This is a genomic window from Stenotrophomonas sp. S41 (genome assembly GCF_016624625.1).
Taxonomy (GTDB): Bacteria; Pseudomonadota; Gammaproteobacteria; order Xanthomonadales; family Xanthomonadaceae; genus Stenotrophomonas.
This window is the reverse complement of sequence record NZ_JACVTV010000009.1, coordinates 1-56602: the sequence shown is the minus strand read 5'-3', so window position 1 is coordinate 56602 and position 56602 is coordinate 1. Positions and strand designations below refer to the sequence as shown.

General features: G+C 67.7%; 51 protein-coding genes and 1 tRNA gene (1 of these 52 cut by a window edge). 30 read left to right on the top strand and 22 right to left on the bottom strand.

Going from position 1 to position 56602, the window contains the following annotated elements:
- Nucleotides 1-822: the beginning of a tRNA uridine-5-carboxymethylaminomethyl(34) synthesis enzyme MnmG gene (gene mnmG, locus IAE56_RS03850; protein ID WP_108770378.1), read on the bottom strand. Its footprint begins 1068 nt before the window's first position; only the first 822 of its 1890 coding nucleotides appear in the window; its start codon is at nt 820-822; the stop codon falls past the left edge of the window.
- Between the two features lie 690 nt (nt 823-1512).
- Nucleotides 1513-2034, bottom strand: coding sequence for a hypothetical protein (locus IAE56_RS03845; RefSeq protein ID WP_200751531.1), 522 nt, complete (start codon nt 2032-2034; stop codon nt 1513-1515).
- Nucleotides 2035-2192: 158 nt separating this feature from the next.
- Here IAE56_RS03845 and IAE56_RS03840 point away from each other — a divergent pair, with 158 nt between their 5' ends.
- The gene (locus tag IAE56_RS03840; RefSeq protein ID WP_200751530.1) at nt 2193-3155 is read left to right on the top strand and encodes a pyridoxal-phosphate dependent enzyme; all 963 of its coding nucleotides are present in this window, start codon (nt 2193-2195) and stop codon (nt 3153-3155) included.
- Nucleotides 3140-3784, top strand: coding sequence for a YdcF family protein (locus tag IAE56_RS03835; RefSeq protein WP_165835659.1), 645 nt, complete (start codon nt 3140-3142; stop codon nt 3782-3784). Before IAE56_RS03840 ends, IAE56_RS03835 begins: the two co-directional genes overlap by 16 nt.
- A 115-nt stretch (nt 3785-3899) precedes the next feature.
- On the opposite strand, the gene bioC is transcribed toward IAE56_RS03835, so the two are convergent.
- The 5 genes from bioC to bioB all read right to left on the bottom strand — a co-directional run bounded on the left by bioC (nt 3900) and on the right by bioB (nt 8751).
- Nucleotides 3900-4784 (bottom strand): malonyl-ACP O-methyltransferase BioC, encoded by an 885-nt coding sequence (bioC, locus tag IAE56_RS03830; RefSeq protein ID WP_150453803.1) that lies wholly within the window; start codon nt 4782-4784, stop codon nt 3900-3902.
- 12 nt (nt 4785-4796) lie between these two features.
- Complete coding sequence (locus IAE56_RS03825; RefSeq protein ID WP_200751529.1) at nt 4797-5576, bottom strand: SDR family oxidoreductase; 780 nt, start codon at nt 5574-5576, stop codon at nt 4797-4799.
- A gap of 29 nt (nt 5577-5605) precedes the next feature.
- The gene (gene bioH / locus IAE56_RS03820; RefSeq protein WP_200751528.1) at nt 5606-6385 is read right to left on the bottom strand and encodes a pimeloyl-ACP methyl ester esterase BioH; all 780 of its coding nucleotides are present in this window, start codon (nt 6383-6385) and stop codon (nt 5606-5608) included.
- Between the two features lie 19 nt (nt 6386-6404).
- Nucleotides 6405-7628, bottom strand: coding sequence for an 8-amino-7-oxononanoate synthase (gene bioF / locus IAE56_RS03815; protein ID WP_200751527.1), 1224 nt, complete (start codon nt 7626-7628; stop codon nt 6405-6407).
- A 79-nt stretch (nt 7629-7707) separates the two neighbouring features.
- Entirely contained in the window at nt 7708-8751 is a 1044-nt protein-coding gene (gene bioB, locus IAE56_RS03810; protein WP_200751526.1) for a biotin synthase BioB, read from the bottom strand.
- A gap of 145 nt (nt 8752-8896) precedes the next feature.
- On the opposite strand from bioB, the gene IAE56_RS03805 reads away from it, so the two are divergent.
- From IAE56_RS03805 to IAE56_RS03795, 3 genes are read left to right on the top strand one after another with little or no spacing between them, the layout of a single operon-like run.
- A complete protein-coding gene (locus tag IAE56_RS03805; RefSeq protein ID WP_200751525.1) occupies nt 8897-9442 on the top strand; it encodes a CbrC family protein in 546 nt (181 codons plus the stop codon).
- Between the two features lie 15 nt (nt 9443-9457).
- Complete coding sequence (locus tag IAE56_RS03800) at nt 9458-9892, top strand: hypothetical protein (protein WP_200751524.1); 435 nt, start codon at nt 9458-9460, stop codon at nt 9890-9892.
- A 40-nt stretch (nt 9893-9932) separates the two neighbouring features.
- Nucleotides 9933-10229, top strand: a complete 297-nt coding sequence (locus IAE56_RS03795) for a hypothetical protein (protein WP_234455863.1) — start codon at nt 9933-9935, stop codon at nt 10227-10229.
- A gap of 30 nt (nt 10230-10259) precedes the next feature.
- Here IAE56_RS03795 and IAE56_RS03790 read toward each other — a convergent pair whose 3' ends face one another.
- On the bottom strand, nt 10260-11009 hold the full coding sequence (locus tag IAE56_RS03790; RefSeq protein WP_200751522.1) for an SDR family oxidoreductase: 750 nt from the start codon (nt 11007-11009) through the stop codon (nt 10260-10262).
- A 126-nt stretch (nt 11010-11135) separates the two neighbouring features.
- Here IAE56_RS03790 and IAE56_RS03785 point away from each other — a divergent pair, with 126 nt between their 5' ends.
- The 4 genes from IAE56_RS03785 to IAE56_RS03770 all read left to right on the top strand — a co-directional run bounded on the left by IAE56_RS03785 (nt 11136) and on the right by IAE56_RS03770 (nt 14091).
- Nucleotides 11136-12059, top strand: a complete 924-nt coding sequence (locus IAE56_RS03785) for a LysR family transcriptional regulator (protein WP_200751521.1) — start codon at nt 11136-11138, stop codon at nt 12057-12059.
- A 72-nt stretch (nt 12060-12131) separates the two neighbouring features.
- Nucleotides 12132-12821, top strand: a complete 690-nt coding sequence (locus IAE56_RS03780) for a ComF family protein (RefSeq protein WP_200751520.1) — start codon at nt 12132-12134, stop codon at nt 12819-12821.
- 218 nt (nt 12822-13039) lie between these two features.
- Nucleotides 13040-13600, top strand: coding sequence for a DUF308 domain-containing protein (locus IAE56_RS03775; protein ID WP_200751519.1), 561 nt, complete (start codon nt 13040-13042; stop codon nt 13598-13600).
- A gap of 41 nt (nt 13601-13641) precedes the next feature.
- Nucleotides 13642-14091 (top strand): hypothetical protein, encoded by a 450-nt coding sequence (locus tag IAE56_RS03770; RefSeq protein ID WP_234455862.1) that lies wholly within the window; start codon nt 13642-13644, stop codon nt 14089-14091.
- A gap of 9 nt (nt 14092-14100) precedes the next feature.
- On the opposite strand, the gene IAE56_RS03765 is transcribed toward IAE56_RS03770, so the two are convergent.
- The 6 genes from IAE56_RS03765 to IAE56_RS03740 form a co-directional block, all read right to left on the bottom strand.
- A complete protein-coding gene (locus IAE56_RS03765) occupies nt 14101-15879 on the bottom strand; it encodes an MFS transporter (protein WP_200751517.1) in 1779 nt (592 codons plus the stop codon).
- A gap of 73 nt (nt 15880-15952) precedes the next feature.
- A complete protein-coding gene (nagA, locus tag IAE56_RS03760; protein WP_200751516.1) occupies nt 15953-17080 on the bottom strand; it encodes an N-acetylglucosamine-6-phosphate deacetylase in 1128 nt (375 codons plus the stop codon).
- Nucleotides 17077-17853 carry a DeoR family transcriptional regulator gene (locus tag IAE56_RS03755; RefSeq protein WP_108770774.1) on the bottom strand — a complete coding sequence of 259 codons (777 nt, stop codon included), beginning with the start codon at nt 17851-17853 and terminating at the stop codon, nt 17077-17079. Before IAE56_RS03755 ends, nagA begins: the two co-directional genes overlap by 4 nt.
- 34 nt (nt 17854-17887) lie before the next feature.
- Nucleotides 17888-19222 (bottom strand): D-tagatose-bisphosphate aldolase, class II, non-catalytic subunit, encoded by a 1335-nt coding sequence (locus IAE56_RS03750; protein WP_200751515.1) that lies wholly within the window; start codon nt 19220-19222, stop codon nt 17888-17890.
- Nucleotides 19223-19239: 17 nt separating this feature from the next.
- Entirely contained in the window at nt 19240-20178 is a 939-nt protein-coding gene (locus IAE56_RS03745) for an ROK family protein (RefSeq protein ID WP_200751514.1), read from the bottom strand.
- A complete protein-coding gene (locus tag IAE56_RS03740) occupies nt 20171-21325 on the bottom strand; it encodes an SIS domain-containing protein (protein ID WP_200751513.1) in 1155 nt (384 codons plus the stop codon). Before IAE56_RS03740 ends, IAE56_RS03745 begins: the two co-directional genes overlap by 8 nt.
- 323 nt (nt 21326-21648) lie before the next feature.
- Here IAE56_RS03740 and IAE56_RS03735 point away from each other — a divergent pair, with 323 nt between their 5' ends.
- From IAE56_RS03735 to IAE56_RS03710, 6 genes are all read left to right on the top strand, one after another.
- On the top strand, nt 21649-25008 hold the full coding sequence (locus IAE56_RS03735) for a TIM-barrel domain-containing protein (protein ID WP_200751512.1): 3360 nt from the start codon (nt 21649-21651) through the stop codon (nt 25006-25008).
- Nucleotides 25009-25139: 131 nt separating this feature from the next.
- Nucleotides 25140-28115: a TonB-dependent receptor gene (locus IAE56_RS03730; protein WP_200751511.1), complete on the top strand. Its 2976-nt coding sequence runs from the start codon at nt 25140-25142 to the stop codon at nt 28113-28115.
- A 65-nt stretch (nt 28116-28180) separates the two neighbouring features.
- A complete protein-coding gene (locus tag IAE56_RS03725) occupies nt 28181-29536 on the top strand; it encodes a Gfo/Idh/MocA family oxidoreductase (protein WP_200751510.1) in 1356 nt (451 codons plus the stop codon).
- Nucleotides 29537-29633: 97 nt separating this feature from the next.
- Complete coding sequence (locus IAE56_RS03720; protein WP_200751509.1) at nt 29634-30338, top strand: DKNYY domain-containing protein; 705 nt, start codon at nt 29634-29636, stop codon at nt 30336-30338.
- Between the two features lie 38 nt (nt 30339-30376).
- Nucleotides 30377-30694: a hypothetical protein gene (locus IAE56_RS03715; protein WP_200751508.1), complete on the top strand. Its 318-nt coding sequence runs from the start codon at nt 30377-30379 to the stop codon at nt 30692-30694.
- A gap of 298 nt (nt 30695-30992) precedes the next feature.
- Nucleotides 30993-31487, top strand: a complete 495-nt coding sequence (locus tag IAE56_RS03710; RefSeq protein ID WP_200751507.1) for an adhesin — start codon at nt 30993-30995, stop codon at nt 31485-31487.
- An 85-nt stretch (nt 31488-31572) separates the two neighbouring features.
- On the opposite strand, the gene IAE56_RS03705 is transcribed toward IAE56_RS03710, so the two are convergent.
- A tRNA-Arg gene (locus IAE56_RS03705) sits at nt 31573-31649 on the bottom strand.
- A gap of 128 nt (nt 31650-31777) precedes the next feature.
- On the bottom strand, nt 31778-32944 hold the full coding sequence (locus IAE56_RS03700) for a nucleotide sugar dehydrogenase (RefSeq protein ID WP_200751543.1): 1167 nt from the start codon (nt 32942-32944) through the stop codon (nt 31778-31780).
- Nucleotides 32945-33088: 144 nt separating this feature from the next.
- Between IAE56_RS03700 and ubiA the strand changes: the two genes are divergently transcribed.
- Nucleotides 33089-33982, top strand: coding sequence for a 4-hydroxybenzoate octaprenyltransferase (ubiA, locus tag IAE56_RS03695; RefSeq protein WP_116862506.1), 894 nt, complete (start codon nt 33089-33091; stop codon nt 33980-33982).
- A 237-nt stretch (nt 33983-34219) separates the two neighbouring features.
- Nucleotides 34220-35611 carry a TIGR00366 family protein gene (locus IAE56_RS03690; RefSeq protein ID WP_200751542.1) on the top strand — a complete coding sequence of 464 codons (1392 nt, stop codon included), beginning with the start codon at nt 34220-34222 and terminating at the stop codon, nt 35609-35611.
- Between the two features lie 90 nt (nt 35612-35701).
- Here IAE56_RS03690 and IAE56_RS03685 read toward each other — a convergent pair whose 3' ends face one another.
- Nucleotides 35702-37363 carry an AMP-binding protein gene (locus IAE56_RS03685; protein ID WP_200751506.1) on the bottom strand — a complete coding sequence of 554 codons (1662 nt, stop codon included), beginning with the start codon at nt 37361-37363 and terminating at the stop codon, nt 35702-35704.
- A gap of 306 nt (nt 37364-37669) precedes the next feature.
- Here IAE56_RS03685 and IAE56_RS03680 point away from each other — a divergent pair, with 306 nt between their 5' ends.
- The gene (locus IAE56_RS03680; RefSeq protein ID WP_200751505.1) at nt 37670-37819 is read left to right on the top strand and encodes a hypothetical protein; all 150 of its coding nucleotides are present in this window, start codon (nt 37670-37672) and stop codon (nt 37817-37819) included.
- A gap of 72 nt (nt 37820-37891) precedes the next feature.
- On the opposite strand, the gene IAE56_RS03675 is transcribed toward IAE56_RS03680, so the two are convergent.
- Complete coding sequence (locus IAE56_RS03675; RefSeq protein WP_200751504.1) at nt 37892-38515, bottom strand: YiiX/YebB-like N1pC/P60 family cysteine hydrolase; 624 nt, start codon at nt 38513-38515, stop codon at nt 37892-37894.
- 154 nt (nt 38516-38669) lie between these two features.
- Here IAE56_RS03675 and IAE56_RS03670 point away from each other — a divergent pair, with 154 nt between their 5' ends.
- The 3 genes from IAE56_RS03670 to IAE56_RS03660 all read left to right on the top strand — a co-directional run bounded on the left by IAE56_RS03670 (nt 38670) and on the right by IAE56_RS03660 (nt 42505).
- On the top strand, nt 38670-39191 hold the full coding sequence (locus tag IAE56_RS03670; protein WP_200751503.1) for a hypothetical protein: 522 nt from the start codon (nt 38670-38672) through the stop codon (nt 39189-39191).
- Nucleotides 39192-39282: 91 nt separating this feature from the next.
- Entirely contained in the window at nt 39283-41103 is a 1821-nt protein-coding gene (locus IAE56_RS03665) for a M3 family metallopeptidase (protein WP_234455865.1), read from the top strand.
- Between the two features lie 22 nt (nt 41104-41125).
- The gene (locus IAE56_RS03660) at nt 41126-42505 is read left to right on the top strand and encodes a TPM domain-containing protein (RefSeq protein ID WP_200751501.1); all 1380 of its coding nucleotides are present in this window, start codon (nt 41126-41128) and stop codon (nt 42503-42505) included.
- 81 nt (nt 42506-42586) lie between these two features.
- Here IAE56_RS03660 and IAE56_RS03655 read toward each other — a convergent pair whose 3' ends face one another.
- Entirely contained in the window at nt 42587-43255 is a 669-nt protein-coding gene (locus IAE56_RS03655; RefSeq protein ID WP_200751500.1) for a VOC family protein, read from the bottom strand.
- 189 nt (nt 43256-43444) lie between these two features.
- On the opposite strand from IAE56_RS03655, the gene IAE56_RS03650 reads away from it, so the two are divergent.
- From IAE56_RS03650 to IAE56_RS03620, 7 genes are all read left to right on the top strand, one after another.
- Nucleotides 43445-45850, top strand: a complete 2406-nt coding sequence (locus IAE56_RS03650; RefSeq protein WP_200751499.1) for a TonB-dependent receptor — start codon at nt 43445-43447, stop codon at nt 45848-45850.
- Nucleotides 45850-47151 carry an aminotransferase class V-fold PLP-dependent enzyme gene (locus tag IAE56_RS03645; protein ID WP_200751498.1) on the top strand — a complete coding sequence of 434 codons (1302 nt, stop codon included), beginning with the start codon at nt 45850-45852 and terminating at the stop codon, nt 47149-47151. The genes IAE56_RS03650 and IAE56_RS03645 overlap by 1 nt, the downstream gene beginning before the upstream one ends.
- Nucleotides 47152-47284: 133 nt before the next feature.
- Nucleotides 47285-47644 (top strand): hypothetical protein, encoded by a 360-nt coding sequence (locus IAE56_RS03640; RefSeq protein WP_200751497.1) that lies wholly within the window; start codon nt 47285-47287, stop codon nt 47642-47644.
- Nucleotides 47645-47653: 9 nt separating this feature from the next.
- Nucleotides 47654-47980 (top strand): DUF2185 domain-containing protein, encoded by a 327-nt coding sequence (locus tag IAE56_RS03635; protein ID WP_200751496.1) that lies wholly within the window; start codon nt 47654-47656, stop codon nt 47978-47980.
- Nucleotides 47981-48263: 283 nt separating this feature from the next.
- Nucleotides 48264-48704: a DUF2231 domain-containing protein gene (locus tag IAE56_RS03630; RefSeq protein WP_200751495.1), complete on the top strand. Its 441-nt coding sequence runs from the start codon at nt 48264-48266 to the stop codon at nt 48702-48704.
- Nucleotides 48697-50007, top strand: a complete 1311-nt coding sequence (locus IAE56_RS03625) for a sorbosone dehydrogenase family protein (protein WP_200751494.1) — start codon at nt 48697-48699, stop codon at nt 50005-50007. The genes IAE56_RS03630 and IAE56_RS03625 overlap by 8 nt, the downstream gene beginning before the upstream one ends.
- A 47-nt stretch (nt 50008-50054) precedes the next feature.
- The gene (locus IAE56_RS03620) at nt 50055-50462 is read left to right on the top strand and encodes a hypothetical protein (RefSeq protein ID WP_200751493.1); all 408 of its coding nucleotides are present in this window, start codon (nt 50055-50057) and stop codon (nt 50460-50462) included.
- Nucleotides 50463-50598: 136 nt separating this feature from the next.
- Here the strand turns inward: IAE56_RS03620 and IAE56_RS03615 are convergent, their stop codons facing one another.
- Complete coding sequence (locus IAE56_RS03615; protein WP_200751492.1) at nt 50599-51261, bottom strand: exopolysaccharide biosynthesis protein; 663 nt, start codon at nt 51259-51261, stop codon at nt 50599-50601.
- A gap of 169 nt (nt 51262-51430) precedes the next feature.
- Here IAE56_RS03615 and yidA point away from each other — a divergent pair, with 169 nt between their 5' ends.
- Nucleotides 51431-52264 (top strand): sugar-phosphatase, encoded by an 834-nt coding sequence (gene yidA, locus IAE56_RS03610; protein ID WP_200751541.1) that lies wholly within the window; start codon nt 51431-51433, stop codon nt 52262-52264.
- Nucleotides 52265-52318: 54 nt separating this feature from the next.
- Here yidA and IAE56_RS03605 read toward each other — a convergent pair whose 3' ends face one another.
- Both IAE56_RS03605 and IAE56_RS03600 read right to left on the bottom strand, forming a co-directional pair.
- Entirely contained in the window at nt 52319-52798 is a 480-nt protein-coding gene (locus tag IAE56_RS03605) for a hypothetical protein (protein ID WP_200751491.1), read from the bottom strand.
- Between the two features lie 253 nt (nt 52799-53051).
- A complete protein-coding gene (locus IAE56_RS03600; protein ID WP_234455861.1) occupies nt 53052-53582 on the bottom strand; it encodes a hypothetical protein in 531 nt (176 codons plus the stop codon).
- A 298-nt stretch (nt 53583-53880) separates the two neighbouring features.
- Here IAE56_RS03600 and IAE56_RS03595 point away from each other — a divergent pair, with 298 nt between their 5' ends.
- Entirely contained in the window at nt 53881-56187 is a 2307-nt protein-coding gene (locus IAE56_RS03595) for a TonB-dependent receptor (RefSeq protein ID WP_200751490.1), read from the top strand.
- Nucleotides 56188-56602: the final 415 nt, after the last annotated feature.

Sequence of the window (56602 nt, the reverse complement as noted above, 5' to 3'; positions counted from 1 at the left end):
GCCGATGCCCTCGATCTGGCCGCTGTACAGCGGTGAACGGTGCAGGGCGTCGCGGATGATCTGGTGGGTCTGTTCGGTGGTGTGGGTGATCCAGCAGCTGACCTGCTGCGGATGCTCGTCCACCGAGCCGAGGAAGGACATCACCGGGCGCGGCGTGTCGCCGGGCTGCTCGTCCATCACGCTGTAATCCAGCGAGCGGCCATCGATGCGCGGCGGCGTGCCGGTCTTCAGGCGGTCGACCTGGAACGGACGCTCGCGCAGGCGCGCGGCCAGCGTGGTCGCCGGCGGGTCGCCCATGCGGCCGGCGGCGTACTGGGTCGGGCCGACGTGGATCTTGCCGGCCAGGAAGGTGCCGGCGGTCAGCACCACGGCCTCGGCGTCGAAGCGCAGGCCGGTCTGGGTGATGACCCCGCGCACGGCGTCGCCTTCGATGACCAGGTCATCGACGGCGGCCTGGAACACGGTCAGGTTGGCCTGGCCTTCGACGATGGCACGGATCGCCATGCGGTACAGGTTGCGGTCGGCCTGGCAGCGGGTCGCGCGCACGGCCGGGCCCTTGGAGGCGTTGAGCGTGCGCCACTGGATGCCGGCGCGGTCGGCGGCATGCGCCATCGCACCGCCGAGGGCATCGATTTCCTTGACCAGGTGGCCCTTGCCGATGCCGCCGATGGCCGGGTTGCAGCTCATCGCGCCCACGGTTTCGATGTTGTGGGTCAGCAGCAGGGTGCGCACGCCGGTACGGGCCGCGGCCAGCGCGGCCTCGGTGCCGGCGTGGCCACCGCCGATGACGATGACGTCGTAACGATGGAAGGACTGGGTCATGGGGGCAGGTCAACAAGGGACGGGCACGGCCGGGGCGGCGCCGGGGTGGCGATTTTAGCGCCATTCGGAGCGGGGCGACGGGCCCGGATCGGGGCCGGGATGAAATCCGCCCTAAAGTTGGCAGGATTTTTGCAGATAACCCAATAGCACCCATCGTGGCTGGCGCCGTAGGCGCCGTTGACCGGAATTGGAACAGGGGCCGGTACAGGCGCACGGTGGGGAAGCGGGGGGCCGGCAGTCGGGGGACTGTCCGGCCCTGTTTTTTTTTGAGGTTTGCCGGGAGGGGCCCATCCACGCATGGCGTGGATCTACTACGGCCGGGGTGGCCTGCCGGGAGAGGTCCCATCCACGCATGGCGTGGATCTACCAGGGCGGGGGATTTGCCGGGAGGGGCCCTATCCACGCATGGCGTGGATCCAGACAAGCCAAAAACAAACGGCCCCGCATCGCGGGGCCGTCTGCTTTCAGAGGTGCCGACATCCGACAGGGCCGGAACAGGGGGGATCCAGATGTTCCTGTCGGATATCGACGTAGAGCTGTTTGGGACGGGCCCTTAACGTTTTTGTCACTTTGTGACGCGGGCCGTCACCACCCGCGTAGAGTGCGGCCTGAACCGCGTGAAATGCAAGATGGTTCAGAGCCCAACTGTGCGCTGCGTCGCACGTTTCATGTTTCGCCGCAGGCAACGGTTCATCGTTCCAGGTTTCGCCACGGAGAACCGTTCGACTTCGGCGCACGCGGTGCCGGTGCCGGACGTGCCTGCGGCGGCGCGGACGGGCGAGCCTGGGGCGCAGACGGACGTGCCTGCGGCGGACCCGGCGGGCGGCCACCCTGCGGCGGGCGACGCATCGAGTCCATGTTCCGCCACGGCGAGCCACCATTGTTCTGGCGCGGCGGCGGCGGCGGACGGTTCTCACCCCCGTTGCCCGGACGCGGCGGCGGTGGCGGGCGGTGGTTGTGCGGCGGCCGGTAGACCGGGCGCGAGTAGTACGGGTTGCCGTAATAGCCGTAGCCGTAACCGCCGCCATAGCCGCCGTACCCACCGTAGTAGGGGTAGCCATAGGTGGACGGGTAGCCATACGGATAGCGGTACTCCGTCGACGGGGCACCGTGGTAGTAACTGCCACCGCTGCCACCGCCGACATAGTCGTAGGTGGAACAGCCGGTGAGGGCCAGCAACAGGCCACCGGCAAGCAACAGGCGCGTTTTCATGTGGGTCCCCCCAAGGACGGGTGTAGGGCCAGCTTCAGGCGTGGGCATTGAATCGCCCCTTAATTGTGCCGGCCCAGGATGAATGGCGGTGAAGGCCTGCATGCTGGCATGGCCGGGTGCGTGGCCGCCAGCGTCGGGGCATACGTTAATCTTGCGTCATGAGCGATTCACTGTTGCCCCGCGCCGAAGATGTCCTGGCCGCCGCCGCGCGGATCGCGCCGCATGCCCATGTCACGCCGGTCCTGCGCTCGCATGCGCTGGATGCGCTGGCCGGGGCGCAGCTGGCGTTCAAGGCCGAGCATCTGCAGCGCGGCGGGGCGTTCAAGTTCCGCGGTGCCTGCAATGCGGTGTGGTCGCTGGACGCCGGGCGCGCCGCGGCCGGTGTGGTCACCCATTCCTCGGGCAACCATGGCGCGGCGCTGGCCCTGGCCGCCCGCACCCGCGGCATTCCCTGCCACGTGGTGGTGCCCGAAGGGGCGGTGGCCGCCAAGCTGGCCAACATCGCCCGCCATGGCGCCACCCTCTGGCGCTGCCCGCCCACCATCGCCGACCGCGAGGCCACCTGCGCCCAGGTGCAGGCCGATACCGGCGCGACGCTCGTGCATCCCTATGCCGACCCGGCGGTGATGGCCGGGCAGGGCACGGCGGCGCTGGAGCTGCTGCACAGCGATGGCCCGTTCGATGTTCTGGTGGTGCCGGTGGGCGGTGGTGGCCTGGCCGGCGGCACTGCGCTGGCCCTGCAGCACGCCAGCCCGCAGACCCGCCTGGTGCTGGCCGAACCGGCCGGTGCCGACGACACCGCGCGTTCGCTGGCTGCCGGCGAGCGCGTGACCGCTTTCACCCCGGACACCTTCTGCGATGGCCTGCGAACGTTGGTCGGCGCGCCGAATTTCCAGCTGCTGCAGGCAGCGGGCGCCGAGGTGATCGTGGTGGACGATGACGCCACCCGTGCGGCGATGCGCCTGCTGTGGGAGGTGCTGAAGCAGGTGGTGGAGCCGTCCTCGGCCATCGTGCTGGCGGCGGTGCTGGCCCAGCCGGCGCGGTTTGCGGGCCAGCGCGTGGGCCTGGTGCTGTCCGGCGGCAACGTCGATCTGCCAGCGCTGCGCTGGGAGGTGGCGTGAGCCGCGGCCGTCATCGACCCCGCACCGGCCTGCTGGGCTGGCTGTGGCGCCTGTTCGTACTGGTGCTGGTGTGGCTGCTGGGCGTGACCGCCTGGATCGTCTGGGTGGGTGAGCGCGACCAGGCCGCCAAGGCCGATGCGATCATCGTGCTGGGCGCGGCGGCCTACGATGCCAAGCCGTCGCCGGTGTTCGAAGAACGCATCCGCCACGGCCTGGACCTGTACCAGGCCGGCTATGCACCGCTGCTGATCTTCACCGGTGGCTACGGTGGCGCGGGCGCGCGTTTTTCCGAATCGCAGGTGGCGCGGCGCTATGCGCTGAAGCACGGTGTGCCGGATGACGCGATCCTGATCGAGACCGCCTCACGCAACACCGTGCAGAACCTGGTGGAAGCCAAGCGGCTGATGGAGCAGCGCAAGCTGCACACGGTTATCATCGTCAGCGACCCGCTGCACATGGCGCGCGCGCTGCGCCTGAGCCAGGCGCTGGGCATCGAGGCGCTGGCCTCGTCCACGCCGAGTACGCGCTTCCGCAGCTTCCACACCAGCTGGCGTTTCCTGGTGCAGGAAATCTATTTCTTCCACCGCGACCTGGTGCGCCCGCCGCTGAGTTCGCCGGCCAATACCTGAGCGCCAGGCCGCGCCGCTGCGCTCGCCGGGCATGGCCCGGCGCTACCCATTCGTGCACCCGGCGCGGCTCCTATCGCGCGCCCGGTAGCGCCGGGCCATGCCCGGCGGCTTTCGGTCAGGGCTGCTTGCGGCGGATCGGGATGGCCGACACCGGCACCGAGGCGATGTCATGCCCACCTTCGCGGATTGGCGCGCCGGGGTCCGGCGCCCAGGCGTGGGCGTAGATCACTTCCCAGCTGCTGGGCAGCTTGCCGTCGGCACGGCGCATCGGTTCGTACGCGGCAGCAGCAGCGGCAAAACGACCGCGGCCGGTCAGCGTGTGGCGGCGATCCACCCGTGCATTGGTCGCGCCCATCGCGCGCAGCTCGCGCATCAGCGCCGGCAGGTCGTCGTAGGTCAGGGTGAACAGGTCGCGGTCCAGCACCGGATCGCGGAAGCCGGCCATCATCAACGCATCGCCGAACTGGGCGATCTGCGCGAAGCGGCTGACATGCGGGCGGTCATCGGCGGCGGCGAACGCTTCGTTGAGTTCGACCAGCGTTTCCGGGCCGAAGGTGGAGCACAGCAGCAGGCCACCGGGCTTGAGCACGCGACGGAAACCGGCGAACACCGCCGGCAGGTCGTCCAGCCACTGCAGGCACAGGTTGCTGAAGATCACATCGACGCTGTTGTCGGCCAGCGGCAGCGCGGCGGCATCACCGCACAGGCGCTGGAACGGCTTCCACCAGCCGGCCTGGCGCTTGGCCTGGTCCAGCATCGGCAGGGCCACGTCCATCGCGATCACCTGCGCCTTCGGCCAGCGCTTCTTCATCAGCGCACTGGCGTGGCCGGTGCCGGCACCGATGTCCAGCACCACCTCGGGCTTGCGCGCTTCCAGGTAGTCCAGCGATTCGATCAGCCGCGACTGCACCTCGCGCTGCAGGGCAGCGGCGGCGTCATAGCTGTTGGCGGCGCGGGCGAACGCGCGGCGGACGTGGCGGGCATCGAAGTGGGACGGCATTGCGGAAGTCTCTTAGAACGTACCGGGGTAGGCGCCGCCGTCGATCAGCAGGTTCTGCCCGGTGAGGTAACCGGCCTGTGCACTGCACAGGAAGGCGCAGGCCGCGCCGAATTCGTCCGGCGTGCCGAAGCGGCCGGCGGGGATCTGCTGGCGGCGGCGGTCGGCCACCGCCTGCACGTCGCCGTCCTGGCCCGCAGCGTGGGCGAAGTTGGCGCGCAGGCGGTCGGTGTCGAACTGGCCGGGCAGCAGGTTGTTGATCGTGACGTTGTGGCCGACCGTGCGCCGCGCCAGCCCGGCGACGAAGCCGGTGAGGCCGCTGCGCGCGCCGTTGGACAGCGCCAGCGTGTCGATCGGGGCCTTCACCGAGGACGAGGTGATGTTGACGATGCGGCCGAAGCCGCGCGCGATCATCGCGTCCACCGTGGCGCGGATCAGCGCGATGGGGGCGAGCATGTTGGCATCCAGCGCGGCGATCCAGTCGTCGCGCTCGAAGGTGCGGAAGTCGCCCGGCGGCGGGCCACCGGCGTTGGTCACCAGGATGTCGACCTGCGGGCAGGCGGCCAGCGCCTGGGTACGCCCGGCCTCGGTGGTGACGTCGGCGGCGACGGTGCGCACCTCGGCGGCACCGGGCACGGCGCGCAGTTCCTCAGCGGCAGCCTGCAGGGCGGCTTCGCCACGAGCCACGATCACCACGTTCACGCCTTCGGCCACGAGGGCGCGCGCGCAGCCCAGGCCGAGACCCTTGCTTGCGCCGCAGACCAGTGCCCAGCGGCCGGAAATACCGAGATCCATGCGTCAACCCTGCCGAATGCGGAAAGTGCTCATTGTCCGCCATCGGCCGGTGACAGGCCGGCAACGAAGTGTTGCAGGGCAGCGGCCACCTCGTCGGCGTGGCCGAGGAAGGGCGCATGGCCGCCGTGGGCGACGGTCAGCGCCTGCGCGCCCGGGGCCAGCGCGGCGGCGGCCTGCATCGCGGCCGGCGACACCAGGCGGTCGCGCTGGCCGGCGATCCACAGGCTGGGCCTGCCCAGCGTGGGCAGGGCGCCACGCAGGTCGGTACCTTCCAGCAGGCGCAGGCCTTCCAGCAGGGCGCGCTCGCTGGGCGCACCGCGCTCGACCAGGCGCTGGCGCAGGGTGCGCAGCTCCTCGCGGGCATGCGCCGAACCCATCACGTCCAACGCCAGGAAGCGCTCCAGGGTGCCGCCGAAGTCCGTGGCCAGGTCACGCCCGAACTGCTCGAACACCGCCGGTTCCACCGCGTGCGGCCAGTCCTCGCCGCGTACGAAACGGGGCGTGGCGGCGATCATCGCCAGCCCGCGCACCTTCGGCAGGGTGGCCGCCGCGTGCAGCGCGAACAGCCCGCCCAGCGACCAGCCGCACCACACCGCCGGCGGCGTGGCCGCGGCAATGGCGTTGACCACGTGCGGCAGGCGCAGCGGCGTGCTGTCGTCGCGGCTGTGGCCATGGCCGGGCAGGTCGACCAGGTGCAGGGTGAAACGGTCGGCCAGACGTTGCACCAGGGGCGCGAACACGCCGCCCTGCAGGGCCCAGCCGTGGATCAGAACCAGGTCCGGCCCGTGGCCGGTGACGTCGATATGCATGGGGTACGACGCGTGCGGGTCAGGCCAGCGCGGGCAAGGCAGGCGGCAGCGCTTCGCTCGGCCCGGCAGCGACGCGGTCGCGCGCCTGGGCGATGGCTTCGACCAGCTCGCGCACCTGTTCCGGCGTATGCAGTGCCGACAGGGTGACGCGCAGCCGCGCCTTGCCTTCGGGCACCGTCGGCGGACGGATCGCGCCGACCAGCCAGCCGGCCTGCTCCAGCGCCTGCGACATCGCCACGGCGCTGTGGTCATCGCCACACAGCAACGGCTGGATCGGGGTTTCCGAGGCCATCAGGTCCAGGCCATGGCGGCGCGCTTCGCCGCGGAACAGGGCGATCAGGTCGGCCAGCTTGGCCCGGCGCCAATGATCGCGGCGGGCCAGGCGCACCGCTTCCAGGGCCGAGGCGGCCAGGGCCGGCGGCAGGGCGGTGGTGTAGATGTAGGGGCGTGCGGTTTCGGAAAGGTGCTCGACCAGATCTTCGCGGCCCAGCACCAGCGCGCCGGCACTGCCCAGCGCCTTGCCCAGGGTGACCAGCTGCAGCGGCACGTCGTCCACGCCCAGGCCGGCGGTGGCGATGGCACCACGGCCATCGCCGAGCACGCCCACGCCATGCGCGTCGTCCACGTAGAACAGGGCCTGCTGCAGGCGCGCGACCAGCGACAACGCACGCAGCGGTGCAACATCGCCGTCCATGCTGAAGACACCATCGGTGGCCAGCATCGCCGCACCCTCGGGTGCGTGCTTGAGCTGGCGCATGGCGCCTTCCGGATCCAGGTGCGGGTAGCGGCGCAGGCGCGCACCGGCCAGCCGCGTGGCATCGAGCAGGCTGGCGTGGTTGAGCTTGTCCTGCACGCAGACGTCGTTTTCTTCGCTGAGCAGCGCCTGCTGCACCGCCAGGTTGGCGGCGAAGCCACTGCCGAACAGCAGGGCGCGCGGATAGCCGAGCCAGTCGGCCACTTCGCGTTCCAGCGCGTCGTGCAGCGCGTGGTGGCCACAGACCAAGTGCGAGGCACCGGCGCCGGTGCCTTCGCGTGCGGCCGCATCCTGCAGCGCGTTGACCACGCTGAACTGCTGGGCCAGGCCGAGGTAGTCGTTGCTGCAGAACCCGGTCAACCAGCGCCCGTCAATTTCCAGGCGCACGCCATCACGACGGGTGACCGTGCGCCGCGGGCGGCGACGGCCTTGTGCATCGCGCAACGCGCGCTGGGCTTGGAGGCGGGCGGTCAGGTCGGGGCGGGCCATGCTGGCTACAGGCGACGACGGGGCGGCTAGGGTAGCGCGTTGCCGCCACGCCTGCTCGACGCCCCTATCACGCGGCGTGTCACGCGGCGTGGGCGCAGCCACAGCCGGGGCCATCGGCGCTGATATCGGCATGCACGGTACCGCCGTGGTCGTGGTCTTCGGCGTCCACCTGCACGGGCATCGGCTGCAGGCCGAGGCGCGCGAACAGGGCAAGGTCGCGCTCGCTTTCCGGGTTGCCGGTGGTCAGCAGTTTTTCGCCGTAGAAGATCGAGTTGGCACCGGCCAGGAAGCACAGCGCCTGCAGCTCATCGCTCATCGCTTCGCGACCGGCCGACAAGCGCACCATCGAACGCGGCATCGCGATGCGTGCCACCGCGATCATCCGCACGAACTCGAACGGGTCCAGTTCTGCGCTGCCATGCAACGGCGTACCTGCGACCTGCACCAGCTTGTTGATCGGCACCGAATCGGGATGGGCCGGCAGCGTGGCCAGCGCCAGCAGCAGGCCGATGCGCTGTGCGCGCGTCTCGCCCATGCCGACGATGCCGCCGCAGCAGGTCTTCAGCCCGGCATCGCGCACGTGGCCCAGCGTATCCAGACGGTCCTGGTACTGGCGCGTGTGGATGATCGAATCGTAGTAGTCCGGCGCGGTATCGAGATTGTGGTTGTAGTAGTCCAGGCCGGCATCCTTCAACGCGCGCGCCTGGTCGCCACTGAGCATGCCGAGGGTGGCGCAGGTTTCCAGGCCGAGCGCCTTCACCCCGGCGATCATCGCAGCCACCTTTGGAACGTCGCGGTCCTTCGGCGAACGCCACGCCGCACCCATGCAGAAGCGCGATGCACCGGCGGCCTTGGCCTGGCGTGCCTTGGCCAGCACGGCATCGGTATCCATCAGTTTCTGCGCGCTCACGCCTGTGCTGTAGCGCTGCGCCTGCGGGCAATACGCGCAGTCTTCCGGGCAGCCACCGGTCTTCACCGACAGCAGCGTGGACACCTGCACCTGGGCCGGATCGAAGTGCGCGCGATGCACGCTGGCGGCGCGGAACAGAAGCTCGGGCAGGGGCAGGTCGAACAGCGCCTGCAGTTCATCGTGCTGCCAGTCGTGGCGGATGGCAGGAGCCATGGCGGGACCTTGGAGGGGCGTGGAGCGAGGGCGGCAGTGTGGGTGGGTTGCCGAGGACTGTCAACTAAATGTTGCATGCGATGGTTTACATCATATTTGGCCCTGACCGCACCGCTACACTGGGCCGCCCAGCAACGGAACTGCCATGGATCTGCCGCGCTTCACCTACCACCCCGATCCCATCGCCACCGGCAGCGTGGTGGCCGCCGATACGCCGTGCGTGTGCTGCGGGCAGTCGCGTGGCTACGTGTACACCGGGCCGGTCTATGCCGAAGAAGAGTACGGGCACGAAATCTGCCCGTGGTGCATCGCCGATGGCTCCGCGCATGAGCGCCTGGGAGTCATCTTCAGTGATGAGGAAGGCGTCGGTGGTGGCGGCGAGTGGGATGAAGTCGATGAGGAGATCATCGACGTGATTGCGCAGCGCACGCCCGGCTTCAACGGCTGGCAGCAGGAACAGTGGTGGACCCATTGCGGCGATGCCGCGCAGTTCATCGGCCGCGCCGGTCGCGCCGAACTGGAAGCACACGGTGAAGCCGCGGTGGCGGCGATCCAGGACAGCACCGGGCTGGACGACGGGCCGCAGTGGCAGCATTTCCTTGCTGCGTTGGACAAGGACGGTTCACCGACGGCCTACCTGTTCTGTTGCAGGCGCTGCGGCGTGGTGGGTGGTTACCAGGATTGCGACTGACAGGAGCGGAGTCACGTGCAGGAACGATATCCCGTTCACCGGTGGCTGCTGGTGGCCGCGACCGCCGGCCTGCTGGCGTGCATGCAGCAGGCGGGTGCGCAGGAGGCACGTGGTGCTTCCATTCCCTATGCAACACCCGATGAAGCATTGAAGGCCCTGCGCGCGCTTCCGCACGTACGCGAGCGCGAGGAGAACGACTGGGTGGTGCTGCAGGACTTCCAGCAGCAGGTGTTCTGGTCGGTGACCACGCCCGCTAATGGCTGGCATCCGTCGATCGTGCGCCGCGAGCTGGTCTCGCACGATGGCGACGCCAGTGTGGCGATGCAGGTGCGCTGCGGTGCCTCCAAGGTGGCTTGCGATGCGCTGGTGGAAACCTTCAAGGCCAGCAACGAGAGCCTGCGCATGCGTGCCAAGGCGATGGCAGAGCAGCCGTCTTCGGTCAAGGACTGACGGCATGGCGGGTCCTTGGCGGCCGCTCACGCGGGCGGAGATGGAAGCGCTGGTCGCGAAGCAGCTCGATGACTGCACGCCCGACCAGCAGGCTGCCTTCGCCACACTACGCGTGCCGTTCCATAGGGTGCCACTGCATCGCCTGGGTGGGGTCGAGCCGGCCTGGGTCGTCGCCCATCTCGCTGACGGGTGGCTCTACTACGAGGATGTGGAAGAGGGATTCGAGGTGGGTGTGCCCGGCGAAGACGGTGCGCTGCCGGAGCGAGCCTGCAACCAGTACGAGCTGACGCACATCCTGTATCAGCAAGCGCATGCCGGCCTGGGCCGGCAGCGCTGATTCAAACCCGATCGCAGTGGCCGACCGGCATTACACCTGGGCCATGCCGCCATCGACGAAGAACTCGATGCCGTTGACGAAGCTGGACGCATCCGAGGCCAGGAAAGCCACGGCATTGGCCACTTCCTGCGGTTCGCCGAGGCGCGCCAGCGGTACCTGCGCGGCAAGGTGATCGAACAGGCCCTGGCGGGCTTCGTCGGGCACCAGGTCGCCCAGACCGGGGGTGCGGATCGGGCCGGGGCTGACCACGTTCACCCGGATGCGGCGCTCCTTCAGGTCCAGCGCCCACGAGCGGGCGAAGTTGCGCACGGCGGCCTTGCTGGCGCTGTACACGCTGAAGTTGGCCGTGCCCTGGATCGAGACGGTCGAGCCGGTGAGGATGACCGAAGCGCCATCAACCAGCAGCGGCAGCGCCTTCTGTACGGTGAACAGCACGCCGCGCACGTTGGTGGCGAAGATGCGGTCGAAGTGTTCTTCGGTGATGGCGCCCAGCGGCAGCATGTCGCCGCCGCCGGCGTTGGCGAACAGGATGTCAAGGCGGCCGGCCTGGCGGGCGATCTGCGCGTAGACCGCATCGAGGTCGCTGGGCTGCGCGGCATCGGCGCGGATGCCGATGGCCTGCGCGCCGATGGTGGCCACCGCGGCGTCCAGTTCCGGCTGGCGGCGGCCGGTGATGAAGACCTTGGCGCCCAGGTTGGCCAGGTGCTGGGCAGTGGCCAGGCCGATGCCGGTGGTGCCGCCGGTGACGAGGGCGATCTTGTCGTTGAAACCAGTGCTCATGGTGTTCTCCTGTAAGGGCTGCCGGGGGAGGGGGGGCAGCGGGTGGGAGAATGATGGGCGGCGGCGCGGCTGCGATAAATCCTGCGTAATGACAATGACTGTGCATGCACGTGCATAATCTGCGGCATGAACCAGCTCACTGCCATCCGTGCCTTTGCCCGTGTCGTCGAGGCCGGCAGCTTCACCCGTGCCGCCGATTCGCTGGACATGCCCACCACCTCGCTGAGCAAGCTGGTGCGCGAACTGGAAACCCACCTGGGCGTACGCCTGCTGCAGCGGACCACGCGCCGCGTGTCGGTCACCGCCGAAGGCCAGGCGTACTACGAGAAGGCCGGCCGCCTGCTGCGCGACCTCGAGGATGTCGATGCCTCGTTCAGCGCCGCACGCGGTGCACCGCGCGGGCTGCTGCGCGTGGACATCGGTGGCTCCACCGCACGCGATGTGCTGATTCCGGTGCTTCCCGATTTCATGGCGCGATACCCGGACATCCGCATCGAACTGGGTGTTTCAGACCGCACGGTCAACCTGATCAGCGAGAACGTGGACTGCGTGATCCGCGGCGGCGTACTGGATGATTCCACGCTGGTGGCCCGTCACCTGGGCGATGCGCACCTGATCACCTGCGCCAGCCCGCGCTACCTGAAGGCGCACGGCATTCCTGCGTACCCCGAGGAGCTGCGCAACGGCCACCGCCTGGTCAGCTACCTGCTCCCGTCCAATGGCCGCGCGGTACCGTTCCGTTTTCGTGGCGAAGACGGTGCGTTCGAGATCAAGGCCGAGCACCGCATCGGCATCAACGAAAGCAATGCCCATCTGGCCGCCGCCGTTGCAGGCATGGGCCTGGTGCAGACCTTCAGCTATGCGGCGGGCGCTGCGCTGCGCAGCAAGGCGCTGGTGGAAGTGCTGCAGCCATGGCGACCGGCACCGTACCCGTTCCACGTGGTGTACCCGAACAACCGGCATGTGACGCCGCGGCTACGGGTGTTCATTGATTGGCTGGGGCAGGTGCTGCCGCCGTTGCTGGCGGGCGAGACGCAGCGGAGCGCTTGACCGGCCATTGGCTGACGCAGGCGCGGGGGCTTCACCGATGGTTTCCGCATGCTGGTACGGCAACCCTGCGGCATGCGCCTTCCCCACGCCCTCGCAGACCATCTGCATTCCGCCCTGCGCCTGCTGCTGCCGCTGCGCTGCCTGGTCTGCGATGACCCCGGCGATGATGGCCTGGATCTGTGCGCCGCCTGTCTGGCCGATATGCCCTGGTCCGGCCGCGCCTGCCTGCGCTGTGCTCTGCCGTTGCCGGACAGCGCGCTGCCGGTCTGCGGCACCTGCCGCGAGGAGCCGCCGCCGCAGGCTGCCACCCATGCCAGCCTGCTGTACCTGCCGCCGGTGGACCAGCTGCTGGTGCGCTACAAATTCCATCAGGACCTCGCGGCGGGTCGCCTGCTTGCCCAGCTGATGCAGCGCAGGCCGCCACCGTGGGCCTGCCCGCTACTGGTGCCGGTCCCGTTGCATCCGCGTCGGCTGCGCCAACGCGGCTATGACCAGGCCGGGGAGCTGTGCCGGCTGCTGCGGCAGCCGGTGTGGCGCGGCCTGTACCGGCGCCGGCATACGGCACCACAGTCGGAGCGCAGTGCCGAACAGCGCCGCGAGAATCTGTTCGACGCCTTCGATGTGCGGGGTACGGTGCCACCGCACCTGACCGTGGTGGACGATGTGATGACCACCGGCAGCACGGTGCTGGAAGTGGCGGAGACGCTGCGGCTGGTGGGGGCGGCGGAGGTGCGCGTATGGGTCTGCGCGCGGGTGCCGTGAGTGCCCGTGCCTGTGATGCACATCGGTAGAGTCGACCGTTGGTCGACTGCCTTTCGATCTGGATAGCGCCAGTCGACCAACGGTCGACTCTACCCCGTCGATTCAACCAATCGACGCCACGCAGCGGAGGCCGACAGGTCTGCGCGCGCGTGCCGTGATGGTGCCCTCTACGAGGCGGGCGCTAGGATGGGGCTCGGAACCTGATCGAAGGAGTGGTCATGCTGTCTCCCGAATCTTCCCCGTCGCCGTTGTTGTCGGCCATCGGCCGCAGCTGGTCGATCCTGCTGCTGTATGGCGTGGTCGCGCTGGGCTTCGGTATCACTGCGATCGGCTGGCCGATGGCCGCAGCCACCGCGCTGGCCTGGGCATTGGGCCTGATGGCCATTGTTGAAGGGGTCATCAGCCTGCTCGCGCTGATCACCGGCGGCAACGGCGCGCCACGTGGCTGGCTGCTGCTGTACGCGGTGGCGTCGCTGGGCTTCGGCACGCTGGCGGTGATCAACCCGCTGGCCACCGCCAGTGTGCTGGTGCTGCTGCTGGCCGCCTGGCTGCTGGTGGCGGGCATCTACCGCATCGTGTTCGCCGTGCGCGTGCGCAGGCACATCCAGGGCGAATGGCTGCTGATCCTCAGCGGCGTGCTGGCCATCGTGCTGGGCCTGCTGTTTGCGGCCAACCCGCTGGCCGGCGTCGCCATCACCACGTTGTGGATCGGCATTGGCAGCCTGCTCTACGGCATACTGCAGATTGTTGTGGCAGTAAAGCTGAGGAAGTTGCGATGAGGGCAGGTGCAGGCGCTCGATGGCGGCTGGAGGTTGGCGTCATGGCGTGGCTTGCTGTGATGACACTCGCAGGCTGCGATATCCCGCACAAGCCGCGGGCACCGCATGCGGGCGTGCAGGTGCAGATGCGCCTGGTGGATCCACAGCAGCAGGGCACCTACCACTACCAGGGTCGACAGCTGGCGCTGAAGGAGCCTCCCTTGGTCACCAGCGCGGACATCATCGATGTGCGCATCGTCAAGGATACGGCCGGGCAGCCTGCGATGAGGTTCCGCATGCGCGAGGAAACAAAGGATCGCCTGCTGGCAGCCACCGAGGCGGCGGTCGGTCAACAGATGGCGGTGACCGTGGACCAGCGGGTGCTGACCGTGGCCACGGTGTACGGTCCGTTCGCTGAAGACATGCAGATCGCCGGAATGGTCATGACGGCGGATGAGGTGCAGGCCATGGTCCGTCACATCACCGACGGCGGTCCCCAGCCCTTGCGCTGAGTTCCACCGCTACCGGGCAAACCGCGCTTCGATCTCTTCCAGCGACTTGCCCTTGGTTTCCGGCAGCCACAGCGCGGCCAGCAGGAAGAACACGAACGTGCAGCCGGCCCAGAACAGGAACATGCTGGCGTAGCCGTAGTGGCCGACGGTGGGCAGGAACAGCGCGGCGATGGTGGTGGACACGAACTGGTTGATCAGCAGCGCGATGCTCATGCCATTGGAGCGGATGCGGTTGGGCATCAGCTCCGACAGCGCCAGCCACACGCAGACACCGGGGCCGACCGCGAAGAACGCCACGAACACCAGGATGCACGCGGCCACCGCCCAGCCATGGGCTGGCGGCGGCACGGGACCGATGCGCGCCTGTTCGATGCGCAGCGGTGCCTGTGCGGCGCTGGCCGGGTCGGCGAAGGGGTTCAGGTGCAGGTGGCGGAAGAAGGCGCCGATGACGCTGTCCGGCTGCACCGTACCGGCACGTTCGATGCGCAGTTCGCGGTCACCCAGGTTGTCGCTGCGCAGGGCGCGCACGTTGGTGAAATCACCATAGGCATAGGACACGGTCAGCTGCAGCGGCCGGCCCTCGCTGTCGGTGCTGCCCGCCAGCCGCTGCCACTGCGCGTCATCCAGCACCAGCTGCAGACCGTCACCACTCACTGCGGCCTGCAGCTGCGGCTGCACATCGGCGCGGCCGCGCTCGGCCTGGAAGAACAGCGTTGCGGCGGCCAGCAGGGCCACGCAGATGCCACCGCTGCCCAGCATCAGCAGGAACTTGCGGCCCTTGCGGTCGACCAGCAACAGGGCGACCACGGTCATCACCGCGTTGAGCAGCTTGATCGCCACGTCGGCGCCGTTGGCCACCGAGCCGGACAGGCCGGCCTGGTTGAGGATGTTGACCGCGTAGGCCAGCACCGAGTTGATGCCGGTGGCCTGGGTGCAGGCCAGCACCACGCAGGCCAGCAGGAACGGCACCACATAGCGGCGGCTGAGCAGCGGATCGCGGCGACCGTCGCTGCTGCTCGATTCCGGTGCCTGGATCTGCGCCAGCGTGGCCTCCACGTCGGCAGCGGGCAGTACGCGCTGCAGGCTGCGGCGCGCATCCTCCACGCGACCCCGGCGGACCAGCCAGCGCGGTGATTCGGACAGCCAGAAGATGCCGGCACAGAACAGTAGGCCCGGTGCCAGGCAGCTCCAGAAGATGGTGCGCCAGGCGTGGTCCTTCACCACGAACAGTTCCTGGGCCTGCTGCGCCAGCGGCAGCGAACGCACGGCCTCGGCGGCGGCGTCCACGGCGTGCGCCTGGTACAGGCCGATGAGTGCGGCCAGCACCAGGCCGATGGTCAGCAGCAGCTGGAACATGGCGGCGCCACGCCCGCGCCGCTCGGGGCTGAGCACTTCGGCCAGGTACAGCGGCACCACCACGCCGATCAGCCCGCCACTGACCCCCTGCAGCAGGCGGCCGAGCAGCAGCGGCGTGTAGCCCGAGGCCAGCGCCATGATCGGGATGGACGCGGTGAACAGCAGGCCGGCCAGCAGCATCGCGCCGCGGCGGCCGATCAGGTCGGCCACCATGCCGGCGAACAGCGAGGACAGCACGCTGCCCAGCAGCACCGCGGCGACGACGAAACCGAGCTGCTGGCTGCTGAGCTGCCAGGCGTGGCTGGCAGTCGCCTCGAGGTAGGGCAGGGCACCGGCGATGATGCCGATGTCGATGCCGTACAGCAGGCCGCCGAGGCCGCCGATGAACAGCAGGTAGCGTACGGGCCAGCGCGGGGCGGTGCGTGCAGTCATCGACAGGTTTCCAGGTAGCGCCAGGCCATGCCCGGCGACGTTTCAATGCGGCGTTCCCGCCGCACGGCGTGCATCAGGCGTGTGCAGCGTTCAGATCGACGACATGCCCACCCACCACCACCTGCTGCAAGCGCAGTCCGGCGTCCAGCACCACCAGGTCGGCACGGGCGTCGGGCGCGATGCGGCCGCGATCGTCCAGGCCCAGGTAGGCGGCAGGGAAGGTGGAAACACGCTGCGAGGCATCGGCCAGGTCCAGGCCCACCTGCACCAGGTTGCGCAGTGCCTGGTCCATGGTCAGCGCACTGCCGGCCAGCGAGCCGGTGGCCAGGCGCACGCAGCCGCCGCACTTGTGCACGCGCTGTTCGCCCAGCGCGTATTCCCCATCGGGCATGCCAGTGGCGGCCGTGGCGTCGGTCACCGCGTACAGGCGCGGGATCGCGCGCGCGGCCAGCCGGATCACGCCGGGGTGGATGTGCTGCAGGTCGGGAATGATCTCGGCGTACTGCGCATGTGCCAGCGCGGCGGCGGCAATGCCCGGGCGGTAGTGGTCGACGCCGGTCATGCCGTTGAACAGATGGGTGAAGCCCGAAGCACCGGCCTGCAGCGCGGCGACGCCTTCCTCGTAGGTGCCGGCGCTGTGGCCCAGCTGCACGCGGATGCCCATCGCCGCCAGCGCGGGAATCAGCGCGGTGTGCTCGCCGATTTCCGGCGCCAGGGTCATCACCCGGATCGGTGCCAGCGCATGCAGCTGCTGCACCAGTGCCAGCGTCGCCTCGATCGTGCGGTTGGGCTGCGCGCCCAGCCGCTGCGGGCTGATGAAGGGGCCTTCCAGGTGCACGCCGGCGATGCTGGCCGCCTCGGCATCGGGGGATGCCATCGTCGCGGCCACGCCCTGCAGGGCATGCTCGATCTCGTCCAGGCCGGCGGTCATGGTGGTCGCCAGCAGGGTGGTGGTGCCGAAGCGCAGGTGGGTGCGGGCGATGGTGCGGGCCACGTCGCCACCCTGCATCAGGTCCACGCCGGCCGCGCCGTGCACGTGCAGGTCGATGAAGCCGGGGAGGATCACCGGCAGCTGCAGGTCATCGGCGCCGCTGTGGTCATCGACCTGCAGCTGGCGGATGTGCGAATCGAAGTGGACGTGGCCACGGCGCCAGCCCAACGGGGTGAGGATGCGGCCGTGCAGGCGGCGGGTGTCGGTCATGGCGGTGTCTCGGCGATGATCACTTCGATGCCCAGCCGCTGCAGCCCCTCGCGGGTGGCATCGTCGATGCCGGCATCGGTGATGATGGCGTGGATCTGGTCCAGCAGCGCGATGCGGTGCAGGCTGACGCGGCCGAACTTGGAGGCGTCGGTGAGCACCACGATGCGGCGCGCGCGCTCGACCATACGGTGGTTGAGGCGGGCTTCGGCTTCATCGTGGGTGGTCAGGCCGAACTGCAGGTCGAGCCCGTCCACGCCCAGGAACAGGGTGTCGAAGCTGTAGGAATTGAGGCTGGCTTCGGCCTGGCTGCCTTGCAGCGAGAGCGACTGCTGGCGCAGCAGGCCGCCGGTCAGCAGCACGGTGATGCCCGGCGCGTTGGCCAGTTCCCAGGCGATGTTCAGGCCGTTGGTCATCACCGTCACGTCGCGGTGGCCGCGCAGGTGGCGGGCCAGGGTCATCGTGGTCGAGCCGGAGTCGATGATGATGTTGTCGCCGGCCTGTACCAGCCGCGCCGCGGCGGTGCCGATGGATTCCTTCAGCGGCAGGTTCAGCGCATCCTTTTCGTGGATGTCCTGTTCCTGCGGCGGCGTGCGCACCAGGGTGGCGCCACCATGGGTGCGCGTGGCCAGGCCCTGCGACTCGAAATGGGTGAGATCGGCACGGATGGTCACCGCCGACACGCCGAAGCGCTCGACCAGATCGGCCACCTGCACCGAGCCATGCTCGATCAGCAGCTGCAGGATCTGTTGCCGGCGGGAGCGGGTGTTGCGCATGGCCATCTCTCGGTTTCGTCAGGAAAGGTAGAGATTAGCCGTTCGCAAGAACGGAGGCAGCAGAACTTGCGTTCTGCTTGCGGCTGCCGGCCTGGTTGGCGCTGCAGGCGCGGGCGTATTCGCCCAGGCACTGGCCGATGCGGTGCTGCACCAGCGCGCTGGGGGTATTGGCCAGGGCACCTTCGCGCACGGCGCGGTACTGTTCGGGCAGATGCTGGCTGAGCAGTACCAGCGGCGGCGCCTGCCGTTCCAGGTTGGCGAACAGGGTCTGCACCGCCTGCAGCAATGCCGGTTCGCCCCAGTAGTAGCGGCAGCGGTCGCTGAAGGAGAAGCGGCGCAGCAGGCGCAGCTCGGCCTCGTCGCCCTGGTAGTACGGCTGCCAGTACTTCGGCTGCGCCTGCATCACCTCATCCAGCACCTGCGGCAGGCGCGAACACTGCGCTTCCGGCAGCAGCTCGGCCTCGATGGCGGCCAGCGCGAAGAGCGCCTCGCGGTAGGCGAAGGTCGCCGCCGGACCCACCTTGAGGATGGCGAAGTGGTCGCGCACCAGTGCGTGCAGGCCGCTCTCACGCTGGTAATCAGTGGAATGCGCTTCGAACACGATGCGCGGCTGCTGTTCGAGGAAATCCGCGAGCGCATTGGCGGCCGCCGGGTCGTACTCGTGCACGCTGCTGTGGTCGAAATCCACGCCCGGCTGCACCACCATGGCGATCACGCGCTGCCAGGCATCGCGCAGCTGCGGCGTGTCGAAGGCCTGCTGGTGGATGGCCAGGGTCTGCGCGGCAGCGGCCGGGGTGGTCACCTGCAGGCCACCGGCCAGCGAGGCTTCGCCACCGGGCACCGGCACTTCGGTGCCGATGACGTAGACCGGCGGCGGCAGGCCGTGTTCGGCAGCGGTGCGCTCGGCGATCTCGGCCAGTTCGGAGGAACGCGCGGCGACGATGGCATCGGGCAGCGGCACCGGGTCATCGGCGCAGGACATGCTGCAGTCCAGGTGGATCTTGTGGAAGCCGGCGGCCACGTAGGCCTCGATCAGCACGCGCGCGTGGGTCATCGCTTCGGCGGCCGGACGCTTCTGCCAGGCATTCGGGCCCAGGTGGTCACCACCGAGGATCAGACGTTCGCGCGGGAAACCCTCTTCATCGGCCAGCGCGCCGACGTAGTCGCGGTACTGCGGCGGCGTCATGCCGGTGTAGCCACCGAACTGGTCGACCTGGTTGGAGGTCGCCTCGATCAACAGCACGGTGCCGTGCGCCAGCGCCACGTGCATGGCTGCGCGCAGCACCTGTTCGTTGCTGCAGCAGACGCTGTACAGGCCGACGTTGGCACCGGCGCGGTGGGAAGCAAGCAGGGTCTGCAGCGGGGACATGGTCAGGCTCCGGTCGATCAGGAAAACGAGGGTTGGCAGGCGAGCAGGGCGGCACCGCGTGCACCGCCGGCATCGCCGAAGCGCGGCGGCACGATGGGGGGCACCTGCGCGCCGTTGAACAGATGTGCGGCAACGGCGGCAGGCAGCAGCTGGTACAGCGGCGCGTACTGCGAAAGGCCGCCACCGAGCACGATGACGTGCGGGTCCAGCGCCAGCACCAGTGCGGCCAGGCTGTGGCCGAGCAGGTCGCGGTGGATGTCCAGCGCCTGCCGGGCACGCACATCGCCGGCCTCGGCCAGGGTGATCACTGCGCTGGCATCGCGCGCGTTGCCGCCGAGATGGCGCTCGATCATCGCCACGCCGCTGCCCGACACGTAGCGCTCCACGCAGCCCTGCAGGCCGCAGCCGCAGTCCAGCAGCGGCAGGCCGTGGCGCTGCAGCAGGTGGCCGGGCACGCTCCAGTGGCCCCACTCGCCGGCCAGGCCGTTGAAGCCGGTCAGCAGGCGGCCCTGCAGGCAGAAGCCACCACCGGCACCGGTGCCGAGGATGGCGCCGAACATGCTGGGGTAGCCGTCGGCGGCACCACCGTGCGCCTCGGACAACGCGAAGCACTGCAGGTCGTTGCCGAAGTGCAGCGGACGCTGCAGGCGTGCCTGCAGGTCCTGCGCCACGCATTGGCCGGTCAGCGCCGGCACATTCGCGCTGAGCTGGCGGCCACTGCGGCGGTCGCGCACGCCGGGCAGGGCGATGCCGATGGCGGTGTCACTGCGCCCCAGCGTGGCATCGGCCTCGGCTACCAGCGCGACTACCGCCTGCAGGAAGCCGGCGTAGTCGCCCTGCGGCGTGGCCACGCGGCGGCGCCAGGTAACCTGCATCGCCGCATCGCACGCCACCAGCTCGATCTTGGTGCCGCCGATGTCGATGCCGTAGCAGGCGTGGGCGATCAGCTCAGCCATGGTGGATGGTGACGCCCTGGACGACGCGGTTGACGGTGCCGTCCGGGAACGGATTGTCCGGGGTCAGGCCCAGCGCGGCCGAGCGCTGCAGCGCGAACAGCTGTGCAAAGCCCAGCCACACCGGCGCCAGCCACGGGTCGTCCAGTGCCGGCACGGTCAGCGTGTACTCGTCGTCCGCGCCGATATCCGCATGCGGGCCGATCGCCAGCACCTGGCCGGCCACGCCGTCGCGGCGCAGTTCTTCCAGCAGGTCCTGTTCGTAGCGGCGCGCCAGCGGCTGCACGCTGCGCAGCACCACCACCAGGGTGTCGCCATCCAGCGTGGACTTGGGGCCGTGGCGGAAGCCGAGCGGAGTGTTCGCAAGCGCCAGCACGCGGCCGGCGGTCAGCTCCAGCACCTTCAGCGCGCACTCGCGGGCCAGCGCTTCCAGCGGACCGCTGGCCAGGTAGATCACCCGGTTGAACGGGCGCTGCGCCAGTGCCGCGACCGGTGCATCCCACTGCGCCAGGCCTTCGCGGCCGAGCGCGGCGATCTGCTTCAGGCGCGCGACGCGTGCCTCCCACGGCGAGCGATCGAACACGGTCAGCGCGGCCAGCAGCATGCAGGTCAGGCTGCTGGTCATGGCGAATGCACGATCGCAGCTGGCCGAGGGCATCAGCAGGGTGCAGGTATCGCTGCGGCCGGCGCCGCGGCGGGCCAGTTCGCCATCGGCGTTGCAGGTGATGTCGAGGAAGCGGGCATCGGCCACGTCACTGCGCACGCGGTCGACCGCGGCCACGCTTTCCGGGCTGGAACCGCTGCGGCCGAACGACACCAGCAGGGTGGGGCGGTCGCGCTGCAGGTACAGCGCCGGGTGGGTCAGCAGGCTGGTGGTATGCACCACGCGCACCTCGGCCGGCCACTGCGCGTTGATCGCATCGGCCACCATCTCGGCGATGAAGCCGGAGCTGCCGGCGCCAGTGAACAGCACGCGCTGGTTGGGATCGTTGAGGCTGTCGCCGAGGAAGGCCTGCAGGCGGTCGCGGGCACGCGACAGGTCCTGCGCAAGGGCTTCCCACAGCGCCGGCTGCTGGGCGATTTCGGTAGCGGTATCGGCTCCGCCGCGGCGCTGCCAGGCGGACACATCGGAAAGCAGGGTGACGTCCATTCGGAGGTTCCAGTTGGGCCAGCGCACCATCAGTGTTTTCTTTCGAAATGTCAAACATCGAAAGCAAAAAGAAAGAAATGGGCTGGCGTAACTTGCTCGGAACGGGGTCGATCGCGAAACGCAAGAATCGGCCGGATGCCGTATCGCACAATGCTTAACAGGGGGTTGCAAGCGCTTACACAAAGTATTGCGGCGCAACAACTTTCGTTTCTATCAAATATATCTTCCTTTTTCCTTTCAGTTTATTGACATCTTTCGAATCACTGCCCTAGAGTCGGCCGCAACTGCTTTCGAAACGCCCGGTGAACGGGTTGGGAGTTCGTGTGGAGAACCGCATTCGTCGCTCGCCGCTGTTGCTGGCCCTGCTGCCGGCATTGATGCTGGCAGCGACATCGGCCCAGGCCGAGCCGGTCGGCAACCTGCGTTCGGTCAGCGCCAGTGACAGCCGTGACGGCGTGCACGGCTGGGATCTGCAGACCGACAGCGGCGCGCGCATCCGCATCGAACTGCCGGCCGCGGACATCATCCGCGTGCAGGCCGGCCGCAAGGGCACGCTGACCGGCGCCGGCGACAAGGCTGCACCGATCGTGCTGCCGCAGCCCAAGGCGAACGTAAAGGTGCAGCTGGAGGAAGACGCGCAGGAAATCCGTGTGCGTACCGGTGCGCTGGTGCTGCATGTACAGCGGCAACCGCTGCGCCTGCGCCTGGAACGCCTGGACAACGGCCAGCCGACCGCGCTGTGGCAGGAACTGCAGCCGCTGGACCTGGATGCCACGCAGAGCGTGCAGGTGCTCTCTTCGCAGGCCGATGAAGGCTATTTCGGTGGTGGCCAGCAGAACGGCCGTTTCCAGTTCAAGGGTCGCGAACTGGAAGTGTCCTACTCCGGCGGCTGGGAAGAAGGTGATCGCCCGAGCCCGGCGCCGATGCTGCTCAGCAGCCGTGGCTGGGGCATGCTGCGCAACACCTGGAGCGATGGCAGCTACGACCTGCGCCAGGCCGACCAGGCCACCCTGCTGCACCGCGAAGACCGCTTCGATGCCTACTACTTCGTCGGCGCCGACCTGCCGAAGCTGATCGAACGCTACACCCAGCTCACCGGCCGCCCGAACATGGTTGCGCGCTGGGCGCTCTCCTACGGCGATGCCGACTGCTACAACGACGCCGACAACAGCAAAAAGCCCGGCACCGTGCCCGAAGGCTGGAGCGACGGCCCGACCGGCACCACGCCGGATGTGATCGACAGCGTGGCCAAGCAGTACCGCGAACATGACATGCCCGGTGGCTGGATCCTGCCCAACGACGGCTACGGCTGCGGCTACCAGAAGCTGCCGGAGACCGTGCAGGGGCTGGCGAAACATGGCTTCCGCACCGGCCTGTGGACCGAGAACGGCGTCGACAAGATTGCCTGGGAAGTGGGCAAGGCCGGTACCCGCGTGCAGAAGCTGGACGTGGCCTGGACCGGCAAGGGCTACCAGTTCGCGATGGATGCCAACCGCCAGGCGTTCAACGGCATTCTCGATAATTCCGATTCGCGCCCGTTCCTGTGGACGGTGATGGGCTGGGCCGGCATCCAGCGCTACGCCGTGGCGTGGACCGGCGACCAGAGCAGCAGCTGGGACTACATCCGCTGGCACGTGCCGACCCTGATCGGTTCGGGCCTGTCCGGCATGGCCTACGCCAGCGGCGACGTCGATGCGATCTTCGGCGGCAGCGCCGAAACCTTCACCCGCGACCTGCAGTGGAAGGCGTTCACCCCCGTACTGATGGGCATGAGCGGCTGGTCGTCGAACGCACGCAAGCATCCGTGGTGGTTCGACGAGCCCTACCGCAGCATCAACCGCGATTACCTGAAGTTGAAGATGCGCCTGACCCCGTACATGTACGGGCTGGTGCACGAGGCCGCGCAGACCGGCGCGCCGCCGGTGCGAGGCCTGATGTGGGACAACCCGCGCGACCCGCATGCGCAGGATGAAACCTACAAGTACCAGTTCCTGCTCGGCCGCGACCTGCTGGTGGCGCCGGTGTACCGCAGCCAGGCGGCCAGCCGTGGCTGGCGCCGCGACATCCATCTGCCGGCCGGTGGATGGATCGACTACTGGGATGGCCGCCGCGTGCAGGCCGGTACCGAGGGCCGCCAGCTCGACCGCCAGGTGGACCTGGCCACGCTGCCGGTGTTCGTGCGTGCCGGTGCCATCCTGCCGATGTACCCGTCGATGCTGTTCGATGGTGAAAAGCCGCTCGATGAAGTGACGTTCGACCTGTACCCGCAGGGCGATGCGCAGTACACGCTGTACGAAGATGACGGCACGACGCGCCGCTACCAGAAGGGCGAATCCAGCACGCAGGTGGTGCGCGTGCAGGCCCCGGCGCAGGGCAGTGGCCCGGTGCAGGTGCAGATCGACGCGGTGCAGGGCAGCTACAACGGCCAGCTGGCACAGCGCCGCTACGGCCTGCGCGTGCTCAGCCGCCAGGCGCCGCGCGCTGTGCAGGCCGGTGGCCGCGCGCTGCCGGCGCTGGCCGATGCGGCCGCGTTCAACAACGCCAGCGAAGGCTGGTACTTCGATGCCAAGGATCGCCGCGGCACGCTGCATGTGCGCACGGCCACGCAGGACATCCGCCAGCCGCTGCAGCTGCAGCTGGACTTCGCGGTCGCTGCCGCAGCCGCCGATGATGCCTTCCCGGCCGCACCGGTGCTGGGCCGCGAACTGCCGGCCGACAGCCTGCTGGTGGTCAACCGCCCGGCCGAAGAACCGGGCCACGCGCTGGAAAATGCCTTCGATGATGATCCCAGCACCTGGTTCCGCAGCGTGCGCAACCAGGCCGTGCGTACCGGTGCGCATGAGTGGGTGGTCGGCTTCGGCGAGCGGAAGATGATCGACGGCATCGAGATCGCGCCGCGCAACGACAAGAACTGGAAGCACGGCCAGGTCCGCGACTACGAGGTCTACCTGGGCGACAGCAATGGCGAGTGGGGCGAGCCCATCGCGCGTGGCCGCCTGCAGTTGAAGGAGGGCGTGCAGCGCATCGACTTCCCCGCGCATGCCGGCCGCCTGCTGCGCTTCCGCGTGCTGAGCGTGCAGAACCCCGAAGGTGACGGCGCCAGCAGCACCGATCCGATGGTCACCGCCGCGCAGGGCAGCGCCCGCGCCTTCGATGCATTGCAGCCGCGCGATGTCGGCCCGATCGCGCTGTCCACCTTCCACATCCTCGAACACCAGGAACCGGAGCGACCGGCCCGGCAGCAGTATCTCTCCGAGCTGCCGGTGCCGGCCGCGCTGGCCAGCCAGGTCCGCGCCGACCAGTCCTTCCGTGGCGACGCCGGCCTGCGCATGAACGGCCTGCAGTTCCGCCGTGGCCTGGGCGTCGGGGGCAACAGCCGCATCGACCTGCGCCTGCAAGGCGGCTGGAACCTGCTGCGCGCCGATCTCGGCATCGACGATGCCTGCCGCACCGCCGGGGGCCTGCAGTTCCAGGTCTGGGGCGATGGCCGCCTGCTGTACGACAGCGGCCTGGTGAAGGCACCCGGCGTGGTCAAGCCCGAGCTGGACATCCGTGGTCTTTCCACCCTGAGCCTGCGCACGCTGGGTGCGCAGGGCAGCCAACCCGCCCAGGTCTGCGCCAACTGGGCCAACGCCGTGCTGATCGGCCAGGAGGGCGACTCCGCCAGCATCGTCGCCCCATGACCCCCACGTAACACCGCTCCTCCCCCGCCCATTCCGACTACGGCTCCAGAGCCGTGGCCCGGGAGCGTTTTGCCCGCCAATCGCTTTCGCGCCGCCCACCCGCCGCGCACCCCTGCCAGGAGAGAACCCCGATGTTGCCCGCACGCCACCCCCGTCCGCCCTGTCGTTCCTTCGCCCCGCTGTCGCTGGCCATCGCCGGCGTGCTGCTGTCGATCGCCCTGCCTGCTGCCGCCCAGGACAGCAAGGACAACGCCACCGACCTGGCCCGCATCGAGGTCACCGGTTCCAACATCCGCCGCACCGACGTTGAAACCGCATCGCCGGTGCAGGTGATCAGCAAGCAGGACATCCAGAACATGGGTGCGCGCACGCTGCTGCAGGTGCTGGACAACCTGCCGGCCGCGCGACCCGCGCAGCAGGATTCGCGTTCGCTGTTCACCGGCTCGGACGGCGCCTCGCAGGCCAACCTGCGTGGGCTGGGCGCGCAGGGCACGCTGGTGCTGTTGAACGGCCGCCGCCTGTCGTACTACGGCGCACCGGCAGGCTTCCAGACCCAGTTCGTCAACATCGATGCGATCCCGGCCGCGGCCATCGAACGCATGGAAGTGCTGACCGACGGCGCCTCGGCGGTGTACGGCACCGATGCAGTGGCCGGCGTCATCAACGTGATCACCAAGCGCAATTTCCAGGGCGCTGAAATCAACTTCACCAACGACACCTCCTCGCGCATCGATTCCTACGGCGAGCGCCAGGCCAGCATCACCGCCGGCTTCGGCGATCTGACCGAGAACCGCTTCAACGTCTACGGCGCGGTGAACATGTACCGCCGCGATGCGATTCCGCTCAGCGATTTCTACGACAAGCGCCCCAGCCAGTACTACGTCAACAACCCCAATTACCTCAGCGGCCTGCGCCTGGGCGTGGGCAGCAAGCCGGGCCAGTTCAATCCGGGCACCTACTTCGCCTTCGATCCGGTGACCGGCCGCCGCGTGCAGGAAGCCGCACCGGGCTGCCAGAACGTGCTGCAGGGCCAGGCTGCCGGCCCCAGCTGCGTCTGGGAAACATGGATGAACAACGAGATCGACGCCGGCGCCAAGTCCGAGCGCAATACCGCCTACCTCAACGGCACCTTCCTGGTGGGCGACAACACCGAGATCTTCGCCGAGGCCACGTACACCGACATCGACCTGCGCGCCAACGGCGGCACGCCGCGCACCTACAGCACTACCACCGGCAACCCCAGCAGCTGGTTCTCACGCGATACCGGTACCTCGGTCAACCAGTTCCTGTACCCGTACCTGGGCCCGAACAACGAGTACAACCACGCCAGCCCAGAGTTGAAGGCGCTGATGGGCGGCGTGGTGGGCCTGCAGTACCTGCTGCAGGATGCCGGGCCGAACTACTTCGGCCAGCGCAACACCGACCAGAGCTACCGCGTGGTGACCGGCGCGCGCGGCAACGTCGGCGACTGGAACTGGGAAACCGCGTTCGCCACGGCAGGTTCGCACTCCACCACCTACCAGACCATCAACGTCAACCTGAAGGGCTTCGAGAAGGCGTTCGGTCCGTACTCGATCGACCCGGGTACCGGCCGGGTCATCATTTCCGACCACCCGGCCTACACGTTCGGCGAGATCAGCGAGGCCAACGCCGCGCTGATCCGTGAAGCCTTCCCGACCTTCGACATCCAGTCCTGGACGCGCCTGCATACCCTGGACGGCAAGATCGAAGGCCCGCTGTTCCAGCTGCCCGCCGGTGAGATGCGCGCGGCCTTTGGCTTCAACGCCAGCCGCGAAACCTTCTACACGCCGGGCAATGCCGATGCCGCCGCCGGCCTGATCACCCAGCAGGGTGGCTCGTGGTTCGACGGCGCGCGCAACACTTACGCGCTGTTCGCCGAAACGGTGGCGCCGATCACCGACAAGCTGGAGCTGGACGCGGCGGTGCGCGTGGACAAGTACCCGAACTTCAGCGCCAATGTCGCACCGAAGATCGGCTTCAAGTACCAGGCCTTCGACCAGCTGATGCTGCGCGGTACCTATTCCACCGGGTTCCGCGCGCCCAGCCTGGCCGAGTCGGGCAGCGGTGGTGTGTTCGCCCAGCTGGGCGGCTACCGCGATGAGGTGCGCTGCGCCGAGACCAACGCCATCGCCGACCTGCTGCGGCAGTCGCAGCGTGCCGGCGACGTGGACCTGGGCAAGAGCCTGGCCAACGTCGACTGCAGCCGCACCGTCGCCCGCATGACCCAGCCCAACCAGGACCTGAAGCCGGAGAAGGCCAAGATCGCCACCCTGGGCTTCGTCTACGAGCCGGCGAGCTGGCTGTCGGTGTCGGCGGATTACTGGTTCATCTACCGCAACAACGAGATCGTCGCGCCGGACTTCAGCCGCGACACCGACATCATCTCCTCCTCGCGCTCGCCGATCACCGATGCCGACCGCGCCAACCTGGCCCAGCTGGCGGCGATGTGTGCCGACCCGGCCAGCGGCGTGAGCTGCCCGGCCGTGCTGCCCGGCTACAGCGTGGGCAACGTGGCCAGCGTGGTGGGCCAGTACAAGAACCGCGGCAAGACCCTGGTCGACGGCTTCGACATCGATGCACGCAGCCGCTTCTCGCTGGGTGAATGGGGCGGGCTGAACGTCGGCCTGGCCGCCACCATCGCCAACCGCAACCGCTACTACATGGATGACGAAAGCGGCTGGTACTACGGCGACGTGGTGGGCTACTACAACAACCCGCGCCTGCGCGCCACGCTCAACGCCGACTGGACCTACAAGCAGGTGACCACCAGCATGTTCGTCAACTACGTGGGCGGCACCAAGTGGGCGCGCGACCGCGTGGACGAAGTGGACAACAACAAGGAGACCTGCACCGCCGGTTTTCTGGCCCTGGAAGCCAGCAAGTGCGATGGCGCACCGTCGTGGTGGACTGCCAACCTGAGCGTCACCTGGCGCCCGGATGATGCCTGGAACCTCAGCTTCACCGTCAAGAACCTGTTCGATCGCCTGCCGTTCTACGATCCGAACAGCTTCCTCGGCGATTCCAGCGATTACGCCACCATCTTCGGCCGCGGCTACAGTGTGACCGTGGGCTACCGGTTCAAGTGATTCCGTTCGTGTGACCCTGGTGCGCCGGTCGTGGCCGGCGCACCTTCAAGAGGAGAGTGTTTGCCATGAAGCGTAGGGAGTTCATCGCGGCCAGTGCCGCCGTCGCCGCCAGCAGCCTGCTGCCGCAGACGCCCGCCTGGGCGGCAGGGCGCAAGGTGCGCCTGGCCATGATCGGTACCGGCATGCGTGGCCTGGTGCTGCTGAAGGAGCTGGTGCGCCGGGACGATGTGGAGGTGGTCGCGCTGTGCGACATCGAGCCGATCATGCTCGGCCGTGGCGTGGAGATGGTGACCAAGGCCGGCAAGCCCGCGCCGAAAGCCTACGGCCAGGACCGCGATATCAACGCGTGGAAGCGCCTGCTGGAACAGAAGGGCATCGATGGCGTGATCATCGCCACGCCGTGGCAGTACCACGCGCCGATGGCGATTGCCGCGATGCAGGCCGGCGTGGCCGTCGGCTGCGAAGTGGTGGCCGGCATCACCCTGCAGGATCACTGGGATGTGCTGAAGACCCAGCTGGAAACGCGCACGCCGTACATGCTGCTGGAAAACGTCTGCTACCGCCGCGATGTGATGGCCGCGCTGCAGATGGTGCGGCAAGGCTTGTTCGGCGAACTGGTGCACCTGCAGGCGGGCTACCAGCACGACCTGCGCGGGGTGAAGTTCAATTCCGGTGACCCCAACCAGCCCTACGACAGCGGCGTGGAATTCGGCCCCAAGGGCTGGAGCGAAGCGCGCTGGCGCACCGAGCATTCGGTGCAGCGCAATGGCGAGCTGTACCCCAGCCACGGCATCGGCCCGTGCGCGATGTACACCGGCATCAACCGCGGCAATCGCTTCACCCACATCAACGCGTTCGCCAGCAAGGCGCGTGGCCTGCACGAGTACACGGTGGCCAAGAGTGGCGGCACCACCCACCCCAGCACCAAGGTGAAGTTCAAGCTGGGCGACATCGTCACCACCACCCTGGCCTGCGAGAACGGCGAGACCATCATCCTGCAGCACGACACCTCGCTGCCGCGCCCGTACTCGCTGGGCTTCCGCGTGCAGGGCACCAAGGGCCTGTGGATGGACGTGAACCATTCGATCCACATCGAAGGCCGCAGCCCGCCGCACCAGTGGGAAGAGTTCAAGACCTACCAGGACCAGTACGAACACCCGCTGTGGAAGCAGAACGCCGATACTGCCGCCAGCGCCGGCCACGGTGGCATGGACTGGTTCGTCATCCACGCCTTCGTGGAAGCGCTGAAGGCCAAGGCACCGATGCCGATCGACATCTATGACGCGGTGACCTGGAGCGCGATCACGCCGCTGTCCGAGCAGTCGATCGCCAACAGCTTCCAGACGCTGGAATTCCCGGATTTCACCGCCGGTGCGTGGAAGCAGCGCAAGCCAATCTTCGCGTTCGACGGCAAGTACTGATCCGCCCCCTGATCTGACGGTAGCGCCGGGCCATGCCCGGCGTTGCTGTTTCTGCCTGCACTACACTACGGCCCACCCACCGGCGGAACCCCAACCCATGGCATGGCAGAAGATCATCGACCTGCCGGACCAGCGCTTCATCGGTCCATATGGCATCGAGTACTGGCGCGTCCACGACGGCCAGGTCTTCCACCAGGGACGGCTGCTGCGCAAGGCCGACGCGGCCAGTTTCGAGTTCATGCCGGCGCACCACTTCATCAGTCGCGATGCACATGCGGTCTACCACGCGTGGAGCCGCCTGCCGGCCATTGATCGTGACAGCTTCCGCCAGTGCGGCGCGTACTGGTTGGATGACCACGCCGTCTACTTCGAGTACGAGACTTCGCTGAAGGCGCTGTCCGGGGCGGAGTGCACGACGTTCCGTGATCTCGGCGGCGGCTATGGTGCCGATAGCGAGGGGGGCTGGTACGGCGGCCGGCGGATGAAGCACTGCCTGCGTGGGGACCTGCTGCAGGGCGTGCCACAGGAGCCGCTGTACGCCTTCGATGACAGCAACGTCTACTGCGACGGGAAGCCACTGCCCGGCGTGGATCGCGCACGCTGGCGGCTGCTGGGCGGGTACTTTTCAGGCGATGGCAGCCGGGTCTACTACCTGGAGCGGAAGCTGCCGCGGGTGGATGCGGCGACGTGGCGCTGGCTGGAGGGGAGTTGGTCGCGGGATGCGACGCAGTTGTTCACCATGCATCTGGTTGAGAAGGATGCCGGGGTGCGGGCGCTGCACGGGTTTGCCGCAGCACCCTGAGAGACAGGAGACGGAAAGTGATAGTGGAAGGACGGAACGTGGTGGAACTCCAGGCCGACAGCGTGGTGTTCTACTCCAGGCAGGATGAGGCGAGCTTCTTCGCGTGGCTGCAGCAGCTGCCCTGCGTGGTTGACGTCACAGGGCGGGGGCGGATCATCCACATCCAGGTGGATCGCCAGCGGGTGGATGACGAGGCGCTGACGGAGCTGCTGGCGCTGTTCCATCGCTATCAGGTGGACATGCGGCAGTTGCAGGTGTTTGACGAGCGGCGCTTCGCACGCTGGTTCAGGCGACGCCAGAGCTACTGGCACGCAGCCGTGTTCGGGCAGCGCAGCCGCAAGGCTATCGTGGAATGAGCGGCTCGAGGGCCTTGCGGGCCGCTGACTGGCGATGACCGCTGCCGCTGGCCGAGGGGCGTCGAGCCCAGCTCTCCCGCCGGGACAATTGCATCGAGGCATGCGCGCAGCCCGATCGTCCGTGCCATGCTGGATCCCAACCGCAGCTACGTGCGCAGGCCGGGCAGGCCATCCCCGGACGGCACCGCAGCGCCCGAGCAGAGCAGGAGCGCTTCATGACAAAGCGTGAGGCAGTCTTTCCCGCCAGAGTGCGCGCCGGGCGCCATGAGCACCGGTTCGCCCGGCCGGATTCCCGTCCATGATCCGGCTGGCCGTTCTGCTCCTGTCCGCAAGCCTTTGCGCGTGTGCATCGCAGCCGACCGTTGCCGTGCAGTGCCCCGAGGCGACGATCACCTACGTTGGGAACGCCACCGAAAGCGGCGTGACCCTGGGCCGCTTCCAGATCATCCAGCGCGGCGGCAGGCCGCTTCGGCTGCCGCTGTTCAGCGTCGACCGAGAGGTCCACGGAAATGCCGCAACCATCTGGATTCGCGATGCGGCCGAGCAGGACTGGCGTCGTTTCAACATCAACCTGGAAGAGTACGCGCCGTCCACGGCGCATCTGGTGGTCGCCCCTGGCGAGGTGGAGACGTTCCTGTACCACGGCGAGGGTGCCTTCCTGCCCGGCGCGGTGCATGAGGGGCAGGCTTTGTCCATCGTGGTGCGCGATCAGCAGGGCTGCATGCATCGTTCACTGCCGTTCGTTCCCGGCGCCCACCGACCAGACGTGGACCCACGCGCGCGCGGCCAGTGATGTGACTGGGACTGATGCCGACGGTGGTGTTGGGAGCTCCTGCCGGAAGACGGCGCCAGAAGTTGCTGGCGAAGGCAGGAAAAGATGGCGCGCCCGGAGGGATTCGAACCCCCGACCAATGGCTTCGGAAGCCACTACTCTATCCGGCTGAGCTACGAGCGCGTGGTACTGACACTACCGGTTTCCCGGCGGTAGCGGGGGATTCTATCGAACTCCGCGGGAAAAATCTGCCCTGGCGGCCGGGGCGGGCCTGCCAGGGGCGGGGGCGCCGACGGCCCAATGTCCTGAAATCAATCGTTTCCGAACAGATCCCGGGTGTAGACCTTGTCTGAGACGTCCGAAATCTCCGGCGACAGACGGTTGGCCAGGATCACGTCGCACTCTGCCTTGAAACGCTCCAGGTCATTAATGACCCGGGAATTATAGAAGTGCGGAACCTGCAGGACCGGCTCGTGGACGACCACTTCAATACCCTTGGCCTTGATGCGCTTCATCACGCCCTGGATGGCCGAGGCGCGGAAGTTGTCCGAGCCGGATTTCATCACCAGGCGATAGATGCCGACCACCTTGGGCGAACGCCTGATTACCTCATCGGCGATGAAATCCTTGCGGGTGCGGTTGGCTTCCACAATGGCGTGGATCAGGTTCTGCGGCACATCGCTGTAGTTGGCCAGCAACTGCTTCGTGTCCTTCGGCAAGCAGTAACCGCCATAGCCGAACGACGGGTTGTTGTAATGGCTGCCGATGCGCGGATCCAGGCTCACGCCATCGATGATCTGGCGCGTGTCCAGCCCATGCGAGGCGGCGTAGGTGTCCAGCTCGTTGAAGTAGGCAACGCGCATGGCCAGGTAGGTATTGGCGAACAGCTTGATCGCCTCGGCCTCGGTGGAATCGGTGAACAGCGTCGGCACGTTCTTGCTCACCGCGCCTTCCTGCAGCAGTGCGGCAAACGTCTCGGCGCGCTCCGAACGTTCGCCCACGATGATGCGGCTGGGGTGCAGGTTGTCGTACAGCGCCTTGCCTTCGCGCAGGAACTCGGGCGAGAAGATGATGTTGCCGGTGCCGAAGCGTTCGCGAAGCTCATCCGTGCAGCCCACCGGGATGGTGGACTTGATGATCATCACCGCGTCGGGATTGATGGCCACGACATCGCGGACAACCGACTCCACCGACCCGGTATTGAAATAATTGGTCTGCGGATCGTAATCCGTGGGCGTGGCGATGATCACGAACGCGGCGCCAGCGTAGGCATCCTTCGGATCCAGCGTCGCCCGGAGATTCAGGGACCGCTGCGCCAGATACTCCTCGATCTCACGATCTTCGATCGGCGCCTTGCGGGAATTGAGGAGCTGGACGCGGTCCGCGTCGATGTCGAGCGCGACCACCTCATGGTTCTGCGCAAGCAGAACGGCATTGGAGAGGCCGACATAGCCGGTGCCGACGACGGCAATCTTCATCTGAATTCCTTTTGCAGCCAGCGAAGTCTTGGGGGAGACCGACCCGGCTGGAAGGGCCCGGGTGGGGGGGCGCAATACTACTACACGGACCTGAACTGCCCGGGTCGCAGCGCTGCAACTCCAGCGCAGGAGTATCCTATCGCCATGGCTGACACCCCCCTTTCCGCGCCGCATCCGGCGCCGACGCCGCGCTGGCGTCATTACTGGTCCCTGATGCGTGCCGATCGCCCGATCGGCACCCTGCTGCTGCTCTGGCCCACCTGGTGGGCGCTGTGGCTGGCCACCGGTGGCCTGCCGCCGCTGTGGACGCTGTTCGTGTTCACCGCCGGCGTCTGGCTCACCCGCTCGGCAGGCTGTGTCATCAACGATTACGCCGACCGCTGGCTGGACCCGCACGTGGAACGCACCAGGTCGCGGCCGCTGGCGACCGGCGCGATCAGTGGCCGCGCGGCGCTGGCGCTGTTCGCCGTGCTGATGCTGGTGGCCTTCGGCCTGGTCCTGACACTGAACTGGCTGACCATCGGCCTGAGCTTCATCGGCGTGTTCCTGGCCGCCAGCTACCCCTACCTGAAGCGCTACACCCACCTGCCGCAGGTCTACCTGGGCATGTCCTTCGGCTGGGGCATCCCGATGGCCTTCGCCGCCGTGCAGGGCGAGGTGCCGATGCTGGCCTGGCTGCTGTATGCCGGCAACATCCTGTGGTCCACCGCGTATGACACCTGGTACGCCATGGTCGACCGCGAGGACGACCTGAAGATGGGCTCGCATTCCACCGCCATCCTGTTTGGCGAGCTGGACCTGGTCATCCAGGGCGTGCTGTACGCGCTGTTCCTGGCCACGATGGCCCTGGTGGGCGTGCGCGGCGGGCTGGGCGGGTACTACCTGGCCGGCGTGGCCGTGGCAGCGGTGCTGGTGGTGTACGAGTTCTGGATCTGCCGCAACCGCGAGCGCGGCCCGTGCTTCAAGGCCTTCCTGCACAACAACTGGGTGGGCGCGGCGCTGTTTGCCGGCATCGCGGTGGACCTGGCGCTGCGCTGATCGACCGGGGTCGGATCCCTTTTCCGCCGGGAAAGGGCTCTGACCCCATCCCGCATTGCCGGTAGAGTCGAGCTTGCTCGACTGATCCACGTGGCCAAGCCAAAGCAGTCGAGCAAGCTCGACTCTACGACCAATAGGTGGCTGACAGCCCGCACCCTACCGCCCAGAATCGGTCCATCGAACCTGGGAGGGTAGGCGATGGCCTCGTCAGCAACGGCAGCAGTGCAGGACGGCTGGATGGCGCGCGCAGCGCTGCGCTCGGCCGCCTGGGCGGAAAAGTGGTTCCCCGACGCGTACGTGTTCGCGGTGCTGGGCGTGGTCATCGTCGCGGTGGCGGCGATGGGCTTCGGCTCGACCCCGCAGGCCACGGCCAGCGCCTTCGGCGACGGCTTCTGGAGCCTGATCCCCTTCACCATGCAGATGGCCTTCGTGGTCATCGGCGGCTATGCGCTGGCCACCGCGCCGGTGGTGGCGCGCTTCATCGATTTCCTCGCGCGGGTGCCGCGCACCGGCCGCGGCGCCGTGGTCTACGTCGGCCTGGTCAGCATGCTGGCCTCGCTGCTCAGCTGGGGCTTCTCGCTGGTGTTCGGCGGCCTGCTGGTGCGCGCGCTTGCCCGCCGCACCGGGCTGCGCATGGATTACCGCGCTGCCGGTGCCTCGGCCTACCTGGGCCTGGGTGCGGTGTGGGCGATGGGCCTGAGCTCCTCGGCCGCGCAGCTGCAGGCCAACCCGGCCAGCATGCCGCCCGGCCTGGTGGAAATCACCGGCGTGCTGCCCTTCACCGAAACCATCTTCCTGTGGCAGTCGATCGCGCTGACCGCAGTGCTGATCCTGGTGTCGCTGCTGATTGCCTGGCTGACCGCGCCGGCGGCGGGCAGTGCACGCACCGCCGAGGATTTCCCCGGCGCCGCACAGGCCGAGCCCGAACCGCTGCAGCAGCGCACGCGCCCGGGTGAATGGCTGGAATACAGCCCGCTGCTGACCGTGCTGCTCTCGCTGCTGGCGTTCGGCTGGCTGTTCAATGAGTTCGCCAACAAGCCGGTGGTCACCGCCATCGCCAACCTCAACACCTACAACTTCCTGTTCATCTCGCTGGGCCTGCTGCTGCACTGGCGTCCGCGCAGCTTCCTCAACGCGGTGGCCAAGGCGGTGCCCAGCACCACCGGCGTGCTGATCCAGTTCCCGCTGTACGGCGGCATCGCGATGATCCTCACCCATGCCGCCGGCGGCGACGGGCAGACCCTGGCGCATCGCCTGTCCAGCCTGTTCGTGCACGTGGCCAGCACCGATACCTTCGCCCTGGTGATGGGCGTCTACTCGGCGGTGCTGGGCTTCTTCGTGCCGTCCGGTGGCGGCAAATGGATCATCGAAGCGCCGTACGTGATGCAGGCCGCCAACGAACTGAAGGCGCACCTGGGCTGGGCGGTGCAGGTCTACAACGCGGCCGAGGCGCTGCCGAACCTGATCAACCCGTTCTGGATGCTGCCGCTGCTCGGCGTGCTGGGGCTGAAGGCCCGCGACATCGTCGGCTTCACCTTCATCCAGCTGCTGGTGCATATCCCGCTGGTGCTGGGCCTGCTGTGGCTGCTGGGCATGACCCTGACCTATGTGCCGCCGGTGATGCCGTAGGGGATCGCCCTGTAGAGTCGAGCTTGCTCGACTGCTTCGCGCGGCCACGCCAAAGCAGTCGAGCAAGCTCGACTCTACGACCGGAAACCCTCAACCCGCCGCCTGCTTCTCGATCTCCGCCTTGCGCAGCAAAAACCGCTGCACCTTGCCGCTGGGCGTCTTCGGCACCGCCACCACGAACTCCACCTGGCGCGGGTAGGCATGCGCGGACAGCCGATGGCGCACGTGCTGCTGCAGTTCGTGCGCCAGCGCGTCGCTGCCTTCAAACCCATCACGCAGGATCACGAAGGCTTTGACGATCTCGGTCCGCTCCGGATCGGGCACGCCGATCACCGCAGCTTCGGCCACCGAGGGATGCTCCATCAGCGCGCTCTCCACATCGAACGGGCCGATGCGGTAGCCGGATGAAGTGATGAGGTCGTCGGAGCGGCCGATGAAGCTGATCGAACCGTCGTCCTCGCATTCCACCGAATCGCCGGTGCGGTAGTAGCCGTCGGCGATGGCCGGCGTCTCCGCCTGGTAGTAGCCGGTGAACCACATGATCGGTGACTGCTTCAGGTCCACCGCGAGGATGCCGGGCGTGCGCGGTGGCAGCTCGTTGCCCTGGTCGTCCAGCACCGCCACGCGGTAGCCGGGCATCGCAAAGCCCGACGACCCGGGACGCACGCTGTGGGCCAGCGCGTGGTGGTTGTTCACCACCATGCCGGTCTCGGTCTGGCCGTAGTGGTCCAGCACCGTGGTCTGCAGATGCTCGGCAAACCAGCGTGCGATTTCCGGGTTCAGCGGTTCGCCCGCGCTGCTGACCACGCGCAGCTGTCCCTTGATGCCGGCACTGGCGGCGGGGCCGGCAGCAATGATCTGCCGGTACGCGGTCGGCGAACCGGCCAAGTTGGTCACCCCCAGCTGGCTGATGATCGTGTTCAGGCCGTGCACGCTGAAACCGGCTTCGCTGAAGGTGGTGGCATGGCCAAGCATCAGCGGGCCGATCACCGCGTAGTACAGGCCGTAGGCCCAGCCGGGATCGGCGATGTTCCAGAACACGTCCTCGGCGCGCAGGTCCACGGCCAGTTCCATGTAGCTGGCAAAGGCCATCATCGCGCGCAGCGGCACGGGCACGCCCTTGGGGCTGCCGGTGGTGCCGGAGGTCGAGAGCAGGGCCATCAGTGCATCGCCGCGCAGCAGCACCGGCTCCAGCGTTGGCGCGGCGGCCGCGGTGGCAGCACGCCAGTCGATATCACCGTCGCGCAGTGCCTGGCCGGGCGTCAGCACGGTGGCCACCTGCGGGCAGGCATCCAGTTCGTCCAGCTTGCCGCGGTGCGCACTGTCGGTCACCACAAGCCGGGTGTGACCGGTCTTCAGGCGGCTTTCGATGGCCCTGGGGCCGAACGCGGTGAACAGCGGCTGGTAGACCGCGCCCAGGCGCCAGGTGCCGAGAATGGTGGCCAGCAGGTCGGGCGTGCGCGGCAGCAGGCCGGCCACCACATCGCCGGGGCCGACGCCGGCGGCACGCAGCACCTGTGCGGCGCGGGCGGCGGCATCGCGCAGCTCATCGAAGGTGTACATGTGCAGCGCACCCTGTGCGTCGATCCAGCGCAGGGCCAGCCGATCACTTCCGCAGTAGCGGTCGCAGCACTCCACGCAGGCATTGAGGCCCTCGTCCAGGCGCCCCTGGAACCGGGCCTGCCACTGCGCGATATCGAAGCGGTCGCGGGCGTCATCGTAGGAAGGGCGTACTGCGGTCTGCGGGGCCATGCGCGTCTCCGGCGGGTGTCCGCCTGACCATAGCGGTGCCGCGCGCGGCTGCAAATGGGACCTTGGGATGAGGCCGTCATGCGCGCGTCACACGGGCCAAGGCCGCTGAATGCGGCTGTTGCCGTGCGGGCATGAGCACATGCACACGCCGCATGAATCCTTCAGGGGCTTGTGCGGCAAGGGGCGCGCGGTGTTTCCGCGGGCGCGTGCACGCCATCCTAGCTGGGTTGCAACGCATGGTTAACCTTCGGCTGCAGACGATGGCCCCGTCCACCGCATTCCGCGCGTGGCTTCGGAGACACGGACATGGCACAGCAGAACCAGCAGAACCAGAAAGGTCAGCAGAACCAGCAGGATCAGCAGCAGGGTCGCGGTCGTGACCAGCAGCAGCAACAGCAGCAGGACCAGCAGCAGAAGCGCAACCAGCAGCAGGGCAGCCACGACGAAGAAGAATGACCCTGGTTCCCCCCAGGTCTGAACACGGAAGCCCCGCCTCGTGCGGGGCTTCGCTTTTCAGCGCACGCCGGTTTACAGCGCGCCGACCCGTTCCAGCACCGCGCTGGCGGCCATGTCGTTGGGGTTGGTGCCGGGCAGGCCCTGCGGCACGTCCATGCCCATGCCGCGGTACAGATCCACCCAATGCTGGGAGATCTCCCCGGTCTGCGGGTTGCGGAAGTTCATCGGCTGCAGCGCGAACACATGGTGCGCGCGGAAGGCACGCTCGATGAAATCCGAGCAGTAGTAGCTGTCCTCGTTCAACACGTAGGCCGTGTTGTACGGCTTGCCCAGCATCGTGCGTGCCTTGGCAACCGCATCGACGATCGCACCGGCCGGCGCCGCACGCAGCCGGTACACGACGATCTGCCGCTGCTTGCCGCGCGCGTCGCGCTGGAAGTCCAGCAGCGTCTGCTGCCGCGAGCCCTTCTCATCGGCATGCAGCACCTGCCAGCCGTGCGCACCGGCAGCCACCAGGGCCACGTGGTCGAAGCTGGTCGCGCCCTGCGTGGCGGTGGCATCGTCGATGGCCGCGCTCAGGCCGCTGTGCCCGGCGGTGACGAACAGCAGGTCGCCCTCGCGCACCTGCACGCCTGCGGCGAGCGCGGTCGAGAACGGGGAGAGCAGCAGGCCGATGACCAGCAGGAAGGTGCGCATGGGAAACCAGGGTCGGGCGGGAGCGGGCTAGTCTACCCCCGCCGCCTGCGGTGGTTCCCAACCACGGATGTGGAAGCGCAGTTAACCCACCCATGGCTATGCTTGCCTGCCGCGCCAGGCACCCGCGCGACCGACCCGGAATCAGGAGGATCCCTTGAACCAGCTTCACTACGCCGCCGTGGCACTTGCCCTCGGGCTGGTGCTGTCGGCCTGCAAGCCCGCGCCACAGGCCGCACCGGCCGAAGCTGCGGCGCCGGCCCCGACCAGCACGGCCGCCACCGCCAGTGCCCCGACCGCGCCGGTTGCGGCCTCCGCAGACGCCGGCACGCAATGCCCCCACCCGGTCTTCGCGGAGTTCCTCGCGCACTTCGGCCATGAGATCGCCCTGCAGGAAGCGGCCACGGCCGATCCGCTGCTGGACAGCTACATCGATGCCGGCGCCGAGCCCGAGCCGGCCACGGTTGAGCGCACCGTCGCGCTGGCCGAGGTCGAGTGGCCGGTGATGCCGGATCCGGCCACGCTGAAGGGCCGCGGCCGCGAAATGCAGGTCACCGCCCTGGCCGATGGCCAGATGCAGGTGCAGATGCGCACCCCCGACACCAGCGACCAGCAGACCTACACCTTCGCCCGCAGGCCGTGCTGGCAGCTGGTCAAGCGTGAAGACGAATCGATCTGACCCTGCCGTAGAGTCGAGCTTGCTCGACTGCGGATGAATCCAGTCGAGCAAGGTCGACTCTACAAAGGACGTTGTCATGAACACCCGCAGGATGCGATCGATCACCGCCAGCGTGCTGCTGCTCTCCACCGGTACGCTCAGCGCGCAGACGTTGCACGCCGACGACCGCACCTGGTTCGCCGATGCGGCGGCCGAGCAGGCGGCACGCACCAGGCTCTCTGCTGCCGTCGCCACGCTGCGCGATGCCGGCCCGACGGACCCCGCGACGCGCGTACAGCAGGCCGAGCGCCTGCTCGGCGAATGCCAGCGCCATCGCGCCTACCTGCACCTGCAGGCCGCCCGCAATGCACGTGACTCCCGCCCGGTGCAGGCGCAGCGCGCCGTCGCGGATGTGTGCGATGACGCCGCCGGCATCGCGCGCAAGGCGCTGGTCGATGCACCGGCCGATGCGCGCTGGGTGGCGCCGTACGCCTGGCTGCGCACGCGCGCGCTGGGCAACACCGGCATCTCCACGACGCCGCCTGCTGCAGGCGTGGAAGATGCCGTGGACGAGGTGGCCAGCCCGGCCCTGGATGCATTCGCACGCCTTCAGCGGCAGCTGCTGCAACACGCCAGCTATCCGTCATTCCCCAGCAACGGCGGGCTGCTGGACAGCCGCAAGGACAGCACGGCGCTGTCACGACACCCGGACCGTGCGCTGCGCGAGGCTGGCTGGAAGGGCTACTGGCAGGGCGTGGCATCGCAGCGTGAGGCCATGGCCAGCACGCTGCTGGCGCTGGTGCAGGTCAACGATCGCGCCTCGCAACTGCAGGGGGACGGCAGTGCCCCTGAGCACAGTTACCGCCGCATGGGCCTGGATCCGGATGCGGTGCAGGCAACCCTGGCCGCCGTGCAGCGCCATGCCCCGCAGCGCCGTGCCTACCAGCAGGTGCTGCTGCAACATGCCGAGCATATGGGCATGGCCGACCCGCAGATCTGGGATCTCAGCCTGCCCGATGCAGGCTTCGTACCGCCGGTCCTCACCCTTGAGCAGGTGCGCGATACCGCCACCGATGCGATGCGCGGGCTGGGACCCGCGTATGCCGGTGAAGTACGCGCACTGCTCGACCCGGCGCAGCGGCGCATGGACATGGCCCCGACGCTGGGTCCGCGCAGCGCCGATGCCTTCCCGGTCGCAGCCCCTGGTGTGCCCTCCCTGCTGTTCGTCGGCCAGCGCGGTGGCACGCTGGAAAGCGATGTGGAGGTCGTGCATGAGGCCGGGCATGCCGTGCATGGGCAATGGATGGAGCGCGGGAACGTGTCGGCGTTCTATCGCAACGGCACCTCGTGGTTGAACGAGGCCTACGCCATCTTCAACGAGCTGGAATTCCGCGACCAGCTGTACCGGCAGGCGCAGGACCCGCGTGCCAAGGCCTATTACCTCACGTCGCTGCTGGATGACATCGTGCTGCAGCTGTTCATCGCCTCCGAGGAGGCGCAGCTGGAGCAGTCGATCTACCAGGGTATGGCCGCTGGCACGCTCGGCACTGCCGATGATCTCGATGCGCTGACCCTGAAGGTGCTGTCCGGCTACGGCATGATGGCCGAGCGCTACCCCGCGCTGGGCGCCATCTGGGAAACCAAGCGGCTGATGTACGACGATCCGCTGTACCTGGCCAATTACCTGTTCGCCGGCCTGGTTGCCGTGCAGCTGTACGTGCAGGAGCAGCAGGATCCGCAGGGCTTCCGCCAGCGCTATCTGGCCGTGCTGTCCGAAGGCTTCGACCGCGCGCCGCAGGAACAGGTGGCGCAGCTGCTGGGCCACGCACCGGACTGGTCGGCGCTGGTGGATGCGGACCTGCAGGTGTTCGACGCCCAGGTGGCGCGCCTGCAGGCGCTGCATGCGCAGATCGAAGCCGGGCAGGGCGGCTGAAGGAACAACGATGGAGAAACTGATGGCACGACCGCAACACACGCACCGGCATCTGCTGGCCTACCTGTGGTGCGCGATGCTGCTGTTGGCGGTGCCCCTGCTGGCCATCGCCCAGACCCGGATCCCCGTGCTGGATTCGCCGGTGGTCGATCCCACCGGCGTGCTTTCGGCCAGCACCACCGATCGGCTGCAGCAGCAGTCGCGCGCGCTGTTCGAACGCAGCGGCGGCGCGCAGCTGCAGGTGCTGGTGGTGGGCAGCACCGGTGATGAGAGCATCGAAGCCTACGCCCAGCGCGTGTACGACCAGTGGCAGCTGGGGCGCAAAGGCGTGGATGATGGCGTGCTGCTGCTGGTGGCCGTGCAGGACCGGCACGTGCGCATCCAGCCGGGCTATGGCCTGGAAGGCGCGATTCCCGATGCGTATGCCAAGCGCATCATCGAAGAAACGATCCTGCCGCGCTTCCGCGACGGTGATATCGACCAGGGCGTGATCGACGGCAGCGCGCAGCTGGTCCAGCTCATCGATGGCGAACCGCTGCCACCGCCGCCCAGCAACAATCCGTTGGACATCGCCTGGGGCAACTTCGATACGGTGGTGTTCAGTACCGCGCTGCTGGCGTTCTTCGTCGGCCTGTGGCGATCACCGCGGATGATGGACCCGCCACCGCTGCGGCGGCCGGGCGGGCCGCGCAAGAAGCGCCGGAAAGCCGCTGCAAAGACTGCGGACGCAGCGGTGGGCGATGGCCCCAAGCCGCGCCGCTGGTGGCGCGCACCGCTGGAGTGGCTGGGCGTGATCATCGTGGGCATGCTGTTGACGGCGATCTTCCAGCCGCGCGCGGCGCTCGGCATGGGCATGCTGTTGACGTTCTTCGTGCCCGTCTTCTGGGGCTGTGGGCGCAGTTGGCGGCGCAGCCGCGGCACCCGCCGCACGCTGTTTGCCATGCTGGCCATCAGCGCGGTGCTGGCGTTGACCCTGCAGCTCACGCGCGGCGTGTTCCCCGGCCTGGTCATCCACGTGGCGGCTTACATCGCGCTGGGCGTGCTCGCGTTCCTGGTCATGCTGCCCTGCATCGTTGCCCGTGATTGCTGGCAGCGCAGCCGTGTCGAGTTCGCGGTGCGGCTGCTCGTGTTCCTCATCGTGGCCGGGTTGGCGGGGCTGTGGATCGTCGACGCGACACGCGATTCCGATGCCGGCATCTTCCTGTCGTCGGTGGCAGGGTTTGCGGCGTACGTCGGCTGGATCCTGTTGATGTCCAAGGGCGGCGGCGGTGGAGGTGGCGGTTCGGGCGGCAGCTCGCGCTCCTCGTCCTCCTCGTCGAGCTCTTCGTCGTCCTCGTCGTCGTCCAGCTGGTCCGGCGGCGGTGGCAGCAGTGGCGGTGGTGGCGCGTCGGGCAGTTGGTAGGTGTCAACCTTGGTTGACACGTCTCTGCGCGCCGGGACAGTGTCCGCCGGGCACGGCCCGGCGCTACCGTGGGCCGTGGATTTACGCGACCACCCGCCAGCCCTGTGCGGCATCGGACAGCTCACCGCTGCCCTGCACATCACCCACGCGCAGCAGCAGGCCCTGTGCGTTGGGCAGGTCCTTCTGCTCGGGGAACCAGCGGCGATCCGCGGCCACCACGATCAACAAGCCTTCGTCATCGCCCATTGGCGCGAAATGCGATGACGGCGGGCTGAGCGGCTGCAGCCCGAAACGCGCGCTGGCCTCCGCACGCACCGCATCCACGTCCGCACTCGGCAGGCCCACTTCACTCAGGCAGGTCAGCTCACTTCCGTGGAACGCGCCGCTATGCGTACTGGCCGGCAGGCGCTTGCGGCCGATCAGTTCCAGGATCAATCCATCCGGCCCGGTGAAATACACCGACTGCGACTGCCAGTTGCTCTCCAGCGCGAAGTAGTCGATGCCTTCGGGATTGCGCTGCAGCGGCATGCGCTCGCGCAGCCACGTCATGGCCTCGTTGAAGCGGTTGTCAGGCACGTTGAAGGCCAGGTGCACGCCGCCCAGCGGCTGTCCGTTGGCCTCTTGCAGTTCGATCGTGCTCCAGCCGATGTGCACGTGGTTGCCGACCACGCGCAGCTGCATCACGTCGTGGAACCAGGCGGCGACCGTGCCCATATCGGACACTGGCAGGGTGAGGTGTAGCAGGCGCATGATGCGGTCTCCTTGCGTGCGCGATGCTTTGATTCTATTACGCGCGAGCTGAGGGTGCCGCCCACGACGACTTCCTCCTGTCGCGTTCACGTAACGTCCGCTTCACACATCGCGCCGAGACTGCGCGACTTGTCCAGGCCGCCTGTACAGGCGCGCCTGACCCTGTCGTGCAGTCCCGGAGTACCCGTCGTGCAGAGCTCGTTGTTGTCGCGTTCCATCCTCCTCGCCCTTTCCATGGTCAGCGCAGGAGGCGCGATCGCAGCAGATGCCAGTACGGCAGACACCCCCGATGGCGGCACCCATGCCGCGCCGACCCAGCTGGACGCCATGCTGGTCACCGGCACCCGCGCCTCCAACCGCACCCAGTTCGAAACGCTGGCGCCGGTGGATGTGTTCACCAAGGAAGACATCAAGTCGGTCGATTCCACCGACCTGAAGGACGTGCTGGCGCAGCTGGTGCCGTCGTTCGTGGTGCAGCGCCTGCCGATGGCCGATGGCCAGGTATTCGTGCGCCCGGCCACCCTGCGTGGCCTGTCGCCGGACCAGACCCTGGTGCTGGTCAACGGCCGTCGCTTCCACCGCAGCGCGCTGCTGGGCAACCGCGGCGCACAGGCCGCTGACCTCGCACAGATCCCGACCAGCGCCATCAAGCGCATCGAAGTGCTGCGCGACGGTGCCTCGGCGCAGTACGGTTCCGACGCCATCGCCGGCGTCATCAACATCATTCTTGAAGACAGCCCCGGCACCGAGATCACCGCGGGCTATTCGCAGTACGCGCAGGGCGATGGTGCCTCGCGTGACTTCAGCGCCCGCACCGGCTGGGCGCTGGGCGACTACGGCAGCCTGACGCTGTTCGCCGAATCGTCGAATTCCGATGCCACCTCGCGCACCCGCCAGCGCCCCGATGCCATCGCCTTCCAGGCCGCGCACCCGGATCTGGACGTGCCCAACCCAGTGCAGCGCTGGGGCCAGCCGGAGCTGGAAAGCCGCCGCGTGGGCTTCAACCTGAAGGCCAACGCCAGCGATACGCTGGAGGTCTATGCCTTCGGCCTGTACAGCCACAGCGATGGCGTCAGCGATTTCAACTGGCGCAATCCGGACACCACCACCGGCGCCTACCGCACCACCAGCATCTTCCCCGGCTGGGATCTGCGTTCCATCTACCCGGTGGGCTTCAGCCCGCAGTACGGCAACGTGCAGAACGACCTGCAGCTGGTGGGTGGCCTGCGCGGCGAGATCACCCCCAAGCTGCGCTGGGATGTAAGCGCGTCGTACGGCCACAACGCCATCGATTACAGCCTGGACAACGCGATCAACGCTTCGCTGGGCCCGGACAGCCCGACCTCGTTCGACCTCGGCCGCCTGACCCAGACCGAGAAGAACGCCAACGTCGATTTCAACTACGAGTGGGACGTGGCCGCGCTGGCCAAGCCGGTCAACGTCGCCTTCGGTGCCGAGTTCCGCCAGGAAACCTATGAAGTGCGCGCCGGTGATCCGGCTTCGTACGCCGTCGGCCCCGGCGCAGCGGCCGGCCTGGAAGCCAATGCCAACGGCGCACCGGGCTTCTCCGATACCCAGGCCGGCAAGTGGGATCAGCGCAGCCACGCCGCCTACGTCGATATGGAAGTGCCGCTGGGCGAGCGCTGGAGCATCGGTGCCGCCGGCCGCTATGAAGACTTCTCCAGCTTCGGCAATACCGTGGACGGCAAGCTGTCGGCGCGCTTTGCGATCACCCCGGACGTGGCCCTGCGCGGTACGTTCTCCACCGGCTTCCGCGCGCCCACCCCGGCGCAGTTGAACACCACCAGCACCACCCAGGGCCTGGACACGCGTACCCTGCAGATCTTCACCAGCGGCCGTCTGTCGCCGAATGATCCGCTGGCGCAGCTGCTGGGCGCCAAGCCGCTCACTCCGGAAGAATCGCGCACTGCCTCGCTCGGCCTGACCTGGCGCACCGATGTGGGCTTGTCCGGCTCGGTGGATGTGTACCGCATCAAGCTCAGCGACCGCTTCAGCCAGTCGGCCAGCTTCGCCATTCCGGCTGGCACGCCCAATCCGCTGGGCTACACCTCGGTCAACTACTTCACCAACGATTTCGACACCACCACCAGCGGCGTCGACGTGGTCGGCAACTACCTGCGCGACCTCGGCAACGGCCGCATGACGCTGACCCTGGCGTACAACTTCAATCGCACCCGCGTGGACAACGGCAGCACCTCGGTGGCCACCAACGAAACCCAGCGCGTGCTGTTCGAAGACCGCCTGCCGGAGCACAAGGGCAGCTTCACTGGTACCTGGGATGTGGGCGCGTGGTCGCTGATGGCGCGCGTGCGCTACTACGGCGCCTGGACCGATTCCACCGGCAATGCGACCGGCGACATCTACCAGCGCTTCGGTGACATGACCTTCCTCGACCTGGCCGCCGGCTACCGCATCAACGAACACCACAGCCTGCGCGTGGGCGTGGACAACGTGTTCGACCGCTACCCGGACGAGGCGACCTTCCAGGCCAGCCGCGGCCTGATCTACTCGCGCAACGCACCCTACGACACCGACGGTGCCAACGTGTACGCGCAGTACCGGCTGACCTTCTGATGGACAGCCGCCGCCGTAACCTGCTGCGCGCCGGCACCCTGCTGCCGGCCGCCGCAGCGCTGTCTTCACTGCCTGCCATGGCTGCTGCACGCTACCCTGCGGCCATGGAGATTCCTGCAACGACCGTGGCACCGGACGTGCTGGCCCGCGATGAAGGCTACTGGGCCGCCGTGGCCAGCCACTTCGACATCACCGAGGAAGTGAACCACCTGGAAAACGGCTATTGGGGCGCGATGGGTCGCGAGACCCTGGCCAGCTACCAGCGGCACACCGCCGAGGTGAACCGTGGCAACGCCTGGTACGGGCGCCACACGTTCCCCGCCGAGTACATGGCCGTGCACCGGCAGGTGGCCGACATGCTGGGCGTGGGCGCCGACGAGATCGCGCTGACCCGGGGTGCCACCGAGGCGATGCTGGCCCTGATCGGCGGCTACAACCGCCTCGCGCCGGGCGACCAGGTGCTGTACGCCGACGTGGACTACGACAGCATGATCGGCGCCATGCGCTGGCTGCAGCAGCGGCGCGGCGTGCAGGTGGAGCGCATCGCCCTGCCGGCCGTGCCCGACCGCGCGCAGATCCTGCAGGCCTACGATGCGGCCTTCGCGCGGATGCCGAAGCTGAAGCTGGTGCTGCTGACCCAGGTCAGCCACCGCCATGGCCTGGTGCTGCCGGTGGCCGAGATTGCCGAGCGTGCGCGTGCACGCGGTATCGATGTGATCGTCGATGCCGCCCATGGCTTCGGCCAGATCGCCTTCGCGTTGCCTGACCTGAAGGCCGATTTCGTGGGCATCAACCTGCACAAGTGGATCGGCGCGCCGGTGGGCGTGGGCGCAATGTACGTGCGCAAGGGCCGCGTGGCCGACCTCGACCCGTACATGGGCGAGACCGACGATGGGCGCGTGGGCAGCCGCGTGCATACCGGCACGGTCAACTTCGCCGCGTACCTGGCGTTGCCTGAAGCCATTGCCCTGCACCAGCGCATCGGCTCGGCCAACAAGCAGGCACGCCTGCGTTACCTGCGCGAGCGCTGGACGGTGCCCGCGCGGCAGATGGCGCACCTGGAAGTGCTGTCCTCGCCGGACCCGGCATTGGCCAGCGCTCTGGCCAGTTTCCGCCTGCGCGGCCGCACCAGCGTGGCCGACAACATGGCGCTGCAGAAGCGCCTGCTGGATGAGCACCGCGTGTTCACCACGCACCGCGATGGCCTGGAATCAGGCGCCTGCGTGCGGGTCACACCCTCGGTGTTCACCCGGCCGCAGCAGATGGATGCGCTGGTGGAAGCGCTGGCCGCGTTGGCCTGAGGCCGCTCTGGTGTGGGGTCAGAGCCCTGGTGGGTGCCGACCGTTGGTCGGCACATCCCTCCGGGCGCGGCACGCCCGACCCATGCCATCATGCATGGGCCATGTCTCGCGGCCCTTTGCTCAAGGAAGACCGATGGTCAGGAAAGACCCGGACACCGAAACCCCCGTGGACGAGGCATTCCGTCCCACCCTGACCTGGATGGCCAACGAGATCGCCGCCGGCCGCGCGCCGCAGGCCGCGAACGTGCCCCCATGCAGCGCCGAGACCTGGGATGTCATCACCGGCATCCTCGAGGACTACGGCGAAACCCTGGTGCCGCTCCCCGAGGCCGCCTGGGAAACCTCGGTCAGCCAGTGGTACGGCGAGCGCTGGAAGGTCCTGGTCGACCTGCATACCGTCGCGGAAGGGCGAAGTGACCTGGTAATGGACGTGGATATCATCGAAACGGAAGCCGGTTTCGAGTACACCCTGCATCTGGTCTACGTCCCCTGAGGAGGCACGATGAAGCCGAAACAATTCCGACTCACCGCCGAGCAGATCAGCCCGCTGCTGGAGGGCTATGGCGCGTGCATCGCCACCGATCGCATCACCGTTGATGGCCAGCCCGTGGGCTACTGCTATCGCGAGGAGCCCGACAACGACGTGGACAGTGGCTGGCGCTTTCTGGCCGGCGACGAGACCGAGGAGTACCTGGACGAACCGGGAAACTCTGGCGTGTACAACGTGAACACCATCGCCAACTACGATTGTGCCGTCCTGGCAGTGGTGGACGCGCCAGCGGGTACCGCCTTCGAACGCAGTGAAGACGGAAGGCTTCTGCCGGTCTGATCGGTGATGCCACGATTGGCGGATGCCGCCGGTTGGTCGGCACATCCATCCACGCATGGCGTGGATCTACTGGTAGATGCCAACCTTGGTTGGCACGTCCATCCGGGCAATTGATCCCGGCATCTCCCATCCTGGTGGGTGCCGACCGTTGGTCGGCACATCCCTCCGCGACCGTGGCACATCCATCCAAGCCCGGCGGCACTCCCATCGACCATCATCGCGCGACCTCCCCGCCGGCTGTGCTACTACGGCCGTGTACCCCCTTCCTCTCCGGAGCACGACCATGGTCAACCCCGTCGCCCAGGCCCATCGCGGCTTGGGCACCACGCTTTTCAGCCTGCTGAATCCGATACCGTTCGGCTTCTTCGTCGGCGCCCTCATCTTCGACATCCTCTACCTCAACACCGCCGAGGTGATGTGGGGCAAGGCGGCCGCCTGGTTGATCACCTTCGGCCTGCTCATCGCCATCATCCCGCGGCTGATCAACCTGTTCGCGGTCTGGCGCCGCAACGGCACCGCCACCGGCCTGGACCGCGTGGATTTCCTGCTAAACCTGGTCGCCATCGTGCTGGCCATCTGGAACGCCTTCGTGCACAGCCGCGATGCCTTCGCGGTGGCCGTGCCGGGCACCATTCTTTCCGCGTTGACCGTGGGCCTGATCGCCATCGGTTTCATCCTGCTGTCGCTGCAGCTGCCGGTGCTGCACGGAGGTCGTCATGGCTGATCGCATCCTGCCCACGCTGGGCATCCTCTCGCTGTCGGTGATGCTGGCCGCCTGCGCGGGCAAGGCCGAATACCACCCGGCCGACCAGTCCGGTGCGCAGCCGCCGCTGCCCAAGCCGGCCAACTTCCTCATGCCGCCCATGCAGGTGCCCAAGGGCGTGGGCTGGGCCGACGGCCAGGCGCCCACCGTGGCCGAGGGCCTGAAGATCGAGCGCATCGCCGCCAACCTGCAGCACCCGCGCCGCCTGCTGACCCTGCCCAACGGCGATGTGCTGGTGGTGGAAGGCAACGGCCCCGGCGAAGAACCGGTCACCACCCCCAAGCAGTGGATCGCCGGCAAGGTGAAGGCGCGTTCGGGCAAGGCCGGCAAGGGCGGCAACCGGGTCACCCTGCTGCGCCGCACGCCGGGCACCGATACCTGGACGCAGCACGTCTACATCGAAGGCCTGCATTCGCCGTTCGGCATCCAGCTCATCGGTGACACGCTGTACGTGGCCAACACCGGCAACATCAGGCAGTACCACTACGTGCCCGGCGAAACCCGCATGACCGACAAGGGCCGCGAGTTCACCGACCTGCCCAGCACCATCAACCACCACTGGACCAAGGATCTGCGCGCGAGCGCCGATGGCAGCAAGTTGTACGTGGGCGTGGGCTCCAACAGCAACATCACCGAGAACGGGCTGGCCGTCGAATACCGCCGCGCGGTGGTGCTGGAAGTGGACGTGGCCACCCGTGGCAGCCGCATCTACGCGTCGGGCATCCGCAACCCCACCGGCCTGGACCTGGAGCCGAGCACCGGCAAGCTGTGGGCGGTCGCCAACGAGCGCGACGAGATCGGTGCCGACCTGGTGCCCGATTACCTGACCTCGGTGAAGGAAGACGGCTTCTACGGCTGGCCCTACAGCTACTACGGCCAGCACGTGGATGAGCGCGTGCAGCCGCAGCGGCCGGACCTGGTTGCCAAGGCCATCGTGCCGGACTACGCCATCGGCTCGCACGTGGCGCCGCTGGGCCTGATGTTCTACACCGCGCAGGCACTGCCGGCGAAGTACCACGGCGGCGCGTTCATCGGCGAACACGGCAGCTGGGATCGTTCGCCGCTGAGTGGCTACGAAGTGGTCTACGTCGCGTTCAAGGACGGCAAGCCGATCGGCCGCCCGGAAGCGGTGGTCAGCGGCTTCACCTCCAAGGATGAAAAGACCCTGATGGGCGCCCCGGTAGGCATGGCGATGGACGCCGACGGCGCGCTGCTGGTGGCCGACGATGTGGGCGATGTGGTCTGGCGGGTCTCGGCGAAGTAGAGTTCGCCCATCACCAACACCAGGCCATGGGCCGAGGAGTGACAGGGATGTCCAGGGCACTGATGTGGGCCGCGCTGCTGTGCACGGGCCTTGTGGTTGCCAACCCGGTGTCCGCATCGGGTTGGCAAGGCAGCTATTCCAACGTCTGCGTGCACCCGCAATCGGGTGACCTGCTGGGCGCGGAGCTGTCCTTCATCGCCTACGGCGGCGGCACGGCCGTGCTCTGGCAGCCCTTCGAAGGCGAGGGGCTGCCACCGCAGGTGCTGGTACTGCGCGAGGAAGGCGGTACCACGGTTGCGGCCGAGGCTGCGGGAGCGCCGGCGCTGTTTTCGATCACCCGTGAGCGCACGCGGATTCGTGTGCGTTACCTGCAGGGGCAGGATGGGGAAGTGATCGTGCTGCGGCCCGGTGCCGCGCAGTGGATGGGCGCCCGCCCGCCGGTGTGCCGGGCCTGAATTCCTGTTGCCCTGGCCTTTGTAGAGTCGAGCTTGCTCGACTGCTGTTGGTAGAAGCAGCCGAGCATGGGCTCGGCTCTACAGAAGATCAGAGGCAGTCGAGCAAGCTCGACTCTACACATTGGCCAGCACGCGTTTACACAGACGCGCTACTACCCCGCATCCCACTGAACACCGATTCCGCTGCAAACCCCACGCCCCCCAGCAGCACGCCGAAGTACACCACCGTGGCCACCACGAACGCGTAACCCGCCGCCACCGCCGCGCCATCGCGCTGGATGAATCCGATTGCGAACGACATCAGCGCCAGCGCGGGCAGGGTGTTGCTGAAGGGAATCGGCCCCGCCGGCGCCATCAACAACAGCGTGGCAAACACCAGCGCCAGGTTGTTCAACCGCATCATCTTCTTCGAACGCACCATCACCGCCAGCCGCATCGGCTGCGACAGCCGCTCCATGCGGTGCACCCACTTCAGGGCGCGGCCCAGGTTGGCCTTCAGCTTCTCGGTCGCCACCTCACGCTCGGCCAGGCGGCGCGGCACCCACAGCCGTCGGTCGCGTACGCGGCTCAGGCCGATCAGCAGGATGGACGCACCGAACACCGTGCTCAGCCCGGGAATCGACACCGGAATCAGGAAGATCGCCGAGAGCAGGATCACGATCAGCATCAGCCCCTCATCGCCCAGCGCCTGCAGCAGCGTGCCCACGCGGATGTGCTCGCCGGGCAGGCCGTGGATCAGGTCTTCAATCTGCTCGGCCAGCGGTGCGGTGTCGGTGGCCTCGGGGGCGCGGTAGGTCATGCGTCTGGATCTCCAGGGTAGGGCGGTCATGGGGGCCGTCCTGCGGTGGGGGGCGCACAGGCTTGCTGAGTATCCCTGCAGCCGCGCCCGGCGGTATGAACCGCGCATGAGGCGGGCAGGTGCACGACTGCCCTAAAATAGCGGTCCCCACATGCAAGGTTGGACGTTGATGGACATGGGCCGCAGGCAATCGACCATCGCACTGGTCGCCATCGATATGGATGGCACCCTGCTGGACCCCGCCCACACGCTCACCGAGCGGGCCAAGGCGGCCATCGCCCAAGCACGCGCGCTGGGCGTGCATATCGTGCTGACCAGCGGCCGCCCCGTATCCGGCCTGGCGCCGTTCCTGCAGGAGCTGGGCATCAATGGCGACGATGACTACTGCATCGCCTGCAACGGCGGTCTCGTGCGGCGCCTGGGCACCGGCGAGAACGTGGCCGAGTTCCCGCTCAGCTTCGACGACTTCCGCTACTGCGAACAGGTCGCGCGCGATATCGGCGTGCACTTCCAGGCCCTCGATGGCCAGCGCCTGTACACGCCGAACCAGGACATCAGCCGTTACACCGTCATCGACTCGCACCTCTCGCACGTGCCGCTGTCGTACCGCCGCGTGGAGGACATGGACCCGTCGATGTCTTTCATCAAGTTGATGATGATCGACGAGCCCGAGGTGCTGGACGCGGCCATCGGCCGCCTGCCGGCCGAACTGACCGAGCGCTTCGCGGTGCTGAAGAGCGCGCCGTTCTTCCTGGAAGTGTTCGACCACCGCGCCGGCAAGGGGCCCAGCCTGCAGAAGCTGGCCGAGCACCTGGGCATCGACCGCGCCAACGTGATGGCCATCGGCGACCAGGAAAACGACCTGACCATGCTGCAGTTCGCCGGCACCAGCGTGGCGATGGGCAACGCCATCGACGCAGTGAAGGCAGTGGCTCGCTTTGAAACGGCCACCAATTCAGAAGATGGCGTGGCGCGGGCGATCGAACGGTTCGTGTTGCAGTAAGCCGCCACCATTAGAAACGCCGCCGCGTCTGGCGGCAGCGTCGGGAAAGAAGTATTACTGGCAGATGTACTCGAGTGCAGTGATGGCGCTGTCGACGCCGAGCTCTTCGTACTGAATCTCGATTGTTTCAACGGTCTGCAAAGCAAGCACCGCGTACGTGCCGACGCTGCATGTGGCAGGCAGATCGCCAGAGTAGGCGTGCCCACCTACTGCATACACTCGTGCATAGCAGTAAGAGCCAAGCTGGTTTGGATTGTGGTCGCAGTCGTACATCTTTTGCAGGGCAAGCCCGATTGATGCCTCGTAGTTGGCTACCCAGCCACTGGATGCATCGCCGGCGCAGTTACCCGGAAAGCCCTGGATCCACGTGTGAGGGCTGCAGGTGTGATCTTCGTAGCTGTTATAGGGTGCTGACTTGAAATATGCGGTGCGGCCGCTTTCAACCCACTGCCCGGCGGCAGCATTCTGGGCGAAGGCGGTGAGGCCGAGCAGGCACAGTGCAGTTGCGGCGAGCGGTTTCAAACCATTCAACATGACGTTCGTCCTTTGAAGTGTCGAGTTGTGGCGTCGGAGCCTTGCATGGCAGCGCGTGCGGAAGGCTTCGCAATTGTCCGGGTGGCCGCCGCGGCCATAATCATCGAGCCCCCTGACGGGCGCAAGGCGAGAAACGTACCAAGAGTCGAAAGCCTGACGCAGCGCACATACGTCTCACTGCAACAGGCAGGTGTTAGTGCGGCTGGCACATTTTCATTCTGCATACGCCCATTACCAACGCAGTGCGCGGTGGTCAGCGCCTGAACCCCAGCACGCAGTGCGGAGCGTCGCGCTGGCTGCGGATCTTGACCTGCAGCGCGCCCACATCGAGCGAATGGTGCTGTTCGCGCTTCTGCGCGGTGGTGGGTGGGGCGTGGCTGGGCATGTAGGCATAGGGCTGCAGCGCGTGGCGCATCTTCAACCGTTCCAGCGGAAAGCACGGCGCTTCCGCAAGTGTGACGAACAGAAGAAGGATGTCATCCTCTTTGCCGCGGCGCACGCGGTATTCCACGCTGTCGATGGTGTAACCGTCGGTGGTTCGCATCGGCTGCGATCTATAGACGCGCAGCCCTGCATCATGCTCAAGGTGAAACGAGCCGACGACGCCCATTTCATACAGCTGGCCCGGACTGATCGGCCCCGGCGCGGTGACCAGCGCATCAATCAACGCGTCGAGTCGTTGCGGTGAATGCGCCTGTGCGCCCTCCTGCGCCTGCGCGGTGCCCATGCACATCAGCAGCACCCACGCGAAGGCAGATGCTTTCCATGCGGTCCGGCGGATCATCGGCACTCCTTGCAATGCAATCGTCGGTACTTGAGGTTACCCCACCGCACGATACCCGCGTATAACCGCGCTGTACCACGGTGCAATGGTGCGCGCGGCACGGCAGTGCAACACTGCGCCCGTCGAAACCACCCCCTCGCATTACCCGGCAGTTGACCGTCTTCCACTGCCCCTGACCGGCGCGAACCGCGCCGCTCCCCCTTCAACGCAATCGCATTCCAGCCACAGCATCGCCGCCGGTGCTGCCACGCGCTGGGCGTGTGCCTGCGTCCTCTTCCCCCTGCACCTGGATCTGGCCATGAACACTCCACCCACGACCCTGCTCGCCCTGGCACTCAGCACGGCCCTCGTCGCACCGGCCTACGCCGCCGAAACCAACGACGCACCCACCACCCTCAACGCCCTGCAGGTCATCGCCACGCCGCGCGGCGCCGCCGTCGCGCCCACGCAGGTAGTCGGCCCTAACCGCTACATCATCAACGCCACCGATCTCGATGGCATGGTCACCGGCAACAACGGGCTGGCCATGCTCAAGGCCGTGCCCGGCGCCAGCTACACCGCCACCGATGGCCTGGGCCTGGATATCTCCGCCACCAGCCTGTTCGTGCGCGGCTTCCGCATGAATGAAATGGGTATCACCTTCGAAGGCGTGCCGTTGAACGACAGCGGATTCCTCTCGCTCACCGGCACCAGCGTGGTGAATGTGGGCGTGCCCGATGGCATCGGCGCGATCACCGTCAGCCCGGGCGGCGCGCCGGTCAGTGTGTTTTCCAGCAGTGCCAACGGCGGCAGCCTGGAGTATCGCCTGCGTGACCTGCAGGACACGCCCAGTCTGCGCATCAAGCAGGGCGTGGGCAGCAACCGCACGCTGGTCACCACGGTGTCCGCGCAGACCGGCCAGCTGGGCGAGCACGGCCCGAAAGTGCTGGTCGACCTGCAGCGCGTCTCGGCGGACAAGTACCAGGGGGCGGGCACGCAGGATTTCCTGCGCGGCAACCTGAAGGCGCAGCAGGATGTGGCCTGGGGTGACTTCACCGTGTTCGCCTCCGACAGCAAGGCCAAGGTCTGGGGCTACAACAACATCTCCTTCGACATGATCCGCAAGCTGGGCTGGATGGCCGACAGCTTCTATCCCGACTATGCGTGGGCGTACTACGTGGCCTCGCCGGAGAACGCGGAAAAGTCCTGCGGTGCCTATACCTGCGGCGAGCTGTCCGAACTGATTCCCTACGACACCGGCCAGATCACCCGTGACCGCGTGGCGTCCATCAACCACCGCTTCCAGATCACGCCCGCGCTCAGCGGCAACGTGCAGCTGTACAACGCCAACAGCCACACCCAGGCCACGCTGACCGACCCCACCGTGCCATCGCCCAACGGCGCGCCGTTCTCCGAGCAGGTGCAGACCCCGCGCGTGAACCGCCTGGGCGGCATGGTCAACCTGCAGTTCGAGGTCGGCGCGCATATGCTCACCGCAGGGCTCTGGCAGGAACAGAGCAAGGCCGCCGCCCGCACCGACTGGTACCAGCAGCCGCTGCTGGGGCAGGGCAAGCCACTGAACGCCACCGGCCCGTTCGATGTGTACGGGCCGGCCTTCCTCACCGACAACGCCTCGCGCTGGGTGACCCGCTCGCGGCAGTTCTACCTGCACGATGACATCGCACTGAGCGATACGTTGAAACTGGGCGTGGGTTTCAAGGCCGTGGACTTCCGTACTGAAGGCGGTGGCCTCGGCGACGCGCCGGATCGACCGGTGTATGGCGCGCTGCGTGCCAAGGACAACTTCCTGCCGCAGGTCTCGCTGTTCTGGAGCCCCAGCGACTCCACCGATGCCTTCATCGACATCGCCAACACCATGAACGGTTATCGCGTGGCCCAGCGCGGCAACATCGGCTATACCGCCTCGGCGTGGACGATCAGCGACCAGGACGAGTTCGACCGCGTGGCCGGCACGCTGCGGCCGGAGAAGAACTGGAACTTCACCGTGGGCGCAACGCATCGCTTCGAGCGGCTGACGCTGACCGGCGATGTGTTCTACAACGATATCCGCAACCGGTTGCTGTCGGCGGCCATCGGCACCCAGTTCGCGCAGATCAACACCGTGCGGCTGATGCCGAAGATGCTTGTGATTGGCGCGGACCTGGGCATAACCGCGGACCTGAGTGATCGCGTGCAGCTCTACCAGGGCGTGGCCGTGGCCCGCTCGTACTACGGCAGCGATTTCGTAGTGGGCGATACCGTGTACCCCATCAAGGGCAACGCCCAACCCGGCTACCCGCAGGTCTCGCTGGTGAGCGATCTGTCGGCGCATTTTGGTGAGTGGCGCTTTGGTGCCACCAGCACCTCGTACCTGCGCCAGCCGTTTACGTACGAGAACGATATCCGCGTGCCCACGTTCTGGCAGGTAAACACTTACGCCGCATACACGCTGGGCGAGGGTAGCGTGCTGCCCGGCCTGGAACTGCGGCTGGATGTGAGCAACCTGTTCAACCGCAACAACATCGGCACCGCCACGATTGCCGGCTCCTCGTTCTCGGGGGATTACCAGACGCTGCAGCGCAGCGCCCCACGGCAGGTGATGTTCAGCACCGCAATGCAGTTCTAATGCGATGCCCCAGTAGATCCACGCCATGCGTGGATGCTCTTCGCAACCGGGGTCAGAGCCCTTTGCTCCGCAAAGGGATCCGACCCCTCACCGCGCTGCCCGCAATCGGGCGGGGTCGGAACCCTCCGCGAACGCGGAGGGCTCTGACCCCACCGCCGCGAATCCTGCCGACCGGGGCGCGCACGGCCCAGTAGATCCACGCCATGCGTGGATGCTCTTCGCAACCGGGGTCAGAGCCCTTTGCTCCGCAAAGGGATCCGACCCCTCACCGCGCTGCCCGCAATCGGGCGGGGTCGGAACCCTCCGCGACCGCGGAGGGCTCTGACCCCACCGCCGCGAATCCTGCCGACCGGGGCGCGCACGGCCCAGTAGATCCACGCCATGCGTGGATGCTCTTCGCAACCGGGGTCAGAGC

Excerpts from the sequence above, each read along its gene's own strand:
- IAE56_RS03845 (WP_200751531.1), bottom strand. The coding sequence starts at position 2,034 with ATGAAAACGCGCCTGTTGCTTGCCGGTGGCCTGTTGCTGGCCCTCACC.
- IAE56_RS03840 (WP_200751530.1), top strand. The coding sequence starts at position 2,193 with ATGAGCGATTCACTGTTGCCCCGCGCCGAAGATGTCCTGGCCGCCGCC.
- bioC (WP_150453803.1), bottom strand. The coding sequence starts at position 4,784 with ATGCCGTCCCACTTCGATGCCCGCCACGTCCGCCGCGCGTTCGCCCGC.
- IAE56_RS03825 (WP_200751529.1), bottom strand. The coding sequence starts at position 5,576 with ATGGATCTCGGTATTTCCGGCCGCTGGGCACTGGTCTGCGGCGCAAGC.
- bioH (WP_200751528.1), bottom strand. The coding sequence starts at position 6,385 with ATGCATATCGACGTCACCGGCCACGGGCCGGACCTGGTTCTGATCCAC.
- bioF (WP_200751527.1), bottom strand. The coding sequence starts at position 7,628 with ATGGCCCGCCCCGACCTGACCGCCCGCCTCCAAGCCCAGCGCGCGTTG.
- bioB (WP_200751526.1), bottom strand. The coding sequence starts at position 8,751 with ATGGCTCCTGCCATCCGCCACGACTGGCAGCACGATGAACTGCAGGCG.
- IAE56_RS03805 (WP_200751525.1), top strand. The coding sequence starts at position 8,897 with ATGGATCTGCCGCGCTTCACCTACCACCCCGATCCCATCGCCACCGGC.
- IAE56_RS03795 (WP_234455863.1), top strand. The coding sequence starts at position 9,933 with ATGGAAGCGCTGGTCGCGAAGCAGCTCGATGACTGCACGCCCGACCAG.
- IAE56_RS03790 (WP_200751522.1), bottom strand. The coding sequence starts at position 11,009 with ATGAGCACTGGTTTCAACGACAAGATCGCCCTCGTCACCGGCGGCACC.
- IAE56_RS03785 (WP_200751521.1), top strand. The coding sequence starts at position 11,136 with ATGAACCAGCTCACTGCCATCCGTGCCTTTGCCCGTGTCGTCGAGGCC.
- IAE56_RS03780 (WP_200751520.1), top strand. The coding sequence starts at position 12,132 with ATGCGCCTTCCCCACGCCCTCGCAGACCATCTGCATTCCGCCCTGCGC.
- IAE56_RS03775 (WP_200751519.1), top strand. The coding sequence starts at position 13,040 with ATGCTGTCTCCCGAATCTTCCCCGTCGCCGTTGTTGTCGGCCATCGGC.
- IAE56_RS03770 (WP_234455862.1), top strand. The coding sequence starts at position 13,642 with ATGGCGTGGCTTGCTGTGATGACACTCGCAGGCTGCGATATCCCGCAC.
- IAE56_RS03765 (WP_200751517.1), bottom strand. The coding sequence starts at position 15,879 with ATGACTGCACGCACCGCCCCGCGCTGGCCCGTACGCTACCTGCTGTTC.
- nagA (WP_200751516.1), bottom strand. The coding sequence starts at position 17,080 with ATGACCGACACCCGCCGCCTGCACGGCCGCATCCTCACCCCGTTGGGC.
- IAE56_RS03755 (WP_108770774.1), bottom strand. The coding sequence starts at position 17,853 with ATGCGCAACACCCGCTCCCGCCGGCAACAGATCCTGCAGCTGCTGATC.
- IAE56_RS03750 (WP_200751515.1), bottom strand. The coding sequence starts at position 19,222 with ATGTCCCCGCTGCAGACCCTGCTTGCTTCCCACCGCGCCGGTGCCAAC.
- IAE56_RS03745 (WP_200751514.1), bottom strand. The coding sequence starts at position 20,178 with ATGGCTGAGCTGATCGCCCACGCCTGCTACGGCATCGACATCGGCGGC.
- IAE56_RS03740 (WP_200751513.1), bottom strand. The coding sequence starts at position 21,325 with ATGGACGTCACCCTGCTTTCCGATGTGTCCGCCTGGCAGCGCCGCGGC.
- IAE56_RS03730 (WP_200751511.1), top strand. The coding sequence starts at position 25,140 with ATGTTGCCCGCACGCCACCCCCGTCCGCCCTGTCGTTCCTTCGCCCCG.
- IAE56_RS03725 (WP_200751510.1), top strand. The coding sequence starts at position 28,181 with ATGAAGCGTAGGGAGTTCATCGCGGCCAGTGCCGCCGTCGCCGCCAGC.
- IAE56_RS03720 (WP_200751509.1), top strand. The coding sequence starts at position 29,634 with ATGGCATGGCAGAAGATCATCGACCTGCCGGACCAGCGCTTCATCGGT.
- IAE56_RS03710 (WP_200751507.1), top strand. The coding sequence starts at position 30,993 with ATGATCCGGCTGGCCGTTCTGCTCCTGTCCGCAAGCCTTTGCGCGTGT.
- IAE56_RS03700 (WP_200751543.1), bottom strand. The coding sequence starts at position 32,944 with ATGAAGATTGCCGTCGTCGGCACCGGCTATGTCGGCCTCTCCAATGCC.
- ubiA (WP_116862506.1), top strand. The coding sequence starts at position 33,089 with ATGGCTGACACCCCCCTTTCCGCGCCGCATCCGGCGCCGACGCCGCGC.
- IAE56_RS03690 (WP_200751542.1), top strand. The coding sequence starts at position 34,220 with ATGGCGCGCGCAGCGCTGCGCTCGGCCGCCTGGGCGGAAAAGTGGTTC.
- IAE56_RS03685 (WP_200751506.1), bottom strand. The coding sequence starts at position 37,363 with ATGGCCCCGCAGACCGCAGTACGCCCTTCCTACGATGACGCCCGCGAC.
- IAE56_RS03680 (WP_200751505.1), top strand. The coding sequence starts at position 37,670 with ATGGCACAGCAGAACCAGCAGAACCAGAAAGGTCAGCAGAACCAGCAG.
- IAE56_RS03675 (WP_200751504.1), bottom strand. The coding sequence starts at position 38,515 with ATGCGCACCTTCCTGCTGGTCATCGGCCTGCTGCTCTCCCCGTTCTCG.
- IAE56_RS03665 (WP_234455865.1), top strand. The coding sequence starts at position 39,283 with ATGCGATCGATCACCGCCAGCGTGCTGCTGCTCTCCACCGGTACGCTC.
- IAE56_RS03660 (WP_200751501.1), top strand. The coding sequence starts at position 41,126 with ATGGCACGACCGCAACACACGCACCGGCATCTGCTGGCCTACCTGTGG.
- IAE56_RS03655 (WP_200751500.1), bottom strand. The coding sequence starts at position 43,255 with ATGCGCCTGCTACACCTCACCCTGCCAGTGTCCGATATGGGCACGGTC.
- IAE56_RS03645 (WP_200751498.1), top strand. The coding sequence starts at position 45,850 with ATGGACAGCCGCCGCCGTAACCTGCTGCGCGCCGGCACCCTGCTGCCG.
- IAE56_RS03640 (WP_200751497.1), top strand. The coding sequence starts at position 47,285 with ATGGTCAGGAAAGACCCGGACACCGAAACCCCCGTGGACGAGGCATTC.
- IAE56_RS03635 (WP_200751496.1), top strand. The coding sequence starts at position 47,654 with ATGAAGCCGAAACAATTCCGACTCACCGCCGAGCAGATCAGCCCGCTG.
- IAE56_RS03630 (WP_200751495.1), top strand. The coding sequence starts at position 48,264 with ATGGTCAACCCCGTCGCCCAGGCCCATCGCGGCTTGGGCACCACGCTT.
- IAE56_RS03625 (WP_200751494.1), top strand. The coding sequence starts at position 48,697 with ATGGCTGATCGCATCCTGCCCACGCTGGGCATCCTCTCGCTGTCGGTG.
- IAE56_RS03620 (WP_200751493.1), top strand. The coding sequence starts at position 50,055 with ATGTCCAGGGCACTGATGTGGGCCGCGCTGCTGTGCACGGGCCTTGTG.
- IAE56_RS03615 (WP_200751492.1), bottom strand. The coding sequence starts at position 51,261 with ATGACCTACCGCGCCCCCGAGGCCACCGACACCGCACCGCTGGCCGAG.
- yidA (WP_200751541.1), top strand. The coding sequence starts at position 51,431 with ATGGACATGGGCCGCAGGCAATCGACCATCGCACTGGTCGCCATCGAT.
- IAE56_RS03605 (WP_200751491.1), bottom strand. The coding sequence starts at position 52,798 with ATGTTGAATGGTTTGAAACCGCTCGCCGCAACTGCACTGTGCCTGCTC.
- IAE56_RS03600 (WP_234455861.1), bottom strand. The coding sequence starts at position 53,582 with ATGATCCGCCGGACCGCATGGAAAGCATCTGCCTTCGCGTGGGTGCTG.
- IAE56_RS03595 (WP_200751490.1), top strand. The coding sequence starts at position 53,881 with ATGAACACTCCACCCACGACCCTGCTCGCCCTGGCACTCAGCACGGCC.